Annotated in this window: 54 protein-coding genes and 1 riboswitch (2 of these 55 cut by a window edge); of the genes, 36 read left to right on the plus strand and 18 right to left on the minus strand. The window is 63.1% G+C overall.

What is annotated here, in order from left to right:
• Together NKJ32_RS01100 and NKJ32_RS01105 are read right to left on the minus strand one after the other, a co-directional pair.
• Nucleotides 1-438 carry the 5' portion of a thiamine phosphate synthase gene (locus NKJ32_RS01100; protein WP_352826655.1) on the minus strand. Its footprint begins 210 nt before the window's first position, so the window shows 438 of its 648 coding nt (coding positions 1-438); the start codon lies at nucleotides 436-438; its stop codon lies off the left edge, out of view.
• Nucleotides 439-615: 177 nt separating this feature from the next.
• Complete coding sequence (locus tag NKJ32_RS01105) at nucleotides 616-1500, minus strand: DMT family transporter (RefSeq protein WP_023678011.1); 885 nt, start codon at nucleotides 1498-1500, stop codon at nucleotides 616-618.
• 132 nt (nucleotides 1501-1632) lie between these two features.
• Between NKJ32_RS01105 and NKJ32_RS01110 the strand changes: the two genes are divergently transcribed.
• Both NKJ32_RS01110 and NKJ32_RS01115 read left to right on the plus strand, forming a co-directional pair.
• The gene (locus NKJ32_RS01110; RefSeq protein WP_023678010.1) at nucleotides 1633-2082 is read left to right on the plus strand and encodes an Lrp/AsnC family transcriptional regulator; all 450 of its coding nucleotides are present in this window, start codon (nucleotides 1633-1635) and stop codon (nucleotides 2080-2082) included.
• A 92-nt stretch (nucleotides 2083-2174) separates the two neighbouring features.
• Nucleotides 2175-2945, plus strand: coding sequence for a sulfite exporter TauE/SafE family protein (locus NKJ32_RS01115; RefSeq protein ID WP_023678009.1), 771 nt, complete (start codon nucleotides 2175-2177; stop codon nucleotides 2943-2945).
• A 40-nt stretch (nucleotides 2946-2985) separates the two neighbouring features.
• Here the strand turns inward: NKJ32_RS01115 and NKJ32_RS01120 are convergent, their stop codons facing one another.
• Entirely contained in the window at nucleotides 2986-3537 is a 552-nt protein-coding gene (locus NKJ32_RS01120) for a DUF2269 family protein (protein ID WP_023678008.1), read from the minus strand.
• 579 nt (nucleotides 3538-4116) lie between these two features.
• Here NKJ32_RS01120 and rcdA point away from each other — a divergent pair.
• Nucleotides 4117-4644 carry a protease adaptor protein RcdA gene (rcdA, locus tag NKJ32_RS01125; RefSeq protein ID WP_023678007.1) on the plus strand — a complete coding sequence of 176 codons (528 nt, stop codon included), beginning with the start codon at nucleotides 4117-4119 and terminating at the stop codon, nucleotides 4642-4644.
• Nucleotides 4645-4682: 38 nt separating this feature from the next.
• Here rcdA and NKJ32_RS01130 read toward each other — a convergent pair whose 3' ends face one another.
• Nucleotides 4683-5000 carry a winged helix-turn-helix transcriptional regulator gene (locus NKJ32_RS01130; RefSeq protein ID WP_245274745.1) on the minus strand — a complete coding sequence of 106 codons (318 nt, stop codon included), beginning with the start codon at nucleotides 4998-5000 and terminating at the stop codon, nucleotides 4683-4685.
• A 192-nt stretch (nucleotides 5001-5192) separates the two neighbouring features.
• On the opposite strand from NKJ32_RS01130, the gene NKJ32_RS01135 reads away from it, so the two are divergent.
• The 18 genes from NKJ32_RS01135 to ftsH all read left to right on the plus strand — a co-directional run bounded on the left by NKJ32_RS01135 (nucleotide 5193) and on the right by ftsH (nucleotide 20562).
• Nucleotides 5193-6047: an SDR family oxidoreductase gene (locus NKJ32_RS01135; RefSeq protein ID WP_023678005.1), complete on the plus strand. Its 855-nt coding sequence runs from the start codon at nucleotides 5193-5195 to the stop codon at nucleotides 6045-6047.
• A gap of 264 nt (nucleotides 6048-6311) precedes the next feature.
• Entirely contained in the window at nucleotides 6312-6824 is a 513-nt protein-coding gene (ruvC, locus tag NKJ32_RS01140; RefSeq protein WP_352634210.1) for a crossover junction endodeoxyribonuclease RuvC, read from the plus strand.
• A 56-nt stretch (nucleotides 6825-6880) separates the two neighbouring features.
• Entirely contained in the window at nucleotides 6881-7150 is a 270-nt protein-coding gene (locus NKJ32_RS01145; RefSeq protein WP_352634208.1) for an AbrB/MazE/SpoVT family DNA-binding domain-containing protein, read from the plus strand.
• Complete coding sequence (locus NKJ32_RS01150; protein ID WP_023678002.1) at nucleotides 7128-7550, plus strand: type II toxin-antitoxin system VapC family toxin; 423 nt, start codon at nucleotides 7128-7130, stop codon at nucleotides 7548-7550. Before NKJ32_RS01145 ends, NKJ32_RS01150 begins: the two co-directional genes overlap by 23 nt.
• A 13-nt stretch (nucleotides 7551-7563) precedes the next feature.
• A complete protein-coding gene (gene ruvA, locus NKJ32_RS01155; RefSeq protein ID WP_352634206.1) occupies nucleotides 7564-8184 on the plus strand; it encodes a Holliday junction branch migration protein RuvA in 621 nt (206 codons plus the stop codon).
• A gap of 67 nt (nucleotides 8185-8251) precedes the next feature.
• Entirely contained in the window at nucleotides 8252-8536 is a 285-nt protein-coding gene (locus NKJ32_RS01160) for an AbrB/MazE/SpoVT family DNA-binding domain-containing protein (protein ID WP_352569593.1), read from the plus strand.
• Nucleotides 8533-8937, plus strand: a complete 405-nt coding sequence (locus NKJ32_RS01165) for a type II toxin-antitoxin system VapC family toxin (protein ID WP_352826658.1) — start codon at nucleotides 8533-8535, stop codon at nucleotides 8935-8937. The genes NKJ32_RS01160 and NKJ32_RS01165 overlap by 4 nt, the downstream gene beginning before the upstream one ends.
• Nucleotides 8934-9974, plus strand: coding sequence for a Holliday junction branch migration DNA helicase RuvB (ruvB, locus tag NKJ32_RS01170; RefSeq protein ID WP_352454896.1), 1041 nt, complete (start codon nucleotides 8934-8936; stop codon nucleotides 9972-9974). Before NKJ32_RS01165 ends, ruvB begins: the two co-directional genes overlap by 4 nt.
• Before the next feature lie 128 nt (nucleotides 9975-10102).
• Complete coding sequence (ybgC, locus tag NKJ32_RS01175) at nucleotides 10103-10573, plus strand: tol-pal system-associated acyl-CoA thioesterase (protein WP_023677998.1); 471 nt, start codon at nucleotides 10103-10105, stop codon at nucleotides 10571-10573.
• A gap of 296 nt (nucleotides 10574-10869) precedes the next feature.
• Entirely contained in the window at nucleotides 10870-11580 is a 711-nt protein-coding gene (gene tolQ, locus NKJ32_RS01180; protein ID WP_023677997.1) for a protein TolQ, read from the plus strand.
• Between the two features lie 9 nt (nucleotides 11581-11589).
• A complete protein-coding gene (gene tolR, locus NKJ32_RS01185) occupies nucleotides 11590-12048 on the plus strand; it encodes a protein TolR (RefSeq protein WP_352569595.1) in 459 nt (152 codons plus the stop codon).
• Between the two features lie 7 nt (nucleotides 12049-12055).
• On the plus strand, nucleotides 12056-13213 hold the full coding sequence (tolA, locus tag NKJ32_RS01190; protein WP_352569596.1) for a cell envelope integrity protein TolA: 1158 nt from the start codon (nucleotides 12056-12058) through the stop codon (nucleotides 13211-13213).
• 79 nt (nucleotides 13214-13292) lie between these two features.
• On the plus strand, nucleotides 13293-14564 hold the full coding sequence (gene tolB / locus NKJ32_RS01195; RefSeq protein WP_245274748.1) for a Tol-Pal system beta propeller repeat protein TolB: 1272 nt from the start codon (nucleotides 13293-13295) through the stop codon (nucleotides 14562-14564).
• Nucleotides 14565-14638: 74 nt separating this feature from the next.
• A complete protein-coding gene (locus tag NKJ32_RS01200) occupies nucleotides 14639-15016 on the plus strand; it encodes a four helix bundle protein (RefSeq protein ID WP_023677993.1) in 378 nt (125 codons plus the stop codon).
• A 221-nt stretch (nucleotides 15017-15237) separates the two neighbouring features.
• The gene (pal, locus tag NKJ32_RS01205) at nucleotides 15238-15744 is read left to right on the plus strand and encodes a peptidoglycan-associated lipoprotein Pal (RefSeq protein WP_023677992.1); all 507 of its coding nucleotides are present in this window, start codon (nucleotides 15238-15240) and stop codon (nucleotides 15742-15744) included.
• Nucleotides 15745-15932: 188 nt separating this feature from the next.
• Nucleotides 15933-17042, plus strand: coding sequence for a tol-pal system protein YbgF (gene ybgF, locus NKJ32_RS01210; protein WP_352569598.1), 1110 nt, complete (start codon nucleotides 15933-15935; stop codon nucleotides 17040-17042).
• A 57-nt stretch (nucleotides 17043-17099) separates the two neighbouring features.
• Nucleotides 17100-18530: a tRNA lysidine(34) synthetase TilS gene (gene tilS / locus NKJ32_RS01215; protein WP_352569625.1), complete on the plus strand. Its 1431-nt coding sequence runs from the start codon at nucleotides 17100-17102 to the stop codon at nucleotides 18528-18530.
• A 106-nt stretch (nucleotides 18531-18636) separates the two neighbouring features.
• A complete protein-coding gene (ftsH, locus tag NKJ32_RS01220; protein WP_023677989.1) occupies nucleotides 18637-20562 on the plus strand; it encodes an ATP-dependent zinc metalloprotease FtsH in 1926 nt (641 codons plus the stop codon).
• Between the two features lie 588 nt (nucleotides 20563-21150).
• On the opposite strand, the gene NKJ32_RS01225 is transcribed toward ftsH, so the two are convergent.
• Nucleotides 21151-21813 carry a hypothetical protein gene (locus tag NKJ32_RS01225; protein ID WP_502897737.1) on the minus strand — a complete coding sequence of 221 codons (663 nt, stop codon included), beginning with the start codon at nucleotides 21811-21813 and terminating at the stop codon, nucleotides 21151-21153.
• A gap of 874 nt (nucleotides 21814-22687) precedes the next feature.
• Here NKJ32_RS01225 and glmM point away from each other — a divergent pair.
• The 5 genes from glmM to serA all read left to right on the plus strand — a co-directional run bounded on the left by glmM (nucleotide 22688) and on the right by serA (nucleotide 29229).
• Nucleotides 22688-24040, plus strand: a complete 1353-nt coding sequence (gene glmM / locus NKJ32_RS01230) for a phosphoglucosamine mutase (RefSeq protein ID WP_352454889.1) — start codon at nucleotides 22688-22690, stop codon at nucleotides 24038-24040.
• 225 nt (nucleotides 24041-24265) lie between these two features.
• Nucleotides 24266-25105 carry an outer membrane protein gene (locus tag NKJ32_RS01235; protein ID WP_352454888.1) on the plus strand — a complete coding sequence of 280 codons (840 nt, stop codon included), beginning with the start codon at nucleotides 24266-24268 and terminating at the stop codon, nucleotides 25103-25105.
• Nucleotides 25106-25339: 234 nt separating this feature from the next.
• Nucleotides 25340-26089, plus strand: a complete 750-nt coding sequence (locus NKJ32_RS01240; RefSeq protein WP_352754651.1) for an outer membrane protein — start codon at nucleotides 25340-25342, stop codon at nucleotides 26087-26089.
• Nucleotides 26090-26271: 182 nt separating this feature from the next.
• Nucleotides 26272-27447, plus strand: coding sequence for a phosphoserine transaminase (locus NKJ32_RS01245; RefSeq protein WP_352569602.1), 1176 nt, complete (start codon nucleotides 26272-26274; stop codon nucleotides 27445-27447).
• 183 nt (nucleotides 27448-27630) lie between these two features.
• Nucleotides 27631-29229 (plus strand): phosphoglycerate dehydrogenase, encoded by a 1599-nt coding sequence (gene serA, locus NKJ32_RS01250; RefSeq protein WP_352569603.1) that lies wholly within the window; start codon nucleotides 27631-27633, stop codon nucleotides 29227-29229.
• A gap of 59 nt (nucleotides 29230-29288) precedes the next feature.
• Here serA and NKJ32_RS01255 read toward each other — a convergent pair whose 3' ends face one another.
• On the minus strand, nucleotides 29289-30191 hold the full coding sequence (locus tag NKJ32_RS01255; protein ID WP_023680655.1) for a DMT family transporter: 903 nt from the start codon (nucleotides 30189-30191) through the stop codon (nucleotides 29289-29291).
• Nucleotides 30192-30512: 321 nt separating this feature from the next.
• On the opposite strand from NKJ32_RS01255, the gene NKJ32_RS01260 reads away from it, so the two are divergent.
• Nucleotides 30513-31811, plus strand: a complete 1299-nt coding sequence (locus NKJ32_RS01260) for an adenylosuccinate synthase (protein WP_023680654.1) — start codon at nucleotides 30513-30515, stop codon at nucleotides 31809-31811.
• 72 nt (nucleotides 31812-31883) lie between these two features.
• Nucleotides 31884-33554, plus strand: coding sequence for a hypothetical protein (locus NKJ32_RS01265; RefSeq protein ID WP_352754648.1), 1671 nt, complete (start codon nucleotides 31884-31886; stop codon nucleotides 33552-33554).
• A gap of 31 nt (nucleotides 33555-33585) precedes the next feature.
• On the opposite strand, the gene NKJ32_RS01270 is transcribed toward NKJ32_RS01265, so the two are convergent.
• Genes NKJ32_RS01270 through NKJ32_RS01285 form a run of 4 tightly spaced genes read right to left on the minus strand, consistent with a single transcriptional unit; the run spans nucleotide 33586 to nucleotide 36665 of the window.
• On the minus strand, nucleotides 33586-33885 hold the full coding sequence (locus NKJ32_RS01270) for a CcdB family protein (protein ID WP_352569605.1): 300 nt from the start codon (nucleotides 33883-33885) through the stop codon (nucleotides 33586-33588).
• Nucleotides 33885-34127 (minus strand): type II toxin-antitoxin system CcdA family antitoxin, encoded by a 243-nt coding sequence (locus NKJ32_RS01275; protein WP_352569606.1) that lies wholly within the window; start codon nucleotides 34125-34127, stop codon nucleotides 33885-33887. Before NKJ32_RS01275 ends, NKJ32_RS01270 begins: the two co-directional genes overlap by 1 nt.
• Before the next feature lie 57 nt (nucleotides 34128-34184).
• Nucleotides 34185-36005 carry an ABC-F family ATP-binding cassette domain-containing protein gene (locus tag NKJ32_RS01280; protein ID WP_352569607.1) on the minus strand — a complete coding sequence of 607 codons (1821 nt, stop codon included), beginning with the start codon at nucleotides 36003-36005 and terminating at the stop codon, nucleotides 34185-34187.
• Nucleotides 36006-36020: 15 nt separating this feature from the next.
• A complete protein-coding gene (locus NKJ32_RS01285; protein ID WP_352569608.1) occupies nucleotides 36021-36665 on the minus strand; it encodes a thiamine diphosphokinase in 645 nt (214 codons plus the stop codon).
• A gap of 127 nt (nucleotides 36666-36792) precedes the next feature.
• Nucleotides 36793-36907, plus strand: a riboswitch (TPP riboswitch).
• Nucleotides 36908-36950: 43 nt separating this feature from the next.
• Between NKJ32_RS01285 and thiB the strand changes: the two genes are divergently transcribed.
• From thiB to NKJ32_RS01305, 4 genes are all read left to right on the plus strand, one after another.
• Nucleotides 36951-37964, plus strand: a complete 1014-nt coding sequence (gene thiB, locus NKJ32_RS01290; protein WP_352569609.1) for a thiamine ABC transporter substrate binding subunit — start codon at nucleotides 36951-36953, stop codon at nucleotides 37962-37964.
• 251 nt (nucleotides 37965-38215) lie between these two features.
• The gene (thiP, locus tag NKJ32_RS01295; RefSeq protein ID WP_352569610.1) at nucleotides 38216-39835 is read left to right on the plus strand and encodes a thiamine/thiamine pyrophosphate ABC transporter permease; all 1620 of its coding nucleotides are present in this window, start codon (nucleotides 38216-38218) and stop codon (nucleotides 39833-39835) included.
• Nucleotides 39832-40623 carry a thiamine ABC transporter ATP-binding protein gene (thiQ, locus tag NKJ32_RS01300; RefSeq protein WP_352569612.1) on the plus strand — a complete coding sequence of 264 codons (792 nt, stop codon included), beginning with the start codon at nucleotides 39832-39834 and terminating at the stop codon, nucleotides 40621-40623. Before thiP ends, thiQ begins: the two co-directional genes overlap by 4 nt.
• A gap of 254 nt (nucleotides 40624-40877) precedes the next feature.
• The gene (locus NKJ32_RS01305) at nucleotides 40878-42347 is read left to right on the plus strand and encodes a M48 family metalloprotease (protein ID WP_023680559.1); all 1470 of its coding nucleotides are present in this window, start codon (nucleotides 40878-40880) and stop codon (nucleotides 42345-42347) included.
• A 13-nt stretch (nucleotides 42348-42360) separates the two neighbouring features.
• Here the strand turns inward: NKJ32_RS01305 and NKJ32_RS01310 are convergent, their stop codons facing one another.
• Nucleotides 42361-43218, minus strand: coding sequence for an RNA polymerase factor sigma-32 (locus tag NKJ32_RS01310; RefSeq protein WP_023680558.1), 858 nt, complete (start codon nucleotides 43216-43218; stop codon nucleotides 42361-42363).
• A gap of 325 nt (nucleotides 43219-43543) precedes the next feature.
• Here NKJ32_RS01310 and NKJ32_RS01315 point away from each other — a divergent pair, with 325 nt between their 5' ends.
• From NKJ32_RS01315 to NKJ32_RS01325, 3 genes are all read left to right on the plus strand, one after another.
• Nucleotides 43544-44317, plus strand: a complete 774-nt coding sequence (locus NKJ32_RS01315; RefSeq protein WP_023721021.1) for an amino acid ABC transporter substrate-binding protein — start codon at nucleotides 43544-43546, stop codon at nucleotides 44315-44317.
• 122 nt (nucleotides 44318-44439) lie between these two features.
• Nucleotides 44440-45120, plus strand: coding sequence for an ABC transporter permease subunit (locus tag NKJ32_RS01320; protein ID WP_023680556.1), 681 nt, complete (start codon nucleotides 44440-44442; stop codon nucleotides 45118-45120).
• Nucleotides 45117-45887 carry an amino acid ABC transporter ATP-binding protein gene (locus NKJ32_RS01325; RefSeq protein ID WP_352621501.1) on the plus strand — a complete coding sequence of 257 codons (771 nt, stop codon included), beginning with the start codon at nucleotides 45117-45119 and terminating at the stop codon, nucleotides 45885-45887. Before NKJ32_RS01320 ends, NKJ32_RS01325 begins: the two co-directional genes overlap by 4 nt.
• 79 nt (nucleotides 45888-45966) lie before the next feature.
• On the opposite strand, the gene NKJ32_RS01330 is transcribed toward NKJ32_RS01325, so the two are convergent.
• The 6 genes from NKJ32_RS01330 to NKJ32_RS01355 form a co-directional block, all read right to left on the minus strand.
• Entirely contained in the window at nucleotides 45967-46548 is a 582-nt protein-coding gene (locus NKJ32_RS01330; protein ID WP_006327799.1) for a CarD family transcriptional regulator, read from the minus strand.
• 368 nt (nucleotides 46549-46916) lie between these two features.
• Nucleotides 46917-47255: a ferredoxin FdxA gene (gene fdxA / locus NKJ32_RS01335; RefSeq protein WP_023680554.1), complete on the minus strand. Its 339-nt coding sequence runs from the start codon at nucleotides 47253-47255 to the stop codon at nucleotides 46917-46919.
• A 148-nt stretch (nucleotides 47256-47403) separates the two neighbouring features.
• A complete protein-coding gene (locus NKJ32_RS01340; RefSeq protein ID WP_023680553.1) occupies nucleotides 47404-47790 on the minus strand; it encodes an RNA-binding S4 domain-containing protein in 387 nt (128 codons plus the stop codon).
• 12 nt (nucleotides 47791-47802) lie between these two features.
• Nucleotides 47803-51210: a helicase-related protein gene (locus tag NKJ32_RS01345; RefSeq protein ID WP_352621504.1), complete on the minus strand. Its 3408-nt coding sequence runs from the start codon at nucleotides 51208-51210 to the stop codon at nucleotides 47803-47805.
• Between the two features lie 729 nt (nucleotides 51211-51939).
• On the minus strand, nucleotides 51940-52665 hold the full coding sequence (gene phbB, locus NKJ32_RS01350) for an acetoacetyl-CoA reductase (protein ID WP_352572008.1): 726 nt from the start codon (nucleotides 52663-52665) through the stop codon (nucleotides 51940-51942).
• A gap of 101 nt (nucleotides 52666-52766) precedes the next feature.
• Complete coding sequence (locus NKJ32_RS01355; RefSeq protein WP_352572007.1) at nucleotides 52767-53954, minus strand: acetyl-CoA C-acetyltransferase; 1188 nt, start codon at nucleotides 53952-53954, stop codon at nucleotides 52767-52769.
• Nucleotides 53955-54232: 278 nt separating this feature from the next.
• On the opposite strand from NKJ32_RS01355, the gene phaR reads away from it, so the two are divergent.
• Nucleotides 54233-54841 (plus strand): polyhydroxyalkanoate synthesis repressor PhaR, encoded by a 609-nt coding sequence (gene phaR, locus NKJ32_RS01360; RefSeq protein WP_352826659.1) that lies wholly within the window; start codon nucleotides 54233-54235, stop codon nucleotides 54839-54841.
• A gap of 66 nt (nucleotides 54842-54907) precedes the next feature.
• On the opposite strand, the gene NKJ32_RS01365 is transcribed toward phaR, so the two are convergent.
• Nucleotides 54908-55565 carry the 3' portion of a citrate/2-methylcitrate synthase gene (locus tag NKJ32_RS01365; RefSeq protein ID WP_352826660.1) on the minus strand. It continues 491 nt past the right edge of the window, so the window shows 658 of its 1149 coding nt (coding positions 492-1149); its start codon lies beyond the right edge, outside the window; the stop codon is at nucleotides 54908-54910.

Consider the following 55565-nt stretch of genomic DNA (forward strand, 5'->3'; position numbering starts at 1 on the left):
CAGGTTGCGCGGGTGCGGCTCAGGCTTGTTGTCGTAGCCGAAGCGGCCGAAGAAAATGTAATCAGGCCTGACCTCGCCGAGTTCCAGCGCATCGTCGCGGGTCTTGGCGCCGCCGGTGCCGACCATCATCCTGGCCTGGAAATGTTCGATCGTTTCGGCGAGCTCGTCCTTGCCGACCTCGACATGGATGCCGTCGGCCTGGACACGGCCGGCGATGCGGGTGTCGCCGGCAATGATGACGGCAATGCCGGCCGCTTGCGCCACCGGCACGATCTGCTCGGCAAAGGCTTGAAAAGAGGCCTCGTCCATACCGTTTTCCGGCAGGATAAGCGAGGCGACGTCACCGCCGTCGAAGGCCGCGGCGATGCGCTCGGCCGGCACGTTCGGCGGCGCGATCAGCACGATACGGCAGCGGTTGGGCGGCGTTGCGTCATTCATTGGTGTTCGGTCCCGGTTATCGCCTATGCCGGGCGAAGATGGTTGCATTGCGGCATAGAGCAAAGTGCGGGGATTGAACAGGCGGCAGGGGGATCACGTTTGCCGTCAACGATTCCATGGGGCTCGGCGCATGGCTGCCGTTTGCCCGAAATTCTCCTCGCCTGGTCGCTTGCGGCCCTACGCAGGCACCTTCGATTTCCACAGCGACCAGCCGAGATTCATGCCGGCGGCGGCGACCAGGATGGCGGCGGCGCCGACGATCTGCGCCGGATGCAGCCGATGGCCGAAGGCGACGACATCGACGAGGATGGCGACGACGGGATAGATGAAGGACAGCGATCCCTGCAGATGCGTCGGCAGCTTCTGGATGGCGCCGTACATGAGGATGTACATCAGACCGGTATGGACGATGCCGAGTGTCGCCAGCATGACCCAGCTCCGCGCATCGACGGGAAGGTGGGTGAGATTGGCGAAGGGTGCCAGCATGAGAACGCCGACGCAGACCTGGATCAGGGCGATCAGGTGCGGCGGCGTGCCTTTGAGCTTCTTGGTGACGATAGCCGCAACGGCCCAGAAGAAAGCCGCGGCCAGCGCCATCGCAATGCCGGTAAAGTAATCCGTACCATGATCGCCTGCATCGGGCGCGGCCTGCACGATCAGCAGCATGCCGGCGAAGGCGATGCCGAGCCAGGTCAGCTTGGTCACCGTCAGCCGTTCGGAGAAGAAGAGCGCGCCAAAACCCACCAGCATAAAGGGCTGCGTATTGTAGACAGCCGTGGCGATCGAGATCGACGCGCGGGAAAACGCGCTGAACAGCAACAGCCAGTTGATAACGATGGCAGCACCGCCGAGCGCCGCGATCGCGACAATGCGAAGCGACAGCCTGCCGCGCAGCAGTCCCAGCGCCGCGCAGATGATCAGCAGCGTTACCGCCCCGAAAGCACAGCGCCAGAACACCACGTCCATGATGGGTTGGCCGGAAAGCACGACGAACCAGCCGATCGTGCCGAGGATCGCCATCGCCGCCGTCATTTCGATCGTGCCGCGTACCGTGTTGTCCATGGATGCTCCTGAAATCCGTTGAGATTTTATAATCCCACAGCGGATCGGGTCTTTCCATCACTTCTAGTTGGTGATATGCATGATGAACCTCATTAAATTAGGTAAACATCGGCTTTTTCTTGGAATTGTAAAATGCTGGACGAGCTCGACAGAAAGCTCCTCGATATCCTGGTCAAGGATTCACGGACCTCGCTGAAGGAACTGGCGCTGCAGGTCGGGCTGTCGTCGCCAAGCGTTTCGGAGCGGCTTCGGCGGCTAGAGGATCGCGGCGTCATCCGCGCGTTCACCATCGACATCGATCCGCAGGCGCTCGGCTACGCCTTGCAGGCGATCGTTCGCATCCGGCCATTGCCGGGCAAGCTGCACATCGTCCAGAAGCTGATCGAGGAAATCCCGGAATTCGGCGAATGCGACAAGGTGACGGGCGATGACTGCTTCGTTGCCCGGCTGTTCGTCCGCTCGATCGGCGAGCTCGACGGGATTCTCGACCGCATCGCCGACAAGGCCGAAACCAGCACGGCCATCATCAAGGCGCAGCCGATCCGGAGACGCCCGCCACCGCTCGACATGCCAAACATGTGACGGGTTCGGTGGCGTGGCCCAAGTATTTGCGGTCGCGGTCCGATCATTTCTGGTTTATTCCAGAGATCACTTTCCCTCCAGCGTCCTTTCCCATGTCAGGCCTGCTCGTCGATCCCTGGTTCTATGCCGCGGCCATTCCGGCCGTCATCCTCGTCGGCCTGTCGAAAGGCGGCTTCGGCGGCGCCGTCGGCTTTGTCGGCGTGCCGTTGATGGCGCTGACCATGCCGCCGGTTCAGGCTGCCGCAATTCTTCTGCCAATTCTGTGCCTGATGGACATTGTCTCGGTGTGGACGTGGTGGGGTATCTTTGACCGCAAGATGCTGGCCGACATGATGCCGGGCGCCGTGATCGGCATCGCCCTTGGCTGGCTGACGGCGGCACTTGTAACCGAAGAGATGGTGCGGCTGATCGTCGGCGCGGTTGCCCTGATCTTCGTGCTGCGCTGGCTCTATTTGCAACTCCGCCACGGTGCCGGCCACGCGGCGGAGCCCAACCGCGTCGCTGCGGGCTTCTGGGGTACTGTTGCCGGGTTCACCAGCTTCGTCGCCCATGTCGGCGGCCCGCCTTTTCAGGTCTATGCGCTGCCGATCAGGCTCGATCCGAAGGTGCTGTCGGGCACCGCGGCGATCTTTTTCGCCGTCACCAACGCGCTGAAGCTCATCCCTTATTTCGCGCTCGGCCAGTTCGACGCTACCAATTTGACCGCGTCGGCGGTGCTGATGCCGCTGGCGCCGCTGTCGACAATCGCCGGCGCCTGGCTGGTGCGGCGGATGCGGCCGGAGCTGTTCTATCCCTTCACCTATGCGACCGTGGCGGTCGTCGCGGTCAAGCTTCTGTGGGACGGCATCGCCGGCCTCCTGTAAGACGGCGGCCCCATTCGGCCGCCGCCGGATTCCTTACACCTCAGGCGGCACTCGGCAGCAGCTGCCGCGTCCTGCCAAGCGCCAGGGCAATGCCGGTTGCCAGTACGAGCGCCATGCAGCCCAGAATGGTGATGTCGTGCAGCGTCGGCTTCAGCACCATGTCCGCGATGATCACCAGCATCACCGAATAGTCGAAGCGCGCGGCGCTGAGAACGCGCTGGCCCTGGGCAAGCACTGCCGGCGTCACGCCCTCCTTGGCGATCATGCCTGCCATGCGGTCGGCAGTCGGCTTGAAGATGAACATGCCGATGCAGAAGGTCGTCGCATAACCGGCAAGGCCGATCAGCACCCACAGATCGGAAAAGCCGACCCAGAAGCCGCACATGATGAGGCCGAAAAGCAATGTCAGCATCGACATCGGCGCGAAGAACCGGTTGCCGAGCTCGCCGGTAGCGCGCATCGCCTGCAGCATGCCTTCGACGTTTCCAGCGCGGTCGGCGCGTACCGCGAGCAGCATCAGCGTGAAGCCGCCGCCGACCCAGAGGATCGCCGAGACGATATGCAGAAATTTAACGGCCGAGTACCAGTCCATTATTCGCTCCTTGAGAGATTTGATGATTTGCCGGAGCGCAAGGTTTGCTCCGCCTCGTTGCGAGGAACGGGCGTTTAGCGCGGCGCCTGTTTCGGAACGATGTCGCGCGCAGTGCCGTTTTGTTTCGGTAAGCCGGTCACCATTTGGAGGAAACCATGGCGCAAGCGTCGCCCCGACTTTCCAGCCGGTGGTGTGAACGGCGCCGTGGCCAGTCAGCTGTGCTGTTACGGCACAGATGCTGGGCGCTTGATCGAAAAATATGCCCCGCGTTAAAGCTTCGTTAAGCTTTACAGGCGTTTACTATGTCCATCCAGTGATCTGGATTCTTACCGAGTGGTTGGAGCCACTTTGTTTGACGCCTCCCTGTTAAACTCCTGAGAGCCGCCTTATCCGCGGCTCTTTTTTTGTCCGCTGGCATGGGCGTTCTTCCGGCTAAATGCGGCCGTTAACCGTTTGTTAAACATGTGCTTGCCTTCGCTGGCAGCGAAGCGCATTTTCAAGCTTCAGTCGTTTAGGCTGCCGGATATGGCGGCCAAGAGCCGAATCGGCCGGCTGTCAGGCAAGTGCAGGGGCGTAGCGATGAACGAGCCTTCGAAGGCGAGCGCGAAAACCATCAAGCTGGCGGAGCGCCGGGTTTTCTCCCAATCCTTCAAGCCGCTCTATCAGGAAGGCATGGGCCTGGTCGAGCAGGCCGCCGAATATCTCGACGGCAAGGGCCGCGCCGAGGCCAAGAAGCTGTCGAGGCTGGCGGCGACGCTTTATGCGGCCGAATCGATGCGGCTGACCACCAGGCTGATGCAGGTCGCCTCGTGGCTGCTTTTGCAGCGGGCGGCGAATTCCGGCGAGATGACCCGCGATCAGGTGGCCTCAGAAAAATCCAAGGTGCGTCTCGATACCGCCTCCGCGCATGAGGAGGCGCCCGGCTGGGCCGAGCTGCCGACGGATTTCATCGATCTCGTCAACCGCTCGCTGCGCCTGCAGGCGCTGGTGCGCCGCATGGACGAGGAGATCTATGGCGGCCTCGCCGAGGTGCCGCCGTCGAGCCGTCGCCTCAATCCGGTGTCCGACCAGATCACGCTGCTCAACACGGCTTTCGCCCGCGGCTGAGAGAACGTTTCATAATTCTACTCCGGCGGCCATCTAGACTAACCGCGAAGGGATGGGCTCGCGATCATCAGGCGGGGAGAATCACGCAGCAGCAGGCGCGATCCGACCTCCACGATAGACCTGATCGCTGGGAGCAGCTCCTGCCCCAATGACGTCAGCTCATACTCCACGGTCGGCGGCGATGTCGGCATCACGTGGCGTGCGAGGACGCCACGCTCCTCGAGATCGCGCAACCTGCCGGTCAGCACCTTCGCCGAAATGGCTGGGATATCGCGGCGCAATTCGGAGAACCGGCGCGGGCCGTCGCTCAAGGACCAGAGCACCTCGGGTGTCCAGCACCCGCCAAGCAGCGCCATGCACCTCGACATGGGGCAGCCGGGAAGCGCCTTCACCTTCGTTCGCATCCTGAGGACCATCGCGCATCTTCCATGAGAGTTTCCAGTTGGATACCGGAAAATGATGGTAACTACAAGATACGTGGTTTCCGACGGTAACGAGAGCCGCTATCTGAGGCTCTCAATCCATCCAACCACGAAATGGACAGAACGATGTACGCAATAACTGGAGCAACAGGACAGCTTGGCCGTCTCGTGATCGACGCACTGCTGAAGACAGTTCCGGCCAGCCGGATCGTTGCGGCGGTTCGTGATCCGGCAAAGGCCAGCGATCTTGTCCAACGCGGCGTAGTCGTGCGGGAGGCGGACTATAATCGTCCCGACACGCTCCCGATGGCGCTGGCCGGCGTCGATAGACTGCTGCTGATTTCCTCGACCGAAGTCAGCGGCCGCTTGCCGCAGCATCGGTCAGTGATCAAGGCCGCCCAACGGGTGGGGGTTTCGCTGATCGCTTACACAAGCATGCTGCATGCGGACACGTCTCCCGCGAGGCTCGCGGTCGAACATCGGCAGACGGAGGAGGTCATCGCGGCCTCCGGCCTACCCGCCGTCATCCTGCGCAACGGCTGGTACACCGAGAACCATCTGATGGCACTCCCGGCGGCTCTGGAGCACGGCGCCTTCATCGGCGCAGCAAATGAGGGGCGCTTCTCGTCCGCGGCGCGGCAGGATTATGCCGAGGCCGCGGCCGTGGTGCTGACGAGCGAGGATCAAGCAGGGAGGACTTACGAGCTCGCCGCGGACCAAGCCTTCACGCTCGCCGAGCTTGCGGCGAAGGTCTCGCGGCAATCGGGCAAGGCGATCGCCTACAACGATCTTGCCGGGGCGGCCTATGAGGGTGTGTTGACAGGCGCCGGGCTGCCCGCCGATCTCGCCGCTATCCTGGCCGATGCCGACATTGCAGCCTCACGCGGAGCGTTGTTCGATGACGGCGGCGCCATGAGCCGGCTGATCGGTCGACCGACAACGCCACTGGAGAGCGTCGTTGCGGCAGCATTGCGCGGCTGAAACCGAGATGGCTGTCACATCCGCCAAAGGATCAGAGGACCGTCTGTCGCTCGCGCCAACAGTTATTCAAACGACTAGACCAGCGCAGCCTTCTGCGCTTCCGGTGCTCGCGTACTTATGTACGCTCCGCTCCGGTTCTCGAAAACCACGCTATCTGTCTCGCCAGAGCGAATTCTCAAACATTCTCTAAACCAGACTCGGTTGCTGTTTCTGGTTTGTTCACATTTCGCTGGCATCGCTGCTCGCCGGGGTTAAAGTTGACGGATGGGGGAAGCGATTCGCATCATCGGCATCGATCCAGGGCTGAGGCGCACCGGCTGGGGCATAGTCGAAAGCCTCGGCAATTCGCTGCGCTTCGTCGCTTCCGGCACGGTGCGGTCCGACGACAAGGCCGCCCTGGCGCTGCGTCTTTGCCAATTGCATGACGGGCTCGCCGAGATCCTGCATGCCGCGATGCCGCACGAGGCGGCGGTCGAGCAAACTTTCGTCAACAAGGACGCCGCAGCGACGCTCAAACTCGGCCAGGCACGCGGCATCGCCATGCTGGTGCCGGCGCGTGCCGGCCTTGTCGTTGCCGAATATGCGCCAAACGCTGTCAAGAAGGCGGTGATCGGCGTCGGCCATGGCGACAAGAAACAGATCCACATGATGGTCAAGGTGCTGATGCCGAAGGCGACTTTCGACACCGACGACGCCGCCGATGCGCTGGCCATCGCCATCTGTCACGCGCATCACCGGCAGAGCATCGCCTACAGGATGGCGGCGCTGGCCGGATAAGTATGTTCTTGACTTGTTCTCCAGTGGGCAATAAGTAATACCAACGAGGTATTACCATGCGCGTTACCACCAAGGGCCAAGTGACCATCCCGAAGGAAATACGGGATCATCTGGGTATCGGCCCGGGCTCGGAGGTGGAGTTCGTCCCCACCGAGGACGGGGCTCGTGTCATAGCCGTCGACGAAAACATGTCGGAGGAGGAAGCCTCGCGCAGATTCAGCCAGATGCTCGATGGTATGGCCGGTACGCTGGATCTGGGAGGCTTGACGGCGGATGAATATGTGGAATGGCTGAGGGGCCCACGTGAAGATCTCGACATTGATTGACACAAATGTCTTGATCGACGTTTGGGGTCCTGCCGGACGGGAGACGAAATGGTCGGCATCCGCGATTACCGCATGCCGGCGCGACGGCGCACTCGTAATCAATGCAATCGTCTGGTCCGAGCTCGCGCCGTTGATTGCGACCGAACAGGCTCTTCGTCAAGCAGCCGACATGCTCAAGATGGATCGCGAATTTCTGCCGTGGGAAGCAGCCTTCCTCGCTGGTGTCACGCACTCGCGCTATCGCCGCGCCGGCGGCATTCGCGAACGAACCTTGCCGGATTTTTTTATTGGAGCCCATGCGGTTGTCGCTGGGCATCGCCTGCTGACGCGCAATGCTGCGCGCTATCGCGGCTATTTCCCGGACCTCGATATCATCTCTCCGGAAACCCACCCGGCATGATCGGCACGCTCAAATGATCGGCAAGCTAAAAGGCACGCTGGATGAGATCGACGAGGATTTCTGCATCGTCGACGTGCATGGCGTCGGCTATGTCGCCTACTGCTCGGCGCGCACGCTGGCGGCATTGCCGCGGCCGGGCGAGGCGGTCGTGCTGTTCATCGAGACCTATGTGCGCGAGGACATGCTGCGGCTCTATGGGTTCCAGTCGGTGCTGGAGCGCGAATGGTTCCGGCTGTTGATGAACAATGTGCAAGGCGTCGGCGCCAAGGTGGCGCTGGCCATCCTGTCGACGCTGGCGCCGGCCGATCTCGCCAATGCGATTGCGTTGCGCGATATCGCCATGGTCAGCCGTGCGCCGGGCGTCGGCAAGAAGGTGGCGGAGCGCATCGTCACCGAATTGAAGAACAAGGCGCCGGCCTATGCGGGCACTGCCTCGGGCACCATCAGCCTGAAGCAGGAGCTCGGCGAGGGCGTCGCCTCGGCGCCGATCACCGACGCCGTCTCGGCGCTGGTCAATCTCGGCTATTCGCGCGACACCGCCGCCAATGCGGTGGCGGCGGCGCTGAGGACGGCAGGCGAAGAGGCGGACGCGTCGAAGCTGATCCGCTTCGGGCTGAAGGAGCTGGCACGCTGAGACGTTGCTGGAAAGTGAAATTCCAACTACTATCTGATCGGTAAGAATTTTTTGCAGGAGTAAGAATATGGGCGCATATGCCAGTCTGACCTCCAAGGGACAGCTCACGATTCCAAAGGACGTCCGCGACGCCTTGTCGCTCAAGACGGGCGACACGATCGCCTGGACGGTGATGGATGGCTATTTGGTCGGGACGCCGCGCAATCTCGACTTCGCCGACCTAGCCGGATTTCTCGGCGATCCACCCGGCGGTCCCGCTTCCCTGGAAGAGATCGATGCGGCTGTGAGGGAGGCCGTAGGCCAGCACGTTGTTGGTGACAAGCCACAGGGCGGAAAAGAGGGCGACGCGTGACGTCGATAGGTATCGATACTAACGTTCTGCTTCGAATGGTGCTGAACGATGATGCCGAGCAACAGGCCAAGGCTCTCGCCTTCGGTAAGAGCCTCAGCGGCGACAAGCTCGGCTTTGTGAGTTTGATTGTGCTGGTGGAATTCAGTTGGTCACTGCTTTCGCGTTACCGGCAGCCAAAGGAGCAGATACTGGCCGAGATCCAGAGATTGCTCAAGATCAAGACGCTGGTGTTTGAGGATTTCGATGCCATCGTGATCGCGCTCGAACGATCGAATTCGAGCCAGGTCGACTTTGCTAATGCGCTGATAGCCGAGCACAATCGAAATTTCGGTTGCTCGCATACGGTCACGTTCGACCAGCGGACTGCAAGGTCCATTACCGGTATGGAACTGCTCGCATGAGCCTTTCGCCACGGCTCATTGCTCCCGACAGACGCGGCGAGGACGCCGAGCAGACCTTGCGGCCGCAGACGCTTGGCGACTTTGTCGGCCAGGCGGCGGTGCGGGCCAATCTCAAAGTCTTCATCGAAGCCGCTAAGGGGCGCAGCGAAGCGCTCGACCATGTGCTGTTCGTTGGCCCGCCTGGCCTCGGCAAAACGACGCTGGCGCAGATCATGGCGCGCGAGCTTGGCGTCAATTTCCGCTCGACCTCGGGTCCGGTCATCGCCAAGGCCGGTGATCTCGCGGCGCTGCTCACCAACCTCGAAGACCGCGACGTGCTGTTCATCGACGAGATCCACCGGCTCAACCCGGCGGTCGAGGAAATCCTCTATCCGGCGATGGAGGATTTCCAGCTCGACCTGATCATCGGCGAGGGGCCGGCGGCGCGCTCGGTCAAGATCGACCTTGCCCGCTTCACGCTTGTCGCCGCCACCACCCGGCTCGGCCTGTTGACCAACCCGCTGCGCGACCGGTTCGGCATTCCGGTGCGGCTCAATTTCTACTCGGTCGAGGAACTCGAGCAGATCGTGCGGCGCGGCGCCCGCATCCTTGCCATGCCGCTCGGCGACGACGGTGCTTTGGAGATCGCCCGGCGGGCGCGCGGCACGCCGCGCATCGCCGGCCGACTGTTGCGCCGGGTGCGCGACTTCGCCAGCGTAGCCGGCGACGGCCATGTCGACCGCAAGATCGCCGATGAGGCGCTGACGCGGCTGGAGGTCGACGGGCTCGGCCTCGACGCGCTCGACCGCCGTTATCTGTCGATGATCGCCCGGAATTTCGGCGGCGGGCCGGTCGGCATCGAGACCATCGCGGCCGGGCTTTCCGAGCCACGCGATGCCATCGAGGACATCATCGAGCCCTTTCTGATCCAGCAAGGCTTCATCATGCGCACCCCGCGCGGCCGCGTGCTGGCGGCCAATGCCTGGCGGCATCTCGGCCTCGACGCGCCGAAGGACCTGGCGCAGCAGCAGATCAGCCTGTTCCAGGAAGAACCGTAAGTTCCGCTGCTTATGGCTTCGGTGCTGGCAGTTCCCCGGCCCAGCCCTCCAGGTCTTGATCATCGCCGGTCTATGCGCAAAACAGGTGTTGCTTGAAACAGGGCCTGTCGGGCCAAAAGGACAGCGCAATGGACGATCACGGTGAATCGGCATTGTCCGCCGGACTTTCCGGCGCGCTGACGGAATTCGGCCATCGACTGATGGCGCGGGTCTATTATGCAGACACCGATTTTTCCGGCGTCGTCTACCACGCGCGCTATCTCGAATTCTTCGAGCGCGGCCGTTCCGACTATCTGCGGCTGGCCGGCGTCCACCACACCGAGCTTGCCGACGGCAAGCATGGCGAGAAAATAGTCTGGGTGGTGCGGCGCATGGAGATCGACTTCCGCGGTTCGGCCCGCATGGACGACATCCTGACCATCGATACGCGCACCGACGAGATTTCCGGCGCCCGCATCGTCATGGCGCAACAGTTGAAGCGCGGCAGCGAAGTGCTGGTCGAGGCGCGTGTCGAAGCGGCGATCGTCGGCGAGAACGGGCGGCCGCGGCGCTTTCCCAAGGACTGGATCGCAGCCTTCATGCCCAGAACGCGCAAATAAAGGTTCAGAGGCGGACGATCCCGGAGCTCCCGGTCCAGGCCAGAATCGCGAGGCGGCCTATCAGGGCGCGGCAATGCGCCGCGCTGTACGTCCTAACCCATCCTTAACCATAACGGTCCATGAAGGGATTGGTTAAGATTGGGAGAATCCAAGCGCCTTCCTTTCACCAATATTTGCCCCGAAAAGGCCGCCAACGGTGCATTTGGGGTTATTCCGCAAGCCTAACGCGAACGGACCACAAGGGATGCCCATGGGCCAGCCGCCAGCCACGCCCGGAAAATCTTTAAGGACGTAACATGGAAAACATCGCTCTCGCCGAACCGGGCGCGCATTTATCGATTTGGGCCTTGTTCATGCAGGCCGGTTGGGTGGTCAAGCTGGTCATGATCGGGCTGCTTGGTGCCTCGATCTGGACCTGGGCGATCATCGTCGACAAGCTCGTCGCCTATGCCCGCATGCGGCTGGCGCTCAACCGCTTCGAACAGGTGTTCTGGTCGGGACAGTCGCTGGAAGAACTTTACCGCACGCTCGCCGACCGCAAGACGACCGGCATGAGCGCGATCTTCGTCGCCGCCATGCGCGAATGGAAGAAAAGCTTCGAGAAGGGCGCGAAATCGCCGCTCGGCCTGCAGACCCGCATCGACAAGGCGATGGATCTGGCGCTGACCCGTGAAATGGAAAAGCTTGAAGGGCGGCTCGGCTTTCTCGCCACCACCGGCTCGGCGGCGCCCTTCATCGGCCTGTTCGGCACGGTTATCGGCATCATGACCTCGTTCCAGGCGATCGCCGCCTCGAAGAACACCAGCCTCTCGGTGGTCGCGCCCGGCATCGCCGAGGCGCTGCTGGCGACGGCCATCGGCCTGCTCGCCGCCATCCCAGCCGTCATCGCCTACAACAAGCTGTCGTCCGACGCGAGCAAGATCGCGGTGCGCATGGAAGGGTTCGCGGATGAGTTCTCCGCCATACTCTCGCGCCAAATCGATGAAAAAGTCGCGCAGAAGGCCTGAGGAACGATCATGGGAATGTCCGTAAGCGCAGGTGGCGGAGGACGCGGCGGGCGCGGCCACAGGCGGCGCGGCCGCCATCACGCCTTGATATCGGAGATCAACGTCACGCCGATGGTCGACGTGATGCTGGTGCTGCTGATCATCTTCATGGTCGCGGCGCCGTTGCTGACGGTCGGCGTGCCGATCGACCTGCCGGATACCCAGGCCAAAGCGATGAACGCCGATACGCAGCCTATAACCGTGTCCATCAACTCGGCCGGTCAGATCTACCTCCAGGAAACCGAGATCCCGATCGAGGAGCTGGTGGCAAAGCTGCAGGCGATCTCGAAGACCGGCTATGAAGAGCGCATTTTCATCAGGGGTGACAAGTCCACCGACTATGGCACTGCCATGAAGGTGATGGCCCGCATCTCGGCTGCTGGCTACAAGAATATCGGCCTGGTTTCACTGCAGGAACAGGATCAGTAGACGCAAGATGAGGACCGGCCTCACCACATCGGTGATCTTGCATACGGTGGCGATCGCCTTCGGGCTGTTCACGTTGTCCTCGCCGCCCGCGATGCCTGCGTCCGATGCGGAATCGGTGTCGGTCGAGATCGTGCCGATGGAAGCGACGGCACAGGTCCTGCAAGGCGACAAGAAGGCTGTAATGCACGACAAGCCGGCGCCGGTACCGACGCAGCGTCCCGACATCGTTCCCGATGCCCAGAAAGTCGGCGATAACAGCGTCGACACCGACAAGCCGCCGACACCTGAGCCCAAGCCCCAGCCAGTCGACATGACGGCGGCTCCGCCACCCGCGCCGACGCCGGTCGAAAAGCCCAAGCCCGAGGACGTGCCGAAGCCGAAGGAAGAGCCGAAGCCTATTCCCGCTACGGAGGTGGCGCCGGTGCCGCAGCCGAAGGAAGAGGTCAAGCCCGAACCTGTCAAGCAGACCGAGCCCAAGCCGACGCCGGCCAAGGAGCCGACGCCCACGCCGCCGCAGGACAAGACTGCCGCGATCGATCCGCAGCCCGAGGTCAAGCCGGATGCCGTCGCCGAGGCGATTGCCAAGCAACCGCCAACCGAGGAGGCGCAGCTTCCGGACTCGGCGCCAGCACCCGAGGCTCGGCCAAAGCCGCAGCCGGCCCAGGCCGAGAGCGCCAAGGCACCGGAGCGCAAGGACGCCGACAAGCCGGTCAAGGAAGCCTCATCCAAGCCGAAATCGGACGACAAGCAATTCAACGCCGACGAGATTTCGGCTTTGCTCGACAAGCGCAAGCCGTCGGGCGGCGGCGCCAAGCGCTCGACCCAGCAGGCATCGCTCGGCGGCGAGAAGGATCAGGGCCAGAAGCTTTCGAAATCGGAGCAGGGGGCATTGGAGGCCCAGCTTGGTGGTTGCTGGACGCTTCCGGCAGGGCTCGAGGGTTCGGAGAATTTCGTCGTCGTGGTCCGGTTTAATCTGGACGCCTCCGGCAAGCTGGATGGCCGGCCGAGCGTTGAAAAGTCGAGCGGAAACCGCCCGTTTGACGAAAGCGCAGTGCGCGCGGTTCAGAAATGCGATGTGGCCGGCCTGCAGGTTCCAGCGGGCAAGCAAGACATCTGGTCCGACGTTCGGGTCACTTTTGACCCCAGGGAGATGCTCGGTCTTTAGGCCCGGCTCCCACAGAATCAGCGAAGAGAAGCGAGAAGACATGAAATCCATCCTCAAGCCGCTCCTGACGATCGCAGCGATGGCGCTGGGTATGACCGTTGCTGTCACCCTGCCGGCGCGGGCGCTCGTTGAGCTCAACGTCAATAAGGGCAATGTCGAGCCGTTGCCGATCGCCATCACGGACTTCCAGGGCGGCGATGCCCTCGGCGCCGAGATTTCCGGCATCGTCAGTGCCGACCTGAAACGCTCCGGCCTGTTCGCGCCGATCGACAAAAGCGCTTTCATTGAAAAGATCTCGAATCCGGATGCCACGCCGCGCTTCGAAGACTGGAAGGTGATCAATGCGCAGGCGCTGGTCACCGGCAGTGTCGGCAAGGAGGCTGACGGCCGCATTCGCGCCCAGTACCGGTTGTGGGACACGTTTGCCGGCCAGCAGATGTCGGGCGAGCAGTTCTTCGCCAACGACGCCAATACCAGGCGCGTCGCCCATATCATCGCCGATGCGATCTACGAGCGGCTGACCGGCGAGAAGGGCTATTTCGACACGCGCGTTGTCTTCATCGACGAGTCCGGTGCCAAGAATGCGCGCAAGAAGCGGCTTGCCATCATGGACCAGGACGGCGCCAACGTCCGCTATCTCTCGAACGGCAAATCGATCGTGCTGACGCCGCGCTTCTCGCCGAACCGGCAGGAAATCACCTACATGTCCTATGAAAGCGGTCAGCCGCGGGTGTACCTGCTGCAGATCGAGACGGGGCAGCGCGAGCTGGTCGGCAATTTCCCCGGCATGACGTTTGCGCCGCGCTTTTCGCCCGACGGCCAGAAGGTGATCATGAGCCTGCTGCGCGATGACGGCAATTCCAACATCTTCGCCATGGATCTGAGAAGCCGCTCGACGACCAGGCTCACCAACTCGACCGCCATCGACACCTCACCGTCCTACTCGCCTGACGGCAGCAAGGTGGTGTTCACCTCGGATCGCGGCGGCCGCGCGCAGATCTATGTGATGGGCGCCGACGGCTCGGGCCAGACCCGCATCTCGTTCGGCGACGGCGTCTATTCGACGCCGGTGTGGTCGCCGCGCGGCGATCTCATCGCCTTCACCAAGCAGACCGGCGGCGAATTCCAGATCGGCGTCATGCGCACCGACGGTTCGGGTGAGCGCATCCTGTCCACCGGCTTTCAGCAGGAAGGGCCGACCTGGGCGCCCAACGGCCGGGTGCTGATGTTCTTCCGCGATTCCAATGGCGGACCAAAACTTGTTTCGGTCGATCTCACCGGCCGCAACGAACAGTCGATCCCGACGGCGAACTTCGCCTCGGATCCGGCCTGGTCGCCGCTGCTGGAGTGATGGAAGAAGAACTGAGGAATTGAAGAACTGACGAACTGACGAGTTGAAGAACTGAAGAGTTGAAGAACTGAAGAATGGAGAAGGCAGGGGTCTACATCGAGCACGCGAGGGATTTAGAAGTCTATAAGCGTGCCTATGCGGTTTCCCTTGGGGTACACAGAGCCACGCTTGCTTTTCCGAAAATGGAGCAATACGCGCTCGCCGATCAACTACGTCGTTCCAGCAAGGCGATCTGCGCCAATTTGGCCGAAGGCTTTGCCAAACAGACTCACTCCAAGCCCGAATTCGCACGCTTCATTTCGATGGCCATAGGATCATGCAGTGAGGTGGAGACCTGGATTTCGTATGCGTTCGACCTCGAGTACATCACACAGGCGCAACGCGACGATTGGTTGCAATCCTATGCCCGCATCTACGGAATGCTGGTCAATCTCAGAGAGAAGCTGAGGTGATCTCTTTCCTCAATTCCTCAGTTCTTCAGTTCCTCAATTCCCTCTTTTTCATGTTTTGGCCGCATTTCCGCCTACGGTCCGCGCTCATTGTCGCCCCTCGGCAGAACGGTTGCGGACGGCAGCCGAAACCAAATTTTAACCGTGTTTCTTGAGCGCCGGTTAACCCAAACGTGGTTACTGGACGATCAATGAAATCACTCGAATTGCGAAGGAGAGGCGGCATGGGCCGTATCGCAGCACTTACCACAAACCCGGTCATGATCGCGCTGGTCGCTATGCTCGCGATCACCGGTTGCGCCTCGAAGAAGACGCCGAACAGCGCCGCCGATCTCGGCCTCAACGGCGCCGGCGCGGCAACGCCCGGGTCGGCCCAGGACTTTACCGTCAACATCGGCGACCGCATCTTCTTCGATACCGATTCGTCCTCGATCCGCGCCGATGCGCAGACGACGCTGTCGCGCCAGGCGCAGTGGCTGAACCAGTACAAGCAGTATGCCATCGTCATCGAAGGCCATGCCGACGAGCGCGGCACGCGCGAATACAATCTGGCGCTCGGCGCCCGCCGTGCTGCCGCCACACGCGACTTCCTGGTCGCCAAGGGTGTTTCGGCGCAGCGCCTGAAGACCATTTCCTACGGCAAGGAGCGTCCGGTCGCGGTTTGCGACGACATCTCCTGCTGGTCGCAGAACCGCCGCGCCGTAACCACCCTGGGCGGCGCCGGTTCTTGATCGGCATAAATGCAACACTTGGTGCGAAAGGCGGCCAAAAGGCCGCCTTTTTCATATCTGCTCGCTCCAAACAAAATTTGGCCGAAGTCTCACGTCCTGTTAAGAGCCGAGAGCGTCTGGCTAGTCCCCAGTTGACTGGTCTACTTCGAATGAGAGGCGCGCAACAATGGTTTCACGGCGAGAGGCACATGCATTTCAGATCGGTCTTGAGCGGTACGCTTGCGCTGCTGCTCGTATCAAGTATCGCGGCACTTGCTGACGGGGCAAACGGCACCGGGCAGTCATCGGAAAGCGGTTTTTCCTTCCACCTGCCGACGATCAAACTGCCCGGCATTTTCGGCGAAAAGAAAAAGCCGGATCAGGTTCAATTCGCGCAACAGGATGGCACCGGCACTCCGGCGCTGGAGGAACAGCTCCGGCAGATGAATGGCAAGATCGAGGAACTCAATTTCCAGGTCCTGCAGATGCAGGAGCAGATCCGCAAGCAGCAGGAAGACAACGAATTCCGCTTCCAGCAGTTGGAAGGCGGTCCGCAAGGCGCGCAGCAGCCGGCCGAGCAGAAGAAGTCCGAGGCGGCGCCTAGCAGCGACAGCCCCAACGGCGACAGTAACGTGGCGGAGGCGCCGGGGACGCCGGCTCCGGCCGATGCGGGCAAGGCGGCAGACGGCGACAAGAGCGTCGAGGACGTCATCGTCGAATCGCCCAACGGCGATCCCGGCAAGCTGATCCCCGGCGCGCCGCCCAAGACGTTCGGCACCATCACCGTCGACAAAAACGGCAATGTCGTCGAAGCCGACGGCAATGCGCAAGCGAATGCGCCGCAGCAGAATACGGCCCCAGCCAACGGCGCCAGCGCAGCCGGCAACAAGGCCGGTAAATCCGATGATACGGTGGTCGCGGCACTCCCGTCGACCAACGATCCGGAGGAGCTTTACCGCAATTCTTACCAGTTCATCCTGTCGGGCGACTACAGCACCGCCGAACAGGGTTTCCGCGACCATATCGCCCGTTTTCCCAGAGACGCCAAGGCGGCGGACGCGCATTACTGGCTCGGTGAATCGCTGCTCGGCCAGCAGAAATACCGCGATGCGGCCGAGATTTTCCTCGCTGCCAGCAAGGACTATCCCAAGGCCAAGAAGGCGCCCGACATGCTGCTGAAACTCGGCGTTTCACTGGTCGGGCTGAAGCAGCGCGACGTGGCCTGTGCCACTTTCAGCGAGATCGGCAAGCGCTACCCCGATATTTCCGGCGCGCTCAAGGAGCGGGTCAAGCAGGAAAGGGCGCTCGCGGCGTGCTAGTTTTTCCTTTGCATGTCGTTGCCCCAAAACCGGGCCCACTTTTGGGCGACATGCATGATGCTCGACACCGAGCCTGACCTTCCGGATTTTTCGCGGATCGACTTTTCCAACGGCGCTGTTGCGGCCGTGTCCGGCGGCAGCGACTCGACCGCCCTTCTCCTCCTCCTCAAAGCCCATCTCGACCGTAACGCCCCGGCAACGAAATTGCTGGCGGTAACGATCGATCATCAATTGCGGCCGCAAGCGGCAGCGGAAGCGCAAGCCGTGGCCAGGCTGTGCGCGGCGCGCGGCATTGCCCATCGCGTCCTCGCCTGGTCGGGGCACAAACCATCGACCGGCCTGCCTGCCGCCGCGCGCGAAGCCCGATACCGGCTGCTCGCCGAGGCCGCCGAAGCGGCAGGCATCGGCCTGATCCTGACCGGCCACACCGCCGACGACCAGGCCGAGACCGTGCTGATGCGGCAAGCACGTGACGACGGGCCAGGTGAGGAGAGGCCGCGCGACGAAGGGCGGGGCCTTGCCGGCATGGCGCCGGCAACCCTCTACGATTGGCGGCACTGGATCGTGCGGCCGCTGCTCGGCGTGCGGCGTGCTGAGCTGCGCGAATTGCTGCAACGCGAACAGGTCGCCTGGATCGAAGATCCGACCAATGCCGACACTGCTTTCGAGCGGCCGCGCGTCCGCGCAGCACTTGTTGAAGGCGACGATGCGCCTCGCATGGCTGAAGCTATGGCGCTGGCCAGAAAGGCGGCGGCCGAGCGTGAGCAGCTGGGCAATCGCGCGGCCATGTTGATCCGCAGCTTGGCCTCCAGGCCGGCCGCCGGCCTCGTCCGCCTCGATCGGGATTTTGCGACGGCCGCCGACAGCCGGACGGCCATTTATGCGCTGCGCATCCTGCTGGCGGCGACCGGCGGCACCGCCTTCCTTCCCGACCAGGCCCGCAGCGAAGCCCTTTTCGGCCGGTTCCGCACCGGGCCGCTTTGTGCCACATTGTCGCGGACCGTGATCGATGCCCGGCGTACCGGCATCTTTCTGCACCGCGAATTGCGGGATCTGCCGCCCGCTGTTGCGGTTTCCGACAATGCCCTGTGGGACGGCCGCAGACGGATCACATTGGGCGACAGTTCAGGTGCATTGTTGATCGCGCCGCCGTTGGTGGCACCGCTCGGGGCGGCTCTTGCCGCAAAGCGGGCAATTGAAGGGCATGGCACGCCGGCAAGCCTTGTATGTGCCGCCCTGGCCGCCGAGCCGGCGCTCTGGCGGGACGGCGAATGCCTTGGTTTGCTCGGGGAAGGCCCGGGTTTGCCCGGGGAAGGCCCGATGCCGGCGGCTGTCGCCGCATATCCGGCAGTCGCGCCCTTCGCCCGTTTCCTGCCGTCCTTCGATCTGGCGCCGGCCGATGCCGTCGCCGCGTTGCTTGGCGCGGCGCCCGTTCCAGCCGTGCCATTCGGCGGCCACAGTGCCGGCCTACCACGGGCGAAAGCTTAACCGAGACCTGCTGTTATGCTTGGCAAGGGGGAACGCTCTCCCTATGTTAGGGCCAAGTTTCCTCTCACGACGCGTGTCCGCCCAGCGGGCGCCAACGGGACAATTGATGAATCCGAATTATCGCAACCTCGCGCTCTGGGCGATCATAGCGGTCCTGCTCATCGCGCTCTTCAATCTTTTCCAGACGCCGCAGACGCGTGGAGCCTCGAGCGATGTTCCCTATTCGCAGTTCCTGCAGGAAGTCGCGGCGGGACGGATCAAGTCGGTGACCATCGCCGGCGCCCGTATCTCCGGCAATTACACGGACAGTTCCAACGGCTTCCAGACCTATTCGCCTGGGGACCCGTCGCTGGTTTCGCGCCTGCAGGACAAGAACGTCACCATCAATGCGCGTCCTGAATCCGACGGCTCCAATTCGCTGTTCGGCACCCTGATCTCCTGGCTGCCGATGATCCTCATCCTCGGCGTCTGGATATTCTTCATGCGCCAGATGCAGTCCGGTTCCGGCCGCGCCATGGGCTTCGGCAAGTCGAAGGCCAAGCTTTTGACCGAAGCACATGGCCGCGTCACCTTCCAGGACGTCGCCGGCGTCGACGAAGCCAAGGAAGATCTGGAAGAGATCGTCGAGTTCCTGCGCGACCCGCAGAAATTCCAGCGGCTCGGCGGCAAGATCCCGCGCGGCGTGCTGCTCGTCGGTCCTCCCGGAACCGGCAAGACGCTGCTCGCCCGCTCGGTCGCGGGTGAAGCCAACGTGCCGTTCTTCACCATTTCGGGCTCGGACTTCGTCGAGATGTTCGTCGGCGTAGGCGCAAGCCGCGTCCGCGACATGTTCGACCAAGCCAAGAAGAATGCGCCTTGCATCATCTTCATCGACGAAATCGACGCGGTCGGCCGCCATCGCGGCGCCGGCCTCGGCGGCGGCAATGATGAACGCGAGCAGACGCTGAACCAGCTGCTGGTCGAGATGGATGGCTTCGAATCCAACGAAAGCATCATCCTGATCGCCGCCACCAACCGGCCAGACGTGCTCGATCCGGCGCTGCTGAGGCCGGGCCGCTTCGACCGCCAGGTGGTGGTGCCGAACCCCGACATCGTCGGCCGCGAGAAGATCCTGAAAGTGCATGTGCGCAACGTGCCGCTGGCGCCCAATGTCGACCTCAAGGTGATCGCGCGCGGCACGCCGGGCTTTTCCGGCGCCGACCTGATGAACCTGGTCAACGAATCCGCCCTGATGGCGGCGCGGCGCAACAAGCGCCTCGTCACCATGGCCGAATTCGAGGACGCCAAGGACAAGATCATGATGGGCGCCGAGCGCCGCTCGTCGGCGATGACACAGGCCGAGAAGGAGCTGACCGCCTATCACGAGGCCGGTCATGCCATCCTGGCACTCAACGTGCCGTCGGCCGATCCGCTGCACAAGGCGACCATCATCCCGCGCGGCCGGGCACTCGGCATGGTCATGCAGCTGCCGGAAGGCGACCGCTATTCGATGAGCTACAAATACATGATCTCGCGCCTCGCCATCATGATGGGCGGCCGTGTCGCCGAGGAGTTCAAGTTCGGCAAGGAGAACATCACCTCCGGCGCCTCCTCCGATATCGAGCAGGCGACCAAGCTGGCGCGTGCCATGGTGACGCGCTGGGGCTTCTCCGACAAGCTCGGCCATGTCGCCTATGGCGACAACCAGGAGGAGGTGTTCCTCGGCCATTCGGTGGCGCGCACGCAGAATATCTCGGAAGAGACGGCGCAGATCATCGACGCCGAAGTGCGCCGGCTGATCGACGAGGCCTATTCGACGGCAAGGTCCATCCTGACCAAGAAAAAGAAGGAATGGATCGCGCTGGCGCAGGGCCTGCTCGAATACGAGACGCTGTCCGGCGAGGAGATCAAGCAGCTGATCGCCGGCAATAAGCCCGCGCGCGACCTTGGCGACGACACGCCGCCGAGCCGCGGCTCGGCCGTGCCGAAGTCCGGCCGCCGCAAGAAGGGCCCCGAGCCCGAAGGCGGCATGGAACCCCAGCCATCAAGCTAGGCTCCGGCCCAGGACAGATCGACTTCGAAACGCCGCGGCTCTAACCGCGGCGTTTTCTCTTGGGGAATGCGACCCTTCCTGCATCGCTGGAAATTGGCGAAAGTGACGATAACGGCCAATCTCCCCCCTCGTGGGGGAGATGTCCGGCAGGACAGAGAGGGGCGCGAAGGAATGGGGCCTTCTATCGTCCTCGTTGACGACTTCGGGAAGATCGACAAGGCGCGCCGGAGAATGAAGTTCGCATTTTTTGCCGACGGCGCCACATTTTGTTCTTGCTTTGTGCCGGCAGGTATGCTACTAATTTGAGTATGGTGCCAATTGGCGCCGCCGACCCGCCCACGGAGGCGGGTTTTTTTATTTCAGGCTCCTTCGACCCGACGTGGCGCGTGCTGGCGACCATCGATGTCGGCGGGACAGTGCCCTGGACAGTGCCCCTCTGTCCTGCCGGACATCTCCCCCGCACGAGGGGGAGATTGCTAGTCTAGAGCGGCGGCCGATGCCGCCTCTTCTGAACGCGCGGCAGCATGCAACAAAAAAGCCCGCGAACCTTGCGGCTCGCGGGCTCATGTCGTCGGATGGTGGCGCCGGTCAGCTCTTCAGCTTGGCGTTGCAGAGGCTGTAGAAGCCGCCGCCTTTCTGGATCCACCTGAGGCCGCCCAGCGTGTTGGCGTCCTTGTTGGCGTAGTAGAGGTCGAGGCAGGTGTGCATGCGGCCCTTGGCCGGGGTCTCGGTTGCATACTTCTTGGAGACCGCCGTCGGGAATTTCACACCCTGGGGGGCGGTGATCGTCGGCGGTTGCGGATCGCCGGTGTACTTGGCGTCGGGAGCCGGCAGGGTGTCGTCGTCGGCTGCGCCGGCGCCGCATTGGCTCTTGCGGAAGTCGTTCCACTTCATGCCATTCAGCGTGTTGCCGGTCTTGGCAGCCTGATATTTGGCGCTGCAATCCGCCATGCTGAGGCCTTTGCCGGTATCGGTCGCGGCGGCTGTCGTCGCCTTGGCAGGTGCCGCGGCAGGCTGTGCGGCTGCAGTTGCGCCGGCGGCGCATTCACTCTTGCGGAAGTCGTTCCATTTCATGCCGTTGAGCGTGCCGGCAGCCTTGGCGGCCTGGTATTTGGTGCTGCATTCCTTGGCCGTCAGCCCAGGCGCCGCGTCATCGCTGCTGGTCGCCGCTGCTTTGGTCGTGGCGGCGGGTTGTGCGGCTGCCGTCGCGCCGGCGGCGCACTGGGTCTTGCGGAAATCGTTCCACTTCATGCCGTTGAGCGTGCCGGCAGCCTTGGCGGCCTGGTATTTGGTGCTGCACTCCTTCGCCGTCAGGCCCGGCGCCGCATCGTCGGCGGCGGCTGCCTTGGTCGTGTCGGCGGCCTTGGCCGTGGCTTTGGCTGGGGCGGGATCGTTCGTAGCAGCGGTGGCGTCGGTGCCGCATTGGGCCTTGCGGAACTGGTTCCAGTTCTGCCCGCCAAGCGTTCCCGCATCTTTGGCCGCATTATACTTGGTGCTGCACTCGGCCATGGTCAGCGCGTTGGCAGGCGCGGCCAGGAATAAGGTCGCGACGGCAAGACCCGTCAAAGTGGCAAGTCGGTGGATGAGCATGCGTTTTCTCCCTACGGCGGTTCATGATATGTCCCAGTGCAGCAATAGCGCTCAACGGCTGGTTGCGCCAGATGCTAAGTAGCGTAGAGACAAATTTAGAAGTGCATTCTTTTCTTTAAGGTGATGAATTCGTTGCCGGGACTGTCTCCCGGCCAAGTTCGTCCGGGTGCATTGCACGGAGAGCGCGCATATGGCTGGTTCCCAGCGAGGACACTGCGTCGCATGACAGCCAGTCAAATCGGCGGGTGCGGCGGACCTGAGCCTACCGCTGTCTGGAGCAGCACGATGCGGATTCGGGTTCAAGGCCACACTGCCACAGACCAAAGGATCCAGATGAGGTTTGAGTTGACGTTTCTGATGTTGCTGCCGCAACAAGGGCTCGGAACTTGAAAATCAACACACTAGCGTGACGCAAAACACACAAAACAATAATTTTCTAAGGATTGGTCGTCCATAATCATACAATGTGATGACGGGGCTTGGGCCATTTTATGGCATGAGATGCTCGGAAAGAACCATCGGGAAGCTGGCGAACATGGCAGGACATTATTTCGGTACGGACGGCATTCGTGGGCGAGCCAACAAGTTTCCAATGACGGCGGAGGTCGCCATGCGGGTCGGCATGGCCGCCGGCCTCTCCTTCCAGCGCGGCAGCCACCGCCACCGCGTCGTGCTCGGCAAGGATACCAGGCTTTCCGGCTACATGATCGAGAACGCGATGGTATCCGGCCTGTGCGCCGCCGGCATGGATGTCTTCCTGCTCGGCCCGATCCCGACGCCGGCTGTTGCCATGCTGGTGCGCTCGCTGCGCGCCGATATCGGCGTGATGATCTCCGCCTCGCACAACCCCTATTACGACAACGGCATCAAGCTGTTCGGTCCCGATGGCTACAAGCTGTCCGATGAGATCGAGGAGCGTATCGAGGGGATGCTCGACAAGGATATCGAACTGGCGCTCGCCGATTCCGATGGGCTCGGCCGCGCCAAACGCGTCGACGGCGTGCATGACCGCTATATCGAATTCGCCAAGCGCACGCTGCCGCGCTCGATGTCGCTGTCGGGCCTGCGCATCGTCGTCGATTGCGCCAATGGCGCCGCCTACAAGGTGGCGCCCGACGCGCTGTGGGAACTCGGCGCCGAGGTCGTTGCCATCAATGTCGAGCCCAACGGCTTCAACATCAACAAGGAATGCGGCTCGACTCATCCGGCCGGCCTGCAAAAGAAGGTGCACGAGGTGCGCGCCGATATCGGCATTGCGCTCGACGGCGATGCCGACCGCGTCGTCATCGTCGATGAAAACGGCGCGATCGTCGATGGCGACCAGATCATGGCACTGATCGCCGAATCCTGGCACCAGAACGGACGGCTGGCCGGCGGCGGCGTCGTCTCGACGGTGATGTCCAATCTCGGCCTCGAACGCTTCCTCGGCGACATGAACCTGCAGTTGCATCGCACCAAGGTCGGTGACCGCTATGTCGTCGAGCACATGCGTGCCCATGGGCTCAATGTCGGCGGCGAACAGTCGGGCCACATCGTGCTGTCCGATTTCTCGACTACCGGCGACGGGCTCGTCTCGGCGCTCCAGGTGCTCGCCTGCATCAAGCGGCATAACCGGCCGGTCAGCGAACTGTCGAAGAAATTCGAGCCGGTGCCGCAGCTTTTGAAGAATGTGCATATTTCCGGCGGCAAGCCGCTGGAGGAGGCGCCGGTCAAGGCGGCGATCGAAGATGCGCGCAATCGCCTCGGCAAGGCCGGGCGCCTGGTCATCCGGCCATCCGGCACGGAGCCGCTCATCCGCGTCATGGCGGAGGGCGACGACCCGCAGCTTGTCGAGTCCGTGGTCAACGACATCGTCGAGGTCATTTCGGAAACGCGCAGCGCCGCCTGATCTCCCTCCAACATCGGTTCAAAGGCCCGCCTTGCCGGCGGGCTTTTTTATTGGGTCGCGGCCAGCTCGCCTGCAGCAACGGCCGCCAGATTGCTCCACTTTTAGAGATTCGTGGTTAATCAATACGGTTAAACGCCTTTTAACCTTTCCGATTCATTATCCACAACTGAGGTCAATCACATTTCGGGCGCGTTCGCCGTTCGAGGGTTCTCAGGGGTGATAAGCATGTTCAACACAGCAAGAATGGCTCTCCTGGCCGCGCTGTTTGCCGGCGCCGGGCCGGCATTCGCCGCCGATTTCGTCGAGCCGCCCGTCGTCGAGGAGGCGCCGCCACCGGTTGCCTACGAGCAGCCGGCCGACTTTGGCGGCTGGTATATCCGTGGCGACATCGACTATCACTGGTCGAAGTTTCGTGGTGGCGACTACATCACCTACGGTGTGGCGCCCCAGAGTCCCGGCAAGTTCGATACAGGCAAGCTGGATGGCGCCTTCTCGGCCGGCGGCGGTGTTGGTTACCAGATCGACGAGCATTTCCGCACCGATCTCACCTTGGACTGGATGAGCAAGTCCAAATTCCGCGGCTCGACCAACGGCTTCTGCGGCGTATTACAAACTCCTTGCACATCCGTCGACACCTCGTCCTATTCGGCGCTGCTGCTCTTGGCCAACGCCTATGTCGACATCGGCACCTGGCATGGCGTCACGCCTTATGTCGGTGCCGGCATCGGCGGCGCCTGGGTTAAGTGGGATACACTCCACAACGTCGACGATGACGGCGAGTTCGAGCATCACGGCGGCAAAGGCTGGCGTTTTGCCTATGCTGCCATGGCGGGCGCCTCCTACTGCCTGACCGACCGCGTCAAACTCGACGTCGGCTACCGCTTCAGCCACATCAATGGCGGCAAGATGTTCGACTACGCTTCGGATAGCAATGTTGGCCCGGGCTATGACCGCGGCATCAACGTGCACGAAGTGCGCGGCGGCCTGCGCTACCAGTTCGGCAGGTCGGACTGCGCGCCGCCGGAGCCTTACGTCCCGGAACCCGAGCCGGTCTACACGAAGTAGTCGCTTCGAAATCGAGGAATTCGTCGACCGCCCGGCTGATGCCGGGCGGTTTCGTTTGGCTGCCTAAAGATGCTGCGTTGCCCTGTAACACCGTCCAGCTCGAGGAGCGAAAACGGACCAAATCAATTGCTAACGCCTTGTTATCCTTAACCCGCACTTAACCACTATGGTTAACAATGCTGCCTGAAACGGCGCGCGCGATCGCGAATGCGCCAAGTTCGGGAGCCGAGGACCATGACATCCAAATCGCCTGTAGCACTGGCGCTTGCAGCAGTCGTCCTGATGCCGCTGACGCCGGCGCTTGGCGCCGATTACGAACCGCCGGTCTATGTCGACCAGGCGCCCGACTATGTACCGGTCGAGGTTGGCTCGGGATGGTATCTGCGTGGCGATGTCTCCTATCTGGTGCAGAAGAGCTTCAAGGATGAGCATTTCGCCTTTACACCCGCGAGCTTCGACGAAAAGGAAGATCCCATCTTCGCCAGCATCGGCTTCGGCTACCATTTCAACGACTATCTGCGCGCCGATCTCAATGTGGGCTATCTTCCCGGCAACAAGATCGACGTCGGCTATAACGACGGAACGACCGTGGCATCGGCGACCCTGAAGAACTATGCCTTCTCAGGCATACTCAATGGCTATGTCGATCTTGGCACCTATGTCGGAATCACACCTTATCTCGGCGCTGGTGTCGGTATCGTGCAGAGCAAGCGTCGCCTCTCGGCGAGCTACTTCACCGACAACGCCGACCCCACCGACGATTTCGTCCTGCGTGACAACAAGACCCAATACTCCTTCGCCTACACGCTGAATGCCGGGCTTGCGTACCAAGTGTCCAAGAACGTCTCAGTCGATCTGGGCTATCAGTATTTTTCCGCGCCAGACGCCGAATATGTGACTGCCGAGAGCCTGACTTCCTTTCCGATCCGCAAAGGAATCAACAATCATCAAGTCAAAGTCGGACTACGCTACGATCTCTGGTAGGCTCGATCGAAGCCGAGGCGTTGACAATGGCGGGTCGTAGGCCCGCCGTTTGGGTTTCGCCGCCGGCAATATCCCGGCAGGGACAAAAACTTTCCCCTTGACGCCGAAAGCCTGAACGCATATCGCCGTCCGTGGGCCACCCCTCCCCAACGAGGGGCCACTATCTGGAAGGATAGACCACGATGACGACGCATACGAAGCCCGGATTCCGTCCGGCAAATCCCAATTTTTCCTCAGGTCCCTGTGCAAAACGCCCCGGCTGGTCGGTCGAGGCGCTCAAAAATGCCGCGCTCGGGCGCTCGCACCGTGCCAAGATCGGCAAGACCAAGCTCGAACAAGCGATCGAGCTGACGCGGGAAATCCTCCAGGTTCCGGCGGATTACCGCATCGGCATCGTGCCGGCCTCGGATACCGGCGCGGTCGAAATGGCGCTGTGGTCGCTGCTCGGCGAGCGCGGCGTCGACATGGTGGCCTGGGAGAGCTTCGGCTCCGGCTGGGTCACCGATGTGGTCAAGCAGCTGAGGCTCGCCGATGTGCGCAGGTTAGAGGCTGACTACGGCGCACTGCCGGACCTGACCAAAATCGACTTCGACCGCGACGTGGTCTTCACCTGGAACGGCACGACGTCGGGCGTGCGCGTGCCGAACGGCGACTTCATCCCGGCCACACGCAAGGGCCTGACCATCTGCGACGCCACTTCGGCGGCCTTTGCGCAACAGCTCGATTTCAGGAAACTCGACGTCGTCACCTTCTCCTGGCAGAAGGTCTTGGGCGGTGAGGGCGCGCACGGCATGCTGATCCTCAGCCCGCGCGCCGTCGAACGCCTGGAAAGCTACAAGCCGGCCTGGCCACTGCCGAAGATCTTCCGTCTCACCTCGGGCGGCAAGCTGATCGAAGGCATCTTCAAGGGCGAGACGATCAACACGCCGTCGATGCTGTGCGTCGAGGACTATCTCGACGCGCTGCGTTGGGCGAAGTCGATCGGCGGCCTCGACGCGCTGGTCACCAGAGCGGATGCCAATGCCGCTGTTCTCGATCGCTTTGTCGGGAAATCTTCCTGGCTCGGCCATCTTGCCGTACACCCGGCGACGCGTTCGAACACGTCGGTCTGCCTTTCCTTCACCGACCGGCAAGTCGCTGCACTCGACGCCGACGGACAGGCTGCGTTCGCCAAGGCAATTGTCTCGGTGCTCGACAAGGAAGGCGTCGCCTATGACATCGGCGCCTACCGCGATGCACCGCCCGGCCTGCGCATCTGGTGCGGCGCGACAGTCGAGACCTCCGATCTCGAAGCGTTGCTGCCCTGGCTCGACTGGGCCTTTGCCGCGCAAAAGGCGTCGCTCAAAGCGGCGGCCTGACTCCCTCCCCCTCGAGGGGAGGGTGGCCCGAAGGGCCGGGTGGGGTCGCCTCCACCCGCTCAACGATCCGCCATCCAGAAAGAAAAAGATTTGGCCGCATCCGGCCGCAACGACCCCACCCCGGCGCTTCGCGCCGACCCTCCCCTCAAGGGGGAGGGACGCCAATCGCAAAGGACCAAGCCAATGCCCCGCGTTCTCGTCTCAGACAAACTTTCCACCACCGCCGTGCAGATCTTCAGGGATCGCGGCATCGAGGTCGACTATTTGCCGGATCTCGGCAAGGACAAGGAAAAACTGCTCGAAGTGATCGGCCAGTATGATGGGCTGGCCATCCGCTCGGCGACAAAGGTCACGGAGAAGCTGATCAATGCCGCGACCAGGCTGAAGGTCGTGGGCCGCGCCGGCATCGGCGTCGACAATGTCGACATCCCGGCGGCGAGCCGCAAGGGCATCATCGTGATGAACACGCCCTTCGGCAATTCGATCACCACCGCCGAGCATGCCGTCGCCATGATCTTCGCGCTGGCCCGCCAGATACCGGAGGCCAACGCCTCGACCCACGCCGGCAAATGGGAAAAGAACCGCTTCATGGGTGTCGAGATCACCGGCAAGACGCTGGGCATCATCGGCTGCGGCAATATCGGTTCGATCGTCGCTGCGCGCGGCGTCGGCCTGAAGATGCATGTCATCGCCTTCGATCCATTCCTGTCGGACAGCCGCGCCGAGGAGCTCGGCGTCGAAAAGGTCGAGCTCGACGAGCTGTTCGCCCGCGCCGACTTCATCACGCTGCACACGCCGCTTACCGACAAGACGCGCAACATCATCGACGCCGCGGCGATCGCCAAGATGAAGACCGGCGTGCGTATCATCAACTGCGCCCGTGGCGGGCTGATCGTCGAGGCCGACCTGATCGCGGCGCTGAAGAGCGGCAAGGTGGCCGGCGCCGGCATCGACGTGTTCGAGGTCGAACCGGCGGACAACAACGCACTGTTCGGCATGGAGAATGTCGTGGCGACGCCGCATCTCGGCGCGTCGACCACCGAAGCGCAGGAGAATGTCGCCTTGCATGTCGCCGAGCAGATGTCCGACTATTTGATCAAGGGCGCCGTTTCCAACGCCATCAACATGCCGTCGATCACCGCCGAAGAGGCGCCGCGGCTGAAACCTTTCGTCAAGCTTGCCGAAGTGCTCGGCGCCTTTGTCGGACAGGTCACCGAGGATCCGATCAAGGAGGTCGAGATACTGTTCGACGGCTCGACCGCGACGATGAACACGCGCGCGCTGATCAGTGCCACCCTTGCCGGGCTGATCCGGCCGCAGGTCTCCGACGTCAACATGGTGTCGGCGCCGATCATGGTGAAGGAGCGCGGCATCATCGTCGCCGAGGTCAAGCGTGACAAGTCGGGCGTGTTCGACGGCTATATCAAGCTGACGGTTAAGACCGAGCACAGGACGCGCTCGATCGCCGGCACCTGTTTCTCGGACGGCAAGCCGCGCTTCATCCAGATCAAGGGCATCAATCTCGACGCAGAGGTCGGCCAGCACATGCTCTACACGACCAATGCCGACGCGCCCGGCATCATCGGTCTGCTCGGCACGGTGTGCGGCGAGAACGGCGTCAACATCGCCAACTTCCAGCTCGGCCGCAACCGGCCGGGCGGCGATGCCATCGCATTGCTCTATCTCGATGCGCCGTTCCCGGAAAACGTGTTGGCGCAGGTGCGCTCGCACAAGTCGATCGACTCCGCCAAGCGGCTGCATTTCGATGTGGGGATAGCCTGAAATTCGGTCGCCCCGTGTGCAGCAGCACGCGGGGCGGTGGAACGTCGCGGCAAGCGACTTCATTCAGCAGCGGATGCCGCCATCTTCCGTCCGCTGTATTCGGCGAGGCTGATGCCACCGAGCACCAGCGCGAGAGCCAGCGCCTGATAGAGCTGGAATGTCTCACCGACAATCAGCACCGATAGCAGCGTACCGAAGATCGGCACCAGATTGATGAACAGGCCGGCCCGGTTGGCGCCGATCAGCTCGTTGCCCCTGATATAGAAGATCTGCGCGATGACCGAAGCACCGATGGCGGTATAGAACGCGACCGCCCAGCCGCGGGCATCGGGGACAATGACCTTGCCGGCGGCAATCTCCCACAGGAAGAAAGGCAGCGATGTGACGAGTGCGGCAACCGACAGCGCCAGCATCAGGCTCTGCCAGCGGATGACCGGCTTCAGCCGCAACCCCACCGAATAGAAGGAGTAGCAAAGCACGGCGACCAACATGATCGCGTCGCCAAAGTTGAGATCCAGCTTGAGAAGCTGGCGCAGGTCGCCATGGCTCGCCGTCACCGCGACGCCAATGATGGTCAGCACGACGCCAGCTATCTGCACCCGGTTCACCCGCAGGCGAAACAGCACGAAATTGGCGATGATGATCACGATCGGTATCGCCGCCTGCTCGATCGAGACGTTGATCGCCGTCGTGTAGTTGAGCGCCGTGTAGAAGATCGCATTGAAAAAGGCGAAGCCGCAAGCGCCGAGCCCGCCAAGCAGCAACCAGTGCCTGCGCACCACCGGCCAGTCTTGGCGTAGCGTTCCCCAGCCGATCGGCAGCAGGATCAGAACCGCCAGCAGCCAACGCAGGAAGACCAGCGTCATCGGCGAGATATGACCGACCGCCAGCTTTCCCGCCACGGAGTTGCCGCCCCACAGCAAGGTGGTGAACAGCAGGAACAGATAGGCGGCTCGATGCATCGTGAACTCCCGGCCAGGCAGAGGGAATTTGACGGTCGGTGTGGGCCTATTGCGACCGCCAGCCCAAGTAAATGATGTCAAAGGCGAAAATTGTTGTGCCTCGGAGCGCTTTGGGCGGCAAAGAGTGGTCGCGCTCGCCGGGTCTTGACGCTATAGAGCGACGTGCGTGCAATTGGACGCTACAAAGTACGCGTCGGAAGGCTTTAATCTCGCGTCGTGCTTTTCCGAAAATCGATTCCGATTTTGGGGGCCGATGCGATAGAGGCCTATCGTTTCGAATTGTTTCAAGCTGCTCGTGCGGCGTCTCAAGGGAAAAGAAATATGGCCAATGTGGTGGTCGTCGGCTCGCAATGGGGCGATGAGGGCAAAGGCAAGATCGTAGACTGGCTGTCGGAGCGCGCCGATGTTGTCGTACGCTTCCAGGGCGGCCACAATGCCGGCCACACGCTGGTCGTCGACGGCAAGGTCTACAAGCTGTCGCTGCTGCCGTCCGGCGTGGTGCGGCAAGGCAAGCTTTCCATCATCGGCAACGGCGTCGTCTTCGATCCGCACGCTTTCGTCGCGGAGGTTGCGAAATTGAAGGCGCAAGGCGTCGAGGTGACGCCAGACCGCCTGAAAATAGCCGAAAACACCGCGCTTATCCTGTCCTTGCACCGGGAGCTGGACGGATTTCGCGAGGACGCCGCTTCCAATTCCGGAACGAAGATCGGCACGACCCGTCGCGGCATCGGTCCCGCCTATGAAGACAAGGTGGGCCGGCGCGCGGTCAGGGTGATGGATTTGGCGGATTTGGAAACGCTGCCCTTGAAGGTCGACAGGCTGCTGACGCACCACAATGCGCTGCGGCGCGGGCTCGGCCATGCCGAGGTCACGCATGAGGCGATCATGAGCGAGCTGATCTCGGTGGCCGACGAGATCCTGCCCTATATGGACCGCGTCTGGAAAATCCTCGACGACAAGCGCCGCGCCGGCGAGCGCATCCTGTTCGAGGGCGCGCAAGGCACGTTGCTCGACATCGACCACGGCACCTATCCGTTCGTCACCTCGTCCAATACGGTTGCCGGTCAGGCCGCCGCCGGGTCGGGTGTCGGGCCGGGCGCCATCGGCTATGTGCTCGGCATCACCAAGGCCTATACGACGCGCGTCGGCGAAGGCCCGTTTCCAACCGAACAGAAGAACGAGATCGGCGAGTTCCTGGGCACGCGCGGCCATGAATTCGGCGTCGTCACCGGCCGCAAGCGGCGCTGCGGCTGGTTCGATGCCGTGCTGGTCCGCCAGGCCGTCGCCGTCAACGGCATCAAGGGCATTGCGCTGACCAAGCTCGATGTGCTCGATGGGCTGGACGAGATCAAGGTCTGTACCGGCTACCGACTCGACGGCGAGGCGATCGATTACCTGCCGGCCAGCCAGGGTGCGCAGGCCCGCGTCGAACCGGTCTACGAGACGCTGGAGGGGTGGAAAGGCACCACTGCCGGCGCGCGTAGCTGGAACGACCTGCCGGCCCAGGCGGTGAAGTACGTCCGCTACATCGAAGAGCTGATCGGCGCGCCGGTCGCACTCCTTTCCACCAGCCCTGAACGGGACGACACGATACTTGTGACCGATCCGTTTCAAGACTAGTTTCTCAGCCTTCCGGGCATTGCGGCTGATTTGCGGGGGCCGGCCCAGAAACAAATGCAGGTCGACTGACGTATGGTAGATTTTGTTCCTATTCTGAAAAAGGCGCTCGATAAACTCGGTGAGCCGTCGGCGGAAGTGCGCGCCAGGGTCTATGACAGGGCCCGTTCGTCAATCGCGAAACAACTCGCAGAGAAGGCCACGATGACGCCTTCCGATGTCGACCGGCAGATGCGTGCACTGGAAGACGCCATCGCCAAAGTCGAGCGGGACTATGCCAAGCCTGCGCCGCCACCCGACCCGCTGGCGGAACTGGAGGACATCTTCTCCTCCATCGACCGCAACAAGAACCAGTCCAGCCATATCCGACAGCCAGCAAAGACGGAGCCGGCATGGCAGCCGGCCAAGACCGAGCCGGCAAAGACCGGGCCGGCCTGGCAGCCCACGCCCGCCAAGGCGGCGCCGAACTGGCAAAAGCCGCAGCCCGTCGCTCTTTCTCAGGAGCGCGCTGGTCCGCCGCCGTCCGATATGGATCTTCCGACGGCTGACGGCCAAGACGGCGTTTTTCGGGGCGACGACTTTTCCAACGACGGCGGCCCCGCGGAGGACAGGTTCCAGCGGCTCCATCCTGCCGAGCGCAGGCGCAGCTATGGCGGTGTTATCGCCGCCGCCATTGCCTTGCTCGTCATTGCCGGTGGTGGCTATGGCATCTGGCTGAACAAGGATGCGTTCGGCAGCATGCTCGGCCTCGACTCGACCAAAGCCGTCGCCACCGAACCGCTGGTAAAACCAGCCCCGGCCAAGCCGGAGGCCGATGCGGCGGTACCGGCCGCCGCGCCTCCGACGGAGGCCGGCGAGGGCGCGAAGTTCACGCAGCGCCTGACGCCCGAGGGCCACGAAGTCGATCCCGGCCCCGCGGCCGGGCAGGCGGGCATCGGCGAAGGCGAATCCGTCGCCGCACTGACCACGCCGCCATCGGCCGCACAAGCGCCGACCACCCCGGCACCCGCCGCGCCGGCACCGGCCGCACCCGCCGACACGCAAGCCACGGCCGATGCTCCAGCAGTCGATGGGTCCGCTGCACCAACTCCCGCAACGCCGCCCGCCAACGGGGCAGCAGCGCCTGCAGCGGCCGCCCCGCCGCCCGCACCGGCAGCGGCACCAACGGCAGTTCCGCCGCAAGCCACGTTGGCCGTCGGCCAGAAGGCGATCTTCTACGAGGAGCGCACCAGCACCGCTCAAGGCTCGGCCGAGCCCGGCAACATCGTCTGGTCGCTGGTGCAGGAATCGCCCGGCGGCGACCTGCCGCCCGAGCCGGCGATCCGCGCCGAGGCGACCATTCCAGGCAAGGATATCCAGTTGCGCATGACGATCCGTCGCAACACCGACCAGACGCTGCCGGCCAGCCATATTATCGAGATGATCTTCCTGACGCCTGACGGCTTCGAGGGCGGCGGCGTCGACAACATCCTGCGTGTCGCCATGAAGGGCTCCGAGCAGGATGCCGGAAGCCCGCTGATCGGCATCCCGGCCAAGATCGCCGACGGTTTCTTCCTGGTTGCGCTCAACGATACCAAGGCGGATGAAGACGCCAATCTGACCTTGCTCAGAGGTCAGGACTGGATCGATGTGCCGGTCGTCTACAAGACCGGGCGGCGGGCGCTGCTCACCATGGAAAAGGGCATTCCAGGCGAGAAGGTGTTCGACGAGGCGCTAAAGGCCTGGCAGACAAAGACGGCGGGGTGAGGCCGGCTCACCAGCCCAACGCCTCTCTGGCTCAGAAGCCTTGGAACAGCATGTCGAGCGCGCTCACGATGTCGTCGTGATGGCGAGAAAGATTTCCTTCGGCAACGGGCAATTCAGAGGTCATCAAGGCTGACATGAATTGAGTGACCATGACATGGTCCTTACCGTTGATGGTGAAGATAGGGTTTAGCCGGCGGCCCGGCACTGGGGCCTTGTTGGCTGGCATCAGCGGGACGACGACCTTCGTGTCGAGCCGTCCCAGAAGGTCGGATTGGACATCGAGAAGGTAACCGTCGCCTTCGGCACTCTGGTAGAAATCATAACGTGCCATCAAAACAGCCGGTGCTTGGCCAGAGGCAAGCCGTTGCGCCTGACATAGTCATTCGAACTGTCGATCGCTTCCTTGTTTTCCTCCTGCCACCGGCGGTTTTTTTCGGCCGAAATCGCCTTGGCGATGCCCTCTTCCGCAGCGCGGGATATATTGATGCCCAACGCCTTGGCATCCTCGATCAATCGGGAGTCGATCGATGTATTAACCGACTTTCTTTGGGTTTTTGGCTTCGATTGAAGCATACAGCCGCTCCCATTTATGCGCATAATGTAGGCGCATATGAGCGTGCACGCAACCTCTCATCCCTCCATCTCTTCCCTTAGCATCTCGAGTTCCAGCCATTCCTCCTCGAGCGCTGCCAGTGTGACGCGCTCCTTGTCGAGCGCGGCAATCGTCTTCTGGAACGAGGCCGGGTCGCGCTCGTAATAGGCCGGATCGGCGATGTTGTTCTCCAGCCGCGAGATCGAGGCCGACACCGCCTCGATCTTCTTGGGTAAGGTTTCCAGCGCGAATTTCTGCTTGAACGACAGTTTCTTGGCCGGGCCCTTCGGTGCGGCCGCTTCGTTCCTGCTTGCCGCCGTCGCTTCACCGGCTTCTGCTTTTGGCCGCGCCCTGCGGTCGTCCAGCCTGGTGCCGCCGCGCTGCCCAAGCATGTCGGAATAGCCGCCGGCATATTCGATCCAGCGGCCGTCACCATCCGGCGCGATGATGCTGGTCACGGTGCGGTCGAGGAAATCGCGATCGTGGCTGACCAGGATCACCGTGCCGGCAAAACCGGCGACCAGTTCCTGCAGCAGCTCCAGCGTCTCCATGTCGAGATCGTTGGTCGGCTCGTCGAGCACAAGCAGGTTTGCCGGCCGCGCCAAAACGCGTGCGAGAATCAGCCGTGCCCGCTCGCCGCCCGAAAGCTCGCGCACCGGCGTGCGCGCCTGTTCCGGCTTGAACAGGAAGTCTTTCATGTAAGAGACGACGTGGCGCTGCTCGCCATTGATGACGAGGTTCTCGCCGCGCCCGTCGGTCAGATACTGCGCCAGTGTCTCCTGCGGGTCGACGGCTTCGCGCTTCTGGTCGAGCGTGGCGATCTCCAGATTGGTGCCGAGCCGCACCGTGCCTGCGTCCGGCTTCAATTCGCCGGTCAGCATCTTCAACAGCGTCGTCTTGCCGGCGCCGTTCGGCCCGACCAGGCCGACGCGATCGCCGCGCTGGATGCGGGTCGAGAATCCCTTGACCACGGTCAGATCGCCAAAGCTCTTCTCGATGTTCTTGGCTTCGATCACCAGTTTGCCGGATTCGGCGGCGTCGCTGGCTGTCATCGTCGCCGCACCCTCGGCGCCGCGATGACCACGAAAGCGCTGGCGCATGGTCTGCAATTCACCGAGCCGGCGCATGTTGCGCTTGCGCCTTGCCGTCACGCCATAGCGCAGCCAGTGCTCCTCGCGCACGATCTGGCGACCGAGCTTGTGCTGCTCGCGCTCTTCCTCCTCCAGCACCGTGTCGCGCCATTCCTCGAAATAGCCAAAGCCCTTGTCGAGACGGCGGGTCTGGCCGCGGTCGAGCCAGATTGTGGCGCGTGACACGCGCTCGAGAAAACGGCGGTCATGCGAGATGACGACCAGTGCCGAGGAGGTGCGGGCAAGCTCCTCCTCCAGCCATTCGATGACCGAAAGGTCAAGATGATTGGTCGGCTCATCGAGGAGGAGAATGTCGGGCTCCGGCGCCATGACGCGGGCGAGGGCGGCGCGCCGCGCCTCGCCGCCGGAGAGGTCGTTCGGCCGTTCCTCGCCGGTCAGGCCGAGATGCTCCATCAGATAGGTGGCGCGGTAGGGATCGTCGGCCGGCCCGAGCCCCGCCTCGACATAGGCGCGGACAGTCGCAAAGCCGTCCATGTCGGGCATTTGCGGCAAGTAGCGCACGGTCGCCGAAGGCTGGCGGAAGACTTCGCCGTCCTGCGGTTCGATCAGCCCGGCGGCTATCTTGAGGAGCGTCGACTTGCCAGAGCCGTTGCGGCCGACCAGGGCGATCTTGTCACCAACTGAGGCCGTCAGGGCGGCACCGTCGAGCAGCGGCGTGCCGCCAAATGTCAGCTTTATCCCGTCGAGATTGAGAAGCGGCGGCGCCATGTCAGCTTTCTGGGCTCAGCTTTCCGGAAGAGGGTAGGGATGCGCGAGCAGCAGCGCGCGGCCGCTGGCCAGCGCGATTTCCAACCGGCCCCTGACCTCGTTGGAAATGGTCAGCGACGAGCCGAACGCAACCTCGACATGGTCGAGCGGCCATTTGGCGCCGGTGACTGTCAGGCCGGCGAGATCCGAAAAGCCGAGCACCGAAAACAGCGTGCCGTCGACATAGTCGAAGCCAGTCTTTCCAGGCAGCAAAGGAATGCCTTCCTGTGCGCCGCTGGTCAAAAGCACTTCCGTTCCGCCTTCCGCCAGCCGGACGCTTAGCGCCAGATGCAGGAAGATGTGGTCGGTACGTTTGCCGCCGAAGGCGCCTGCGAGCACAAGGCTGGTCGCACCACGTTCGAGTGCGGCGGCGATAGCGAGTTCACCGTCGGTCTTGTCTTTTTCGGCGGGAAACACCTGCCGTGGCACGGCGGCCAGATCCTCCGGCAACTCGGCAGGCACCGAATCGAAATCGCCGACCCAGAGTTCCGGCCTCAGGCCCAGCATGCGGGCATGGCCGATGCCGGCATCGGCGGCGATGACGCGCGAGCCTTCGACCTGGCGGTCGAGCAGCGGCGTGCGGATGAGATCGCCGCCAAGCAGGATGGTGAATGTGCTCATATCTCGTGGCCCTTACCAGCCCTGCCCCGGAAACGGAAGATGAAACGGCAGACGAAACGGAAGGCTGGGCTTTGGATGCCCGGCAAACTTCCGCTTGCGCAGCACTTCGGCCGGGCCTATGTGTCGAAACGCTCTAACGGGGTGCCGGACGCGATCTTCGCGGACCGGCTGAGAGGCAAGACTGCCAACCCGCTGAACCTGATCCGGTTTGTACCGGCGGAGGGATTAGACGTTTCGGACAGCCCGACGCCTCAATTCCTTTCAACGCGAACGAAGGAGGCGCCGATGCGCAGTTTTTTCCACTCTCTTGTCTCAATTGTCCTGCTTGCGGCATCCGCGCTCGCCCTGCCAGGGCAGGCATCGGCACAGGATAGACTGACGGTCTATACCTATGAAAGCTTCACCGCCGATTGGGGTCCGGGACCGGCGGTGAAGAAGGCCTTCGAGGCCGAATGCAGTTGCGTCGTCGAATTCGTCTCGGTCGCCGACGGCGTGGCGCTGCTCAATCGTGTGAAGCTGGAAGGCGCCGCGACCAAGGCCGATATCGTACTTGGCCTCGATACCAACGTAACCGCCGACGCCAAGGCAACCGGCCTGTTTTCGCCGCACGGCGCCGTGTCGGGCGTCAGTGTGCCGGGCGGCTGGAGCGACGATATTTTCGTGCCGTTCGACTATGGCTATTTCGCCGTCGTCTACGATACCGAAAAACTGAAGAGCCCGCCGAAGAGCCTCAGGGAATTGGTCGAGGGCGATGCCGGAGAGAAGATCGTCATCCAGGATCCGCGCACCTCGACGCCGGGCCTTGGCCTGCTGCTGTGGGTCAAGTCGGTCTACGGCGACAAGGCGCCGGAAGCCTGGGCCAAACTCAAGGCGAAGGTGCTGACGGTAACGCCGGGCTGGAGCGAGGCCTACGGCCTGTTCACCAAGGGCGAGGCGCCGATGGTGCTGTCCTACACCACCTCGCCGGCCTACCACATGGTCGCCGAAAACACCGAGCGCTACCAGGCGGCGTCCTTCGAGGAGGGCGAATATCTGCAGATCGAGGTTGCGGGGATCACCACCAAGGGTGCGAAGAACCCGCTGGCAGAAAAGTTCATTGCCTTCATGACCGGACCGAAGTTCCAGGATGTCATTCCCGAAACCAACTGGATGTTCCCGGCCGGCAAAACCGACAAGCCGCTCAACCCGGCGTTCGATAAGCTGGTCAAGCCGACCAAGACCTTGCTGTTCAGCCCGGAAGACGTCGCCGCAAATCGCAAGGCCTGGGTCGACGAGTGGCTGGCGGTGATGAGCAAGTAGGGCTCAAGCCTCGTCGGATGTTTGCGCCAAGCCACCCCCCTCTGGCCTGCCGGCCATCTCCCCCTCAAGGGGGGAGATCGGCAGCTTTGTCGCCTCTCCTCATCCTGCCACTTGTGAGATTGGCGAAGGCGGCTGAGTGCGCAATCTCCCCCCTTGAGGGGGAGATGGCCGGCAGGCCAGAGAGGGGTGGGCTCGGCCATTGTCAGGTATTTCCTTCGATCAACACCTGTCGTAGTGTCGGGTAGCGCGACATGCGTACGCGTCATCCGGCCGATCCCCGCGTCACTGCCGGCATCGTCGCGCTCGCCGCCATCGCGCTGCTGATCGGCGGTGCATTCGCCGGGCTCGTCGTCGAAGCCACACGCGACCTGTCCGGCGCCGCCTCCGCTTTCGATTCCTATCTCTTGCGCGTCGTCCGTTTCACGCTCTGGCAGGCTCTGCTGTCGACCCTGCTCTCCGTTGCACCGGCGCTGTTCGTCGCGCGTGCCCTGTCGCGGCATCCACGTTTTTTCGGGCGAGGCTTCATCCTCCAGCTTTTCGCCGTGCCGCTGGCGCTGCCGGCCATTGTTGCCGCACTCGGTGTCTTGGCGCTCTATGGCCGCGCCGGCTATTTTGCCGGCACGCTGGGCGCGCTAGGCGGCCAGAGCTGGCCCGGCATCTATGGCCTGTCGGGCATACTCGTCGCCCATGTCTTCTTCAACCTGCCGCTGGCGACGCGGCTGTTCCTGGAGGCGTTGCAGACCGTGCCGGCCGACCAATGGCGGCTGGCGAGCCAGCTTGGCATGGGCGCTGCGCCGGCCTTCCGGCTGATCGAATGGCCGCCGCTGCGTGCGGCCTTGCCCGGCGTTGCAGGGCTCGTTTTCATGCTGTGCATCACCTCCTTCACCATCGTGCTTACGCTCGGCGGCGGACCCAGCGCGACGACGCTCGAGGTTGCCATCTACCAGGCGCTGCGTTTCGACTTCGACCCGGCGCGGGCTGTGACGCTGACCCTGCTGCAGATTGCCCTGACCTTCGTCGTCGTGCTGGCCTTGACGCGGCTCGGCGCCAATATGGTAGGGGATGCCAATCTGCCGGTGGCGCCGCGCCGGTATTTTTCAGCCGGTGCGGCCGAGACCGTGCTGAACGCATTGGCGATCGGGCTGGCACTGCTGTTTGTCGCCGGGCCGATGGCGGCCACGTTGGCAGCCGGGCTTGGCGCCGATCTCGGCCGCCTGGCCGGCGAGAGCGCGGTGCGGCAAGCGACGGCGACCAGTGCCGTGCTCTCCCTCCTATCGGCGCTGCTCTCTGTGGCGTTGTCGCTGTCGCTGGTCATGGCGCGCCGGGCGCTGGCGCTCACCCGGCGGACAGGCCGGCGGACACTGCTCGAACATCTGGCCGACACCGGTGCGGGGTTCGTCCTGGTGGTGCCGCCCATCGTCATCGGCGCCGGCTGGTTCCTGCTCTTGCGCACCGTCAGCGATGTCTTTGCGATCGCCCCTGTCATGGTCGTTGCGGTCAATGCGGTGATGGCGATGCCGTTCGCCATCCGCGCCATCCGCCCTGCCTATGACGCGTCGAGCGAACGCCACGAACGGCTCTGCGCACAGCTTGGTATCTCGGGCTGGAACCGGTTGCGGCTGGTCGACTGGCCGTCGCTGCGGCGGCCGCTCGCCACCGGCTTCGCTTTCGCCATGGCGCTGTCGCTTGGCGATCTCGGCGTCATTGCGCTGTTCGGCAGCGATTCCGTGCAGACCTTGCCCTATCTGCTGCTGGCGCGCATGGGCAGTTACCGCACTGAGGATGCCGCCGGCCTGGCGCTGCTGCTCGGCCTTGTCTGCCTGGCGCTGGTGTTGGCCGCGGACTGGCTGGGAAGGGGCGAGAAATCATGATGCCGACCAGCCCGGAACGGTCCATTTCGGTGGAAAAAGGCGCGGCCGTACGACTCGATAATGTCTCGTTCAGCTATGGTGAAACGCCGCTTATATTCGATGTCGATTTCCCGGCGTCGGAAATCACCGCCATTATGGGGCCGAGCGGTTCGGGAAAGTCGACGCTGCTCAATCTGGTGGCCGGCTTCGAGACGCCGCGGTCGGGCCGCGTGCTGATCGGCGGCGCCGACGTCAGCACTGCGCCGCCATCAGCGCGGCCGGTATCGATGGTGTTCCAGGAAAACAACCTGTTTGCCCATCTTTCCCTCGAGCAGAATGTCGGGCTCGGCCGCTCGCCTTCGCTCAGGCTGAGCGAGGCTGACCGCGCCGCAATCGCCGCAGCGCTGAAGCGCGTCGGCCTTGCCGGCAAGGAAAGCCGGCTGCCGCGCGAACTCTCGGGCGGCGAGCGGCAGCGCGTCGCGCTCGCCCGCGTCCTGGTGCGCGACCGGCCGGTGCTGTTGCTCGACGAGCCGTTCGCTTCGCTCGGACCGGCACTGCGCGACGACATGCTCGACCTGGTGGCCGACGTCCATTCGGAGCAGCGCATGACGGTGCTATTCGTCACGCACCAGCCGGACGATGCGCGCCGTATCGGCCAAAACATGGTTTTCCTGGATGGTGGCACGGTTGCCGCGACGGGCACCGCGGCCGATTTTTTCGTCGGGGCTGGACCGGAGGCATTCCGACGCTATATCGGCTCGGGTCCCTTTGCGGCTGGATCACGAGATGTTGCCCGGAAGCGGACATAATTTATGGTCAAACCGGCGGAAGGCGAAGCGGCGCTTGCTTGCCATGGTCGAGGTAGTGTGGCTAGGTCCGCCAGGAGCTGGTCCGGCCTAGACCGTGATTTGCCCTTGCTGCCTCGTATCTGTCGGACGCACGAAGGACGCCGTAGCACTTGATTTTGCGCGTGATGCTTTCCGGAAATCGCGCCCGATTTTCGCGGTCACGTGCCAGGACTTGAAAGGACGCCGATCTGCCGACCGGCATCGACAATCGGAGGGTGAAACCGCTGGCGCGCTTTCTGGCGCTGGCCGGTCTTGCCGTGGCGCTGGCAAGCTGCCAGATGTTCACGCCTCCCGACGTGCAGGAATCGGGCTTCCAGCCCTCCGACAAGCCGATCACGGTCGACAATGTCGCCGCCAACGGCAAGCTCGCTCAACTGGCGAAGGCGCAGCACCCGCGCATCCTCGCCACCTATGGCGGCGAGTATTCCGACCCCAAGCTCGAGCGCATGGTGGCCAAGATCGTCGGCAGACTGACCGTGGTGTCGGCCAACCCAACCCAGACCTACCGCATCACCATCCTCAACTCGCCCAACGTCAATGCCTTCGCGCTGCCGGGCGGCTATCTCTACATCACCCGCGGGCTGCTGGCGCTGGCCAACGATTCCGCCGAGCTTGCCGCCGTCATCGCGCATGAGATGGGCCACGTTACGGCCAACCACGGCCTGCAGCGCCAGCAGCTGGAAGCCGAGGAGGGGTTGGCGACCAAGGTCGTTTCGGATGTGCTCGGCGACAACCCGACGGCCAAGGCGGCGCTGATCCGCGGCAAGCTGAGGCTGGCCCAGTTCTCGCGCAATCAGGAGCTGGAGGCCGACGCCATCGGCATCAAGTCGATCGGCGAAGCCGGTTTCGATCCCTACGCCGCCGGCCGCTTCCTGCAGTCGATGTCGGCCTATACCGATTTCCGCTCGATCAGCGGCGCCACCGACGCCAGCCTCGACTTCCTGGCGACGCACCCCAACACGCCGCAGCGTATCGACCTCGCGCAGCGCCACGCCCGCCAGTTCGGCGCGCCCGGTGTCGGGTCGCGCGACCGCGATTCATTTCTTGCCGGCGTAGACGGGCTACTTTACGGCGACACGCCGGAGGAAGGCTATGTGCGCGGCGAAACCTTCCTGCACCCTGGCCTCGGCGTGTCGTTCTCGGTGCCCAACGGCTTCGTCATCGACAATTCGGCGGCGGCGGTGACGGCGACCGGCCCGGGCGACATGGCGATCCGCTTCGACGGCGTTTCGATCGACAAGAACCGCTCGCTGACCGACTACATCCGCAGCGGCTGGGTTGCCGGCCTCGACGACAGCAGCGTGCGCCAGGAGACGATCAACGGCAACGAAGCGGCAACCGCGCATGCCGGCGCCGACGGCTGGCAATTCGACATTGCGGTGATCCGCGCCGGCGGCCAGGTCTACCGCTTGCTGACCGCGGCACCGTCGGCCAGCACCTCGCTGAGCACGGTGGCGCGCTCGGTCAGCGGCTCGTTCCGCATCCTGAGTGCTGCCGAGAAGGCGGCGTTGAAGCCACTGCGTATCCGCATCGTCACGGTGCAGCCCGGCCAGACAATGGGCTCCCTGGCCGCACAGATGGTCGGCGTCGACCGCAAGCTGGATTTGTTCAGGGTGCTCAACGCGCTGTCGCCGGGTGCCGCGGTTTCGGCCGGCGACAAGGTCAAGATCGTCACCGACAAATAGCAGCCGACGCAATTCAGGCTGCGAGAAATTCCGGGTTCTGCTTTACCAGCGCCGCCTTGAGCTTTTCCATGGCGCGCGCCTCGATCTGGCGGACACGTTCCTTGGAGATGCCGAGCGTCTCGCCGAGCGCTTCGAGCGTCGCGCCCTCGTCGCTCAGCCGGCGCTCCTCGATAATCCTGAGCTCGCGCGCATTGAGAGCGCCGAGTGCCGTCTTCAGCCACACCGAGCGGCGTTCGACGTCGATCGTATCGCCGACGACCTCATCGGGCAGCGGGTCATCCGAAACCAGGAACTCCATCCGCTCGGTTGCGCCCGCATCGTCGGCTAGCGGCGTGTTGAGCGAGCTGTCCGGCGCCGAAAGGCGGGAATCCATCATCGCCACATCGGCCTCCGATACCCCGAGAGCCGCCGACACTTCGCGGTAGAGCGTGGCATTCGACATCTGCTCGGCGCCGTTTGCCAGGCGGGCGCGCAGACGCCGCAGGTTGAAGAACAGCGCCTTTTGCGCCGAGCTAGTGCCGCCGCGCACGATCGACCAGTTGCGCAGGATATAGTCCTGCATCGAGGCGCGAATCCACCAAGTCGCGTAGGTCGAGAACCGGACCTCGCGCTCGGGCTCGAAACGGGCCGCTGCCTCCAGCAGCCCGACATGGCCTTCCTGGATCAGGTCGCCCAGCGGAAGGCCGTAGTGGCGAAACCGCGACGCCATGGAAATGACCAACCGCATATGCGCGACGGTGATGCGGTGCAGCGCGTGCTGGTCATTGTTTTCCTTCCAGCGCAGCGCCAGGAGATGCTCTTCGTCACGTTCCAGATAAGGGGCTTTCATCGCCGCGCGAACCATGGTCCGTCCTGCACTGTCTTCCATCATGCCGCGCTCCTGCTCCAGGCGTTGCGGTGCGATCGAATCGTGAGTTGGCGCCGATGGTTGAAATGGCGGCGCCGCGCCCTACAACAGCGAAGAACGTGCCATGCGGGGGAATGTTCCCCCGGACTGTCATGTCGATTGCGCTGTTCCAGGCGATTCGCCACCGGCCTTGACTCAGCCGGATGGCGCCCGGAGATGCTGGTTGAGAATTGGATTTCAAGGGCGCGAGATTTTTGAAATTTAGTTTCTTATTCTGGCATCGCGCATCTGTCATTTTCCGGCACTCGCAATGACGCCGGACATCGGCCGAGGACGGGATCACAGAAAAATGAAATGGCTCAAATCGCTCATCATCGCCGGAACGCTGCAGGTTCTGGCCATCGCCGCCGGTCACGCCGGCGCCAATCTCGACCAGATCAAGCAGTCCGGCGTCTTCAAGGTCGGCACGGAAGGAACCTATGCGCCCTTCACCTATCATGATGCTTCCGGCGCGCTGGTTGGCTTCGACGTCGAGATCGCGCGGGCCATCGCCGAGCGCCTCGGCGTCAAAGCCCAGTTCCTCGAAGGCAAATGGGACGGGCTGATCGCCGGTCTCGATGCCAACCGCTACGATGCCGTCATCAACGAGGTCGGCATCACCGAGGCGCGCAAGGCCAAATATGATTTCTCCGATCCTTACATCGCCTCCAAGGCGGTGCTGATCGTGCGCGGCGACAACACCGACATCAAGGGTTTCGCCGATCTCAAGGGCAAGAAGGCGGCGCAGTCGTTGACCTCGAATTTCGGCAAGCTGGCTGAAACCAACGGCGCCGAGCTCGTCGGCACCGACGGCTTCGACCAGTCGATCCAGCTGCTTCTTACCGGCCGCGCCGACGCCACCATCAACGACAGCCTGTCCTTCCTCGACTTCAAGAAGCACAAGCCCGACGCCAATGTGAAGATTGCCGCGCAGGAAGAAAACGCCGACTATTCCGGCGTCATCGTACGCAAGGGCGATCCGGAACTGGTGGCCGCCATCAATAAGGCGCTGGCCGACATCAAGGCCGACGGCACCTACCAGAAAATCGCCGACACCTATTTCGGCCAGGACGTTTCGAAGTAAAACGGCTTTCTCGTGTGGGCCGAACGCCGGCCCGCGTCGTTCATATCGCGGCGAGCTGTCTTTTGACGGCCCGCCGCTTTCGCGTGATATGAGCGACGGCAATCTGGCAAGGAGGAGCCTTCGTGCCGCACTGGCTGCAATTGATGCTGGAATCCCTGCCTACGCTGCTGTGGGCTGCACTGATCTTCACCGTGCCGTTGACGCTGCTGTCGTTTGCATTCGGTCTTGTCCTAGGCCTGGTTGTGGCGCTTGTCCGGCTGTTCGGTCCCAAACCGCTGGTCGCCGTGGTCCGCTTCTACGTCTGGATCTTCCGCGGCACGCCGCTTCTCGTGCAACTGTTCCTTATCTTCTACGGCCTGCCATCGGTCGGCATCCTGCTCGACGCCTTTCCGGCAGCACTGATCGGCTTCACCTTGAACATCGGTGCTTATTCGTCGGAAATCATCCGCGCCGTCATCGGTTCGGTGCCCAAGGGCCAGTGGGAAGCGGCCTATTCGATCGGCATGACCTGGGCCCAGGCAATGCGGCGCACCATTCTTCCACAGGCGGGGCGCGTCGCCGTGCCGCCGCTGTCCAACACCTTCATCTCGCTGGTCAAGGACACTTCGCTCGCCGCCGCCATCACCGTGCCGGAGATGTTCCAGGCAGCGCAGCGCATCGTCGCCACCACCTATGAGCCGCTGATCCTCTATGTCGAGGCAGCGGCCCTCTATCTGGCCATGAGCTCCGTGCTGTCGGCCTTGCAGGCGCGGCTGGAAACGCGGCTCAACCGTTATGGCGGCTTCCTGGAGGCGCGCGCATGATCGGCCTCACCAACATCGAAAAGCGTTTCGGCGACAATTTGGTGCTGAAGGGCGTGACCGTCACCATCGAGGAAGGCAGCGTCACGGCGCTTGTCGGGCCGTCGGGCGGAGGGAAGAGCACGCTTTTGCGCTGCATCAACCTGCTCGAGCTGCCGACTTCAGGCACGGTACGGATCGGCGACGATGCACTCGAATTCCACCCCGGCGGCAGGGTCTCGACCAGGGATATCCAGCGACTGCGGCTGCAGACCGGCATGGTGTTCCAGAATTTCCAGTTGTTTCCGCATCGCACTGCGATCGAGAACATCATGGAGGGGCTGGTGACGGTGCTGAAATGGCCCGAGGAGAGGGCGCGCGAACGGGCGCTGGCCCTGCTCGAAAAGGTCGGCATGGCGCACAAGGCCGATGCCTGGCCGGCGACGCTGTCAGGTGGCCAGCAGCAGCGCGTGGCGATTGGCCGGGCTCTGGCGCCTTCGCCGAAAGTCCTGCTCTGCGACGAGCCGACCTCTGCACTCGATCCGGAACTGGCGCAGGAGGTGGTCGACGTGCTCGGCAAGCTCGCCAGCGAGGGCACGACCATGGTGATGGCGACGCATGATCTGCGGCTCGCCTCCAAGATCGCGCGGGAAGTGGTGTTCCTCGATGCCGGCAACATCGTCGAGCAAGGCCCGGCCGCGGTGCTGTTCAGCAACCCGGAACGCCAGCGGACCAAGCGGTTCATTGCCACGCTGAAGCACGAGGCGGAAAGGGAGGGCGGCGAAGGTTAGATATGCCCGTCGCCGGTCAGCTAAGACAAAAAAAACCCGGCGCAAGGCCGGGTTTTTCTGAATTCGAAAGCAAAAAAGCTCAGGCGGCTTCTTCCTGCTCGGCTTCCTCGTTGTCGGCCTTGGCGCCGCGCTTCGGGCCCTTGTTGAGGTTCACCTCGATGAGGCGCACCGCTTCGGTCTCCGACATGCGGTTGACGGCCGCGATCTCGCGGGCCATGCGATCGAGCGCCGCCTCGTAGAGCTGGCGCTCGGAATAGGACTGCTCCGGCTGGTTATCGGCGCGGTAAAGGTCGCGCACCACTTCCGAGATCGAGATCAGATCGCCGGAGTTGATCTTGGCATCATATTCCTGGGCGCGGCGTGACCACATGGTGCGCTTGACGCGGGCGCGGCCCTGCACGACCTTCAGCGCGCGCTCGACATAATCCTCTTCCGACAGCTTGCGCATGCCGATCGAGGTCGCCTTGGCGACCGGCACCTTGAGGCGCATCTTGTCCTTCTGGAAGTCGATGACGAACAGCTCCAGCTTGTGGCCCGCGACTTCCTGCTCATCGATCGAGACGATCTGGCCGACACCATGCGCCGGATAGACGATGTACTCGCCGGTCTTGAAACCGTGGCGCGCTGCGGTGGACTTCTTCTGCGGGGTGATCGTTGCCATTACGCCCTGAACTCCTTGTTGTGGTACCGGCATCGTGCCGGCCCGAACTCGTGCGACCGGGGTGACCGGTCCTTAGCCACACAACGATGAACTCACCGGAAAGGCCAGGACCGGCAAATCGCAACATTGCGACCGCCTGCCCCAGATCGCTCTGGTCCGGATTGAGAAATTCACCTTTCAGTGATTTGGGGCGTTTGCGCCATAAATCGACGTTGTGTCACCGGCATGTTTGGTTGATATAACACAAAAAGTCGGAAGAATCAAGGTTTTGCTGCACGCGCGAAGGCCACGCGCCGTCGCCGCCTGTCAAGGCAGTTAATGTATCACGTCTGTTACGCGGCGTCAGGCCGCCGCAGCCGGCAGGCTCGTCAGTCGCCTTCGCCGGGCTCGGCGGAGAAATATTTCTCGAACTTGCCAGTTTCGCCATCGAAATTTTTAGCGTCGGCCGGCGGCTCCTTCTTGGCGGTGATGTTGGGCCATTTGTCGGCATATTCGGTGTTGATCTGCAGCCATTTGTCGAGGCCCGACTCGGTGTCGGGCTTGATCGCGTCGGCCGGGCATTCCGGTTCACAGACGCCGCAATCGATGCACTCGTCCGGGTGGATGACGAGCATGTTCTCACCTTCGTAGAAGCAGTCGACCGGACAGACCTCGATGCAGTCCATGTATTTGCATTTTATGCAATTGTCGGTCACGACATAGGTCATTGGTCGGCTCCGGGACGTCCCATTTTATTGGGCTTTTTTGGTGAGGTAACGCCTTTGTCCGCTGGTGGCAAGGGCGGCCCCTGCCAGCGGTGCCGCGGTTTCCGGAATGAAATTCCGGAAGGCCGGCAAAGCGGGCGTTCGACCTTGCTCAATCGTCGCCGAGCAGGTGGTCGGTCTGGCGGCGTTCCTTCTTCGTCGGGCGACCGCTGCCGGCCTCGCGCAACGGCGGCACCGCATCCGGAAGCGCCTCGCCCTTGGGCGCGGGGGGCGGCGACATGTCCTCGTAGAGCAGGCGGGCCTCTTCGGCCGGGCCACGCCGTACGCCGGTGCCAAGGACTTTCCAGACGAAGATCCGCCGCTCCAGCGTGATGGTCAAAACGTCGCCCGGCCGGACCGTATCGGAGGCCTGCGCTGCTTTGTCGCGATTGATGCGGACGCGTCCGGCGACGACCAGCTTGGCTGCCAGCGTGCGCGATTTTACCGCGCGCGAGAAGAACAGCCACTTGTCGATGCGCTGGCGGGCATCAGTGACCATTGGACGAGCAGCCTACTTCTTCAGCTGGTCGCGCAACGCGGCGAGCTTGGCGAAGGGCGAGTCCGGATCGAAGCGGACCGGGCGTTCCTCACGCGGCTTTGGCTGGAAGGCGGGCTTTGCGCCTTGGGCGCCGCCTTTGCCGTCCTGTCGGCCAGCCTTCCAGTCGGGCCGGTTTTCGCGCCGGTCCGGGCGTTCACCTTGCGGCTTGCCGGCGCGCTGTTCTGCCGCCTCGCCTTGCGGCCTGGGCTTGAACTTGCTGCGATCGAAGCGCGGCTTGCCGGCGCCGTCGCGCTGGTCGTGGCGCCCCTGACGGGCGGGCCGGTCGCCCGGCGCCGGTTGCCCGCCGGCATCTGCCGGCGCATCGCTGCGGCTGTCCGGCCCAGCTTGACCATTGCGCGCGCGATTGTCCCGATGATTGTCCCGGGGGCGGTTGTCATGCTGGCGATGACGCGGGCGCTGGTCGAAACGACCCTGCCGCCATAACAGGACAGGTTTTGGCTCCTCCGCTTCTGGAGCAGCTTCGCCGGAGACGGCTTCCGCCGTCGCTGCAGGTTCGGCCGGCGATGCTTCCGTAGTGTCGGAAACCGGCGGTTCTGCCGATGCCGCAGCCTCAGTTTCCGCCCCAAGTTCCGCCCTTGGCTCGGCCGCTGGTTCCGCAGGCGCTTCAGCAGTCGCCTCCGCGGCGGGCCGGGTCTCTTGCGTGACTTCTGCCGCAGCTTCAGGGGCTGGAGCTTCCGCGACAGGCTCTGCCGTCGCTTCGGTCACAGCTTCGGCCGCCGCCTCCGCAACAGGAGCCGCATCCGACACAGGTTCCGAAGCCTCCGCCGGCGGCTCTGCCGCGGCAGATGCTTCCGCCATCCTCGCCTGCTCGACTCGCGCAGCCTCTTCCGCCGCCTGCTTTGCAGCGGCAGCTTCACGCGCGGCATTGTCCTGTGCTTCGAGCCGCGCCTTGACCTCGGCCGCCGGTTTGGCATCGGCGCGATAGCCGAGACCCTTCAGGATCTCTTCCATGTCGTCGGCGGTGGCGCCGAGGATCGACATCATCGGCGGCGTCACCATGAAGGACTGACCGTCATAGGCGCCGTCGGGGCGAGGGCCGAGGCCCGGCTTCCAGTTGGTCGCCGGCCGGATCAGGTCGGCCAGCCGTTCGAGAATATCGACGCGTACAGCACGCCGGCCAAGATTGCGGTAGCCGGCAAGCTTGTAGAAGGTCTTGTCGAAGGTCGGATCGATGACCACCGAGGTGCGGCCGGAGGCCAGTGCGTGAACGACATCGCCGAAGCCGGGCTTGTCCTTGCCGTCGTTCCTCAGCGCCCACAGCAGCGTTATCAGCCCGGCCGGCGCCGGCTTGATCAGCGCCGGGACGAAGACATGGTAGGCGCCGAAGCGCACGCCGAGACGGCGAAGCGCCGCGCGGCCTTCCTGGTCGAGGGATTTCATCTCGTCGGCGATGTCGCGACGGTTGATGAGGCCGAAATGCTCGACGAGCTGGAAAGCAATGCCGCGGCCGATACCGGTGATCTGCTCGGCATTCTTGAGATCGACCAGCGGCTTCAGCAGGGATTCGATCTGGAAATTGACGAAGCGCTCGGCGCGCGCCGCAACCTTGTCGCGTGCCGGGCCGGTGAGTTGCTCGTCGGCGAGCAGAACGAGACGCGGCTTCAAAGCGTCTTCGCCGGCAACCAACGTGCCGATCGGGGCGCCGATCCAGCGCAGCGTGCCATCCGAACCCAGCGCAATGTCGCCATTGGCAGAGGCGCCGAAACGCTCGGCCCGCGCTTCGAACTCGGCGGCAAGCGCCTTCTGCGCCGCCGCCCGCACCGCCTTGGCATCCTCGCCGCCGGCGCTCTGGTCGGCGGTGAAGCGGAAACCCTGCAACTCGCCGACGTGATGGCCTTCGACGAGGACGGTTCCGGTTGGGCTGATTTCGGCTTCAGGCATCGTGTTTTCTCTAAGGCGCCGCATGAGGACGGAAGTCCTGCGGTCTACAAAACGTTTCGTCAACCGCTCATGCAGCGCATCCGACAATCTGTCTTCGATTTCGCGCGTCTTTTCCTGCCAGTGTGCCCGATCGGCCAGCCAGCCGGGCCGGTTGGAAACGAAGGTCCATGTGCGGATCTGGGCAATCCTGTGCGACAGCGTGTCGATGTCGCCTTCGGTTGTGTCGGCACGGCGCACCTGCTCGGCCATGTAGTTCTCGTCGACATGGCCATGCCTGGCAAGGTCCATGTAGATGGAGGCGATCAAGTCGGCATGCTGGGCCGGCGCGATCTTCCTGTAGTCGGGCAGCGCGCAGGCTTCCCAAAGCAGCGCCACGCGCCTGGCATCGGTGGTGAGTGCCCGGACGTCGTCGTCGCGCGACAGATGCTCGAGCGCCTGCGCGTCTACTGCCGGCAGTGCGCGAGTCAGGCCTTCTACCGGGGCGTTGGTCTCGATCGAGCGCTTCAGCGCATCGAGGCTGGCGAAATCGAAATGCGCGGTACGCCACTGCAGCACTTTCACCGGATCGAAATCATGCGCCTCGATCTTGTTGACCAGTTCATCATCCAGCGGATCGACCTGGCCGGTGACGCCGAAGGTGCCGTCGCGCAGATGCCGGCCGGCGCGGCCGGCAATCTGGCCGAGCTCGGCCGCCGTCAGGTTGCGGTACTGGTAGCCGTCGAATTTGCGATTCTGGGCGAAGGCGACGTGGTCGAGGTCGAGGTTGAGGCCCATGCCGATGGCGTCGGTGGCGACGAGGTAGTCGACGTCGCCCGACTGGAACAGCGCCACCTGGGCGTTGCGGGTGCGCGGGCTGAGTGCGCCGAGCACGACGGCGGCACCGCCCTGCTGACGGCGGATCAGCTCGGCAATGGCGTAGACCTCGTCGGCCGAGAAGGCGACGATCGCGGTGCGCCGCGGCAGGCGGGTCAGCTTCTTCGAGCCGGCATAGGCAAGATGCGACAGGCGTGGTCGGGTCACCACCGACACGCCCCGCAGCAGGCGCTGCAGGATGCCGTGCATGGTGGCCGCGCCCAGCAGCAGCGTCTCCTGCCGGCCGCGCAGATGCAGGATGCGATCGGTGAAGATGTGGCCGCGTTCGAGATCGCCGGCGAGCTGGACCTCGTCGATGGCAACGAAGGCGGCGTCGGTCTCGCGCGGCATCGCTTCCACGGTGCAGACCGAGTATTTCGCGCCAGCCGGCTGGATCTTTTCCTCGCCGGTGATGAGCGCAACCTTATGGGCGCCGACCTTCTCGCAGACGCGCGCATAGACCTCGCGGGCAAGCAGCCTGAGCGGCAGGCCGATGACGCCGCTTTCGTGCGCCACCATGCGTTCGATGGCGAGGTGGGTCTTGCCGGTGTTGGTCGGGCCGAGCACGGCCGTCACGTCTCGACCCGACAGGATCAGCGGTTCAGTGTGTTTCGGATAGATGTTCATCGGCCTGGAAATAAGGCTCTCTGCCTCGCATTGTCGGGAGCGCGCCCATATTGGCCGCGTATGACAGGCGACACATAGGGATTTCGGGCACGAAGCGAAAGCGGAATATGCCGAGGGCAGGCCGATTGGTTCGTTCGAGCCTCAAATCTGTTCCCGATTAACAGTTGGAACGAGTCTGGAACGAATCAGCGACGAATCACTGACTCGCGCTGATTCAGGGTTTGTTCACGGCTACATCTGGGTTTTCTTTCGGCGAATCTCACCACATGCTGAATCACGGAAACTGGCCCGATTTATGCAAGCGGCATCCAAGCGAGCATTGCGGTTAACCTTTGCCGGTGAATGGTCGTGGCCGGCCAATCTGCTTCGCACAACGTTATGAAATTATTGATGTTTCCTAACGCGCTTTAATCATTTCGAGGGTGTTTTCAGCTCTCGCCGTTAACGTTCCGCTCAAAGCCGGAACGAATCGGCGACGAATCAGAGATAGCCGAAGTTTCTTGGTTTGTTCACCGCAGCATGTTGTGTTGTGAACAGCTTTTCCACCTAGAATCCACAGGCTGCCGGGCGGTTTTTGCACAGGCTGCGAGTTTGCCGTTAACCTTTGCGTGCCGGATTGGGGCAGCGTGCTGCATCGAGATCTTGCAACGGGAAGACCGCTATAGAAACGGGCCGTTTTGCAGGCCCGTTCGTCCAAGCGCGTATCTGTCTCAACGTAAAGATAAACGATCAGGCGATGTACTGGCCGCCATTGGCTGATATGGTCGAGCCGGTGATGAAACCGGCATCGTCGGAAGCGAGGAAGACGACGCAGCGCGCGATTTCCTCCGGCTCGCCGAGACGGCCGACCGGGATGTGCGGGATGACGCGCTCGTTGAGGACCTTCTCGTCCATTGCCTTGACCATCTCGGTGGCGATGTACCCGGGGCAAATGACGTTGACGGTGATGCCGGCGCGCGCGCCTTCCTGGGCCAGTGCCTTGGTGAAGCCGATATCGCCGGCCTTCGAGGCCGAATAATTGACCTGGCCGGCTTGGCCTTTCTGGCCGTTGATCGAGGAGATGGTGATGATGCGACCGAACTTGCGGTCGCGCATGCCGCCCCACAACGGATGCGTCATGTTGAAGACGCCGGAAAGGTTGGTGTCGAGGACCTCTTTCCATTGCTCGCGCGTCATCTTGTGGAACATCGCGTCGCGAGTGATGCCGGCATTGTTGACCAGCACCGAGACGGGACCGAGATCGGCTTCGATCTGTTTGATGCCGGCGGCGCAGGCCTCGTAGTCGGCGACCGACCATCTATAGACCGGGATGCCGGTCGCGGCCTTGAACTTTGCCGCCGCTTCCTCATTGCCGGCGTAGTTTGCGGCGACCGAATAGCCGGCGCTTTTCAAGGCGACCGATATCGCCGCGCCGATGCCGCGCGACCCGCCTGTGACGATTGCAACCTTTGTCATGCGTTTCCCTCCCAGAGTGAATGGTGAATGGTGAATGGTTATTGCGTAAGCCCTCCGATCTTCCATTCACCATTCACCATTCACCATTCACAATTTGCCATTCATCCCATTGCTTCCACGCACATGGCAACACCCATGCCGCCGCCGATGCACAGCGTGGCAAGGCCTTTCTTGGCACTTCTGCGGCGCATCTCGTAGACCAGCGTGTTGAAGATGCGGGCGCCCGAGGCGCCGACCGGATGGCCGATGGCGATGGCGCCGCCATTGACGTTGACGATGGCCGGATCCCAGCCCATGTCCTTGTTGACGGCGCAGGCCTGCGCGGCAAAGGCCTCGTTGGCTTCGACCAGATCGAGGTCGCCGACCGACCAGCCGGCCTTGGCCAGCGCCTTGCGCGAGGAGGGGATCGGTCCCGTCCCCATGATCTGCGGGTCGACACCGGCGGTCGCCCAGGAAACGATACGCACCAGCGGTGTGATGCCGCGCCTTGCGGCTTCCGCTTCGGTCATCAGCACCACGGCGGCGGCGCCGTCGTTGATGCCGGAAGCATTGGCAGCAGTCACCGTGCCTTCCTTGTCGAAGGCGGGCTTGAGCTTGGTCATGGCATCGATTGTCGCGCCGTGGCGGATGTATTCATCCTGGTCGACTACGGTGTCGCCCTTCCTGCCCTTGACTGTAAAGGCAACGATCTCGTCCTTGAATTTCCCGGCTTTCTGCGCGGCTTCGGCCTTGTTCTGGGAAGCCAGTGCGAACTGGTCCTGGTCGTCGCGGGTGATCTGGAACTGGCGGGCGACGTTCTCAGCGGTGTTGCCCATATGATAGCCATAGAAGGCATCGGTCAGGCCGTCCTTGATCATGGTGTCGATCAGCTTGAAATCGCCCATCTTGACGCCACCGCGCAGATGCTGTGCATGCGGAGCCATCGACATCGATTCCTGGCCGCCGGCAACGATGATCCTCGCGTCGCCCTGGGCGATCTGCTGCATGCCGAGCGCGATGGCGCGCAAGCCCGAGCCGCAGAGTTGGTTCAGGCCCCAGGAGGTCGCCTCCTGCGGTACGCCGGCAGCCATTGCCGCCTGCCGCGCCGGGTTCTGCCCTTGAGCCGCGGTCAGGATCTGGCCGAGAATGACCTCGTCCACCTCCTTGCCGTCGACGCCGGCACGGACCAGCGCTTCCCTGACGGCGACGGCACCCAATTCATGGGCTGGCGTGTTGGCGAAGGCGCCGTTGAAGGAGCCGACGGGCGTGCGCGCTGCACTGGCGACAACGATGGCGTTGGAAGCGGACATGTTCTTCTCCAGGCTTTCGGGGAACGATTTCGGGTGCCGTCGGGGACTTTTCTTGCCCTTTCCACAACCCGAGTCAAACCCGAAATGGGCATGGCGTCCCACTGCCGCAAGCATGCCGCCCGTCGCTGCAACGGCGGCCCGCCCGTGCTGCGCAGCATAAAATGTTCTCGCACTGCACAAACTGCTTGGATTCATGACGCTTTTGCGCATATCCTTTAAAAAGGCGCAATCGTTACCGGCGGCTTACTTAAGCTGCCCGGTGTCCGGGGAGGATGCAGATGGCCGCAAAAGACGAACCTATTGTTATCAAGAAATATGCCAATCGCCGTCTCTACAATACGGGCACCAGCACCTATGTGACGCTCGAGGATCTCGCTGAAATGGTCAAAAGAGGCGAGGACTTTACTGTCCAGGACGCCAAGACCGGTGACGACATCACGCATCCGGTACTGACCCAGATCATCTTCGAGCTGGAGAACAAGGACGGGCAGAACATGCTGCCGATCCCGTTCCTGCGTCAGCTCATCGCCTATTACGGCGATCAGATGCAGATGATCGTGCCGAGCTTTCTCGAACAGTCGATGCTGGCCTTCTCGAAGGAGCAGGAGCGCTTTCGCGAGCAGATGAAAGATGCCCTCGGCAAGTCGCCGATGGACATGATGAAGATCGCTACGCCGATCAAGGTGCTGGAGGAGCAGACGCGGCGCAACATGGAAATGTTCCAGAACGCCATGCGGCTGTTCACGCCGTTCCCGCCCGCGGGCTCGGCGCCGACAGCAGCGCCGGCCGAACCGGCCAGGAAGGAAACGCCGGAAAAACCCGACGACCTTCAGGAACTGAAGGAGCAGATCGCCGCGATGCAGCGCAAGCTCGACACGATGTCGTGATTGCCGGGGCGAGGCGCCGCGTCGAACCTTCGCTCAGGTGCCGCTGAGACTTCGCAAGCAGCGCGGCTAGAGCTGCTCCGGCAGCGGTCCCTGGTAGCGGGCGCGTGGCCGGATCAGGCCGTTGCTCGTCACCTGCTCCACGGCATGCGCGGCCCAGCCGACGCTGCGGCCGAGCGCGAACAGGCGGAACGGCGCATCGGACGGCAAACGGAGACCGCGCGTCAGCGCGGCCAAAGCGAAATCGACGTTCGGGCGCATGCCCGTTGCCGCAAAGGCCGCATCGCAAAGCCGTAACAGCCCATCATCGACATCTATCGCGGCCAGCAACGGTTCCGCACGCGGATCGCCGTCGGGATAAAGCGGATGGCCAAATCCGGGCAGCGGCCTGTCGTGACCGAGCCAGCGTCCGACAGCCGCATCCGGCCCCAATCTCTGCGCATCTTCCGCCAGCATCATGACCGCCTCCGCGGCGCCGCCATGACGCGGCCCGGAGAGCGTGGCGAGGCCGGCAAGCAGGCAGGCCGAAACAGGTGCGCCGGTGGACGCGGCGACCCGTGCGGCGAAGGTCGATGCGTTCAATTCGTGATCGGCCAACAGCACGAGCGAGCGGCGGATCAAGTCTGCGCCGGCCGCATCAAGCGACCATCCCTGCGCCAGCCTTTCGTGCACGGCACCAGTTCCGGGAATCGCGCCGAGCGCCTGGGCCAAAGCGGCGATGGCGCCG

The sequence above is a fragment of the Mesorhizobium sp. M0159 genome (assembly GCF_040322295.1).
Lineage (GTDB): Bacteria > Pseudomonadota > Alphaproteobacteria > Rhizobiales > Rhizobiaceae > Mesorhizobium.

What these genes read in the sequence shown, in the direction of transcription:
- NKJ32_RS01105 (WP_023678011.1), bottom strand. Translation starts at nt 1,500, where the DNA reads ATGGACAACACGGTACGCGGCACGATCGAAATGACGGCGGCGATGGCG.
- NKJ32_RS01110 (WP_023678010.1), top strand. Translation starts at nt 1,633, where the DNA reads ATGCTGGACGAGCTCGACAGAAAGCTCCTCGATATCCTGGTCAAGGAT.
- NKJ32_RS01115 (WP_023678009.1), top strand. Translation starts at nt 2,175, where the DNA reads ATGTCAGGCCTGCTCGTCGATCCCTGGTTCTATGCCGCGGCCATTCCG.
- NKJ32_RS01120 (WP_023678008.1), bottom strand. Translation starts at nt 3,537, where the DNA reads ATGGACTGGTACTCGGCCGTTAAATTTCTGCATATCGTCTCGGCGATC.
- rcdA (WP_023678007.1), top strand. Translation starts at nt 4,117, where the DNA reads ATGAACGAGCCTTCGAAGGCGAGCGCGAAAACCATCAAGCTGGCGGAG.
- NKJ32_RS01130 (WP_245274745.1), bottom strand. Translation starts at nt 5,000, where the DNA reads ATGGCGCTGCTTGGCGGGTGCTGGACACCCGAGGTGCTCTGGTCCTTG.
- NKJ32_RS01135 (WP_023678005.1), top strand. Translation starts at nt 5,193, where the DNA reads ATGTACGCAATAACTGGAGCAACAGGACAGCTTGGCCGTCTCGTGATC.
- ruvC (WP_352634210.1), top strand. Translation starts at nt 6,312, where the DNA reads ATGGGGGAAGCGATTCGCATCATCGGCATCGATCCAGGGCTGAGGCGC.
- NKJ32_RS01145 (WP_352634208.1), top strand. Translation starts at nt 6,881, where the DNA reads ATGCGCGTTACCACCAAGGGCCAAGTGACCATCCCGAAGGAAATACGG.
- ruvA (WP_352634206.1), top strand. Translation starts at nt 7,564, where the DNA reads ATGATCGGCAAGCTAAAAGGCACGCTGGATGAGATCGACGAGGATTTC.
- NKJ32_RS01160 (WP_352569593.1), top strand. Translation starts at nt 8,252, where the DNA reads ATGGGCGCATATGCCAGTCTGACCTCCAAGGGACAGCTCACGATTCCA.
- ruvB (WP_352454896.1), top strand. Translation starts at nt 8,934, where the DNA reads ATGAGCCTTTCGCCACGGCTCATTGCTCCCGACAGACGCGGCGAGGAC.
- ybgC (WP_023677998.1), top strand. Translation starts at nt 10,103, where the DNA reads ATGGACGATCACGGTGAATCGGCATTGTCCGCCGGACTTTCCGGCGCG.
- tolQ (WP_023677997.1), top strand. Translation starts at nt 10,870, where the DNA reads ATGGAAAACATCGCTCTCGCCGAACCGGGCGCGCATTTATCGATTTGG.
- tolR (WP_352569595.1), top strand. Translation starts at nt 11,590, where the DNA reads ATGGGAATGTCCGTAAGCGCAGGTGGCGGAGGACGCGGCGGGCGCGGC.
- tolA (WP_352569596.1), top strand. Translation starts at nt 12,056, where the DNA reads ATGAGGACCGGCCTCACCACATCGGTGATCTTGCATACGGTGGCGATC.
- tolB (WP_245274748.1), top strand. Translation starts at nt 13,293, where the DNA reads ATGGCGCTGGGTATGACCGTTGCTGTCACCCTGCCGGCGCGGGCGCTC.
- NKJ32_RS01200 (WP_023677993.1), top strand. Translation starts at nt 14,639, where the DNA reads ATGGAGAAGGCAGGGGTCTACATCGAGCACGCGAGGGATTTAGAAGTC.
- pal (WP_023677992.1), top strand. Translation starts at nt 15,238, where the DNA reads ATGGGCCGTATCGCAGCACTTACCACAAACCCGGTCATGATCGCGCTG.
- ybgF (WP_352569598.1), top strand. Translation starts at nt 15,933, where the DNA reads ATGCATTTCAGATCGGTCTTGAGCGGTACGCTTGCGCTGCTGCTCGTA.
- tilS (WP_352569625.1), top strand. Translation starts at nt 17,100, where the DNA reads ATGCTCGACACCGAGCCTGACCTTCCGGATTTTTCGCGGATCGACTTT.
- ftsH (WP_023677989.1), top strand. Translation starts at nt 18,637, where the DNA reads ATGAATCCGAATTATCGCAACCTCGCGCTCTGGGCGATCATAGCGGTC.
- NKJ32_RS01225 (WP_502897737.1), bottom strand. Translation starts at nt 21,813, where the DNA reads ATGAAGTGGAACGATTTCCGCAAGACCCAGTGCGCCGCCGGCGCGACG.
- glmM (WP_352454889.1), top strand. Translation starts at nt 22,688, where the DNA reads ATGGCAGGACATTATTTCGGTACGGACGGCATTCGTGGGCGAGCCAAC.
- NKJ32_RS01235 (WP_352454888.1), top strand. Translation starts at nt 24,266, where the DNA reads ATGTTCAACACAGCAAGAATGGCTCTCCTGGCCGCGCTGTTTGCCGGC.
- NKJ32_RS01240 (WP_352754651.1), top strand. Translation starts at nt 25,340, where the DNA reads ATGACATCCAAATCGCCTGTAGCACTGGCGCTTGCAGCAGTCGTCCTG.
- NKJ32_RS01245 (WP_352569602.1), top strand. Translation starts at nt 26,272, where the DNA reads ATGACGACGCATACGAAGCCCGGATTCCGTCCGGCAAATCCCAATTTT.
- serA (WP_352569603.1), top strand. Translation starts at nt 27,631, where the DNA reads ATGCCCCGCGTTCTCGTCTCAGACAAACTTTCCACCACCGCCGTGCAG.
- NKJ32_RS01255 (WP_023680655.1), bottom strand. Translation starts at nt 30,191, where the DNA reads ATGCATCGAGCCGCCTATCTGTTCCTGCTGTTCACCACCTTGCTGTGG.
- NKJ32_RS01260 (WP_023680654.1), top strand. Translation starts at nt 30,513, where the DNA reads ATGGCCAATGTGGTGGTCGTCGGCTCGCAATGGGGCGATGAGGGCAAA.
- NKJ32_RS01265 (WP_352754648.1), top strand. Translation starts at nt 31,884, where the DNA reads ATGGTAGATTTTGTTCCTATTCTGAAAAAGGCGCTCGATAAACTCGGT.
- NKJ32_RS01270 (WP_352569605.1), bottom strand. Translation starts at nt 33,885, where the DNA reads ATGGCACGTTATGATTTCTACCAGAGTGCCGAAGGCGACGGTTACCTT.
- NKJ32_RS01275 (WP_352569606.1), bottom strand. Translation starts at nt 34,127, where the DNA reads ATGCTTCAATCGAAGCCAAAAACCCAAAGAAAGTCGGTTAATACATCG.
- NKJ32_RS01280 (WP_352569607.1), bottom strand. Translation starts at nt 36,005, where the DNA reads ATGGCGCCGCCGCTTCTCAATCTCGACGGGATAAAGCTGACATTTGGC.
- NKJ32_RS01285 (WP_352569608.1), bottom strand. Translation starts at nt 36,665, where the DNA reads ATGAGCACATTCACCATCCTGCTTGGCGGCGATCTCATCCGCACGCCG.
- thiB (WP_352569609.1), top strand. Translation starts at nt 36,951, where the DNA reads ATGCGCAGTTTTTTCCACTCTCTTGTCTCAATTGTCCTGCTTGCGGCA.
- thiP (WP_352569610.1), top strand. Translation starts at nt 38,216, where the DNA reads ATGCGTACGCGTCATCCGGCCGATCCCCGCGTCACTGCCGGCATCGTC.
- thiQ (WP_352569612.1), top strand. Translation starts at nt 39,832, where the DNA reads ATGATGCCGACCAGCCCGGAACGGTCCATTTCGGTGGAAAAAGGCGCG.
- NKJ32_RS01310 (WP_023680558.1), bottom strand. Translation starts at nt 43,218, where the DNA reads ATGATGGAAGACAGTGCAGGACGGACCATGGTTCGCGCGGCGATGAAA.
- NKJ32_RS01315 (WP_023721021.1), top strand. Translation starts at nt 43,544, where the DNA reads ATGAAATGGCTCAAATCGCTCATCATCGCCGGAACGCTGCAGGTTCTG.
- NKJ32_RS01325 (WP_352621501.1), top strand. Translation starts at nt 45,117, where the DNA reads ATGATCGGCCTCACCAACATCGAAAAGCGTTTCGGCGACAATTTGGTG.
- NKJ32_RS01330 (WP_006327799.1), bottom strand. Translation starts at nt 46,548, where the DNA reads ATGGCAACGATCACCCCGCAGAAGAAGTCCACCGCAGCGCGCCACGGT.
- fdxA (WP_023680554.1), bottom strand. Translation starts at nt 47,255, where the DNA reads ATGACCTATGTCGTGACCGACAATTGCATAAAATGCAAATACATGGAC.
- NKJ32_RS01340 (WP_023680553.1), bottom strand. Translation starts at nt 47,790, where the DNA reads ATGGTCACTGATGCCCGCCAGCGCATCGACAAGTGGCTGTTCTTCTCG.
- NKJ32_RS01345 (WP_352621504.1), bottom strand. Translation starts at nt 51,210, where the DNA reads ATGAACATCTATCCGAAACACACTGAACCGCTGATCCTGTCGGGTCGA.
- phbB (WP_352572008.1), bottom strand. Translation starts at nt 52,665, where the DNA reads ATGACAAAGGTTGCAATCGTCACAGGCGGGTCGCGCGGCATCGGCGCG.
- NKJ32_RS01355 (WP_352572007.1), bottom strand. Translation starts at nt 53,954, where the DNA reads ATGTCCGCTTCCAACGCCATCGTTGTCGCCAGTGCAGCGCGCACGCCC.
- phaR (WP_352826659.1), top strand. Translation starts at nt 54,233, where the DNA reads ATGGCCGCAAAAGACGAACCTATTGTTATCAAGAAATATGCCAATCGC.